Annotated in this window: 41 protein-coding genes and 1 pseudogene; 21 read left to right on the top strand and 21 right to left on the bottom strand. The window is 66.4% G+C overall.

Going from position 1 to position 44,483, the window contains the following annotated elements; genetic code table 11:
• From QZ847_RS14500 to fdhD, 3 genes are all read right to left on the bottom strand, one after another.
• Nucleotides 1-2,612 (bottom strand): Plug domain-containing protein (locus tag QZ847_RS14500; protein ID WP_294357681.1); only part of this gene is annotated, 2,612 nt, incomplete at its 3' end.
• A gap of 157 nt (nucleotides 2,613-2,769) precedes the next feature.
• Nucleotides 2,770-5,046, bottom strand: a complete 2,277-nt coding sequence (locus QZ847_RS14495; protein ID WP_294357679.1) for an FdhF/YdeP family oxidoreductase — start codon at nucleotides 5,044-5,046, stop codon at nucleotides 2,770-2,772.
• 12 nt (nucleotides 5,047-5,058) lie between these two features.
• Nucleotides 5,059-5,856, bottom strand: coding sequence for a formate dehydrogenase accessory sulfurtransferase FdhD (fdhD, locus tag QZ847_RS14490; protein ID WP_294357675.1), 798 nt, complete (start codon nucleotides 5,854-5,856; stop codon nucleotides 5,059-5,061).
• 214 nt (nucleotides 5,857-6,070) lie between these two features.
• Between fdhD and QZ847_RS14485 the strand changes: the two genes are divergently transcribed.
• Nucleotides 6,071-6,193 carry a hypothetical protein gene (locus QZ847_RS14485; RefSeq protein WP_294357672.1) on the top strand — a complete coding sequence of 41 codons (123 nt, stop codon included), beginning with the start codon at nucleotides 6,071-6,073 and terminating at the stop codon, nucleotides 6,191-6,193.
• Here QZ847_RS14485 and QZ847_RS14480 read toward each other — a convergent pair.
• Both QZ847_RS14480 and gntA read right to left on the bottom strand, forming a co-directional pair.
• On the bottom strand, nucleotides 6,165-6,755 hold the full coding sequence (locus QZ847_RS14480; protein WP_294357670.1) for an urea carboxylase-associated family protein: 591 nt from the start codon (nucleotides 6,753-6,755) through the stop codon (nucleotides 6,165-6,167). The genes QZ847_RS14485 and QZ847_RS14480 overlap by 29 nt on opposite strands.
• On the bottom strand, nucleotides 6,752-7,462 hold the full coding sequence (gntA, locus tag QZ847_RS14475; protein ID WP_294357667.1) for a guanitoxin biosynthesis heme-dependent pre-guanitoxin N-hydroxylase GntA: 711 nt from the start codon (nucleotides 7,460-7,462) through the stop codon (nucleotides 6,752-6,754). Before gntA ends, QZ847_RS14480 begins: the two co-directional genes overlap by 4 nt.
• Nucleotides 7,463-7,678: 216 nt before the next feature.
• Here gntA and lptB point away from each other — a divergent pair, with 216 nt between their 5' ends.
• Both lptB and rpoN read left to right on the top strand, forming a co-directional pair.
• Nucleotides 7,679-8,461 (top strand): LPS export ABC transporter ATP-binding protein, encoded by a 783-nt coding sequence (gene lptB, locus QZ847_RS14470; RefSeq protein ID WP_294190113.1) that lies wholly within the window; start codon nucleotides 7,679-7,681, stop codon nucleotides 8,459-8,461.
• A 40-nt stretch (nucleotides 8,462-8,501) separates the two neighbouring features.
• A complete protein-coding gene (rpoN, locus tag QZ847_RS14465; protein WP_294357665.1) occupies nucleotides 8,502-9,974 on the top strand; it encodes an RNA polymerase factor sigma-54 in 1,473 nt (490 codons plus the stop codon).
• 69 nt (nucleotides 9,975-10,043) lie between these two features.
• Here rpoN and QZ847_RS14460 read toward each other — a convergent pair whose 3' ends face one another.
• Both QZ847_RS14460 and QZ847_RS14455 read right to left on the bottom strand, forming a co-directional pair.
• Nucleotides 10,044-11,876 (bottom strand): DUF885 family protein, encoded by a 1,833-nt coding sequence (locus tag QZ847_RS14460; protein ID WP_294357662.1) that lies wholly within the window; start codon nucleotides 11,874-11,876, stop codon nucleotides 10,044-10,046.
• A 22-nt stretch (nucleotides 11,877-11,898) separates the two neighbouring features.
• Nucleotides 11,899-13,503 carry a peptidase S10 gene (locus QZ847_RS14455; RefSeq protein WP_294357696.1) on the bottom strand — a complete coding sequence of 535 codons (1,605 nt, stop codon included), beginning with the start codon at nucleotides 13,501-13,503 and terminating at the stop codon, nucleotides 11,899-11,901.
• Between the two features lie 176 nt (nucleotides 13,504-13,679).
• On the opposite strand from QZ847_RS14455, the gene QZ847_RS14450 reads away from it, so the two are divergent.
• The 3 genes from QZ847_RS14450 (at nucleotide 13,680) to QZ847_RS14440 (ending at nucleotide 15,930) form a co-directional block, all read left to right on the top strand.
• On the top strand, nucleotides 13,680-14,960 hold the full coding sequence (locus QZ847_RS14450) for an amidohydrolase family protein (protein WP_294357660.1): 1,281 nt from the start codon (nucleotides 13,680-13,682) through the stop codon (nucleotides 14,958-14,960).
• A gap of 81 nt (nucleotides 14,961-15,041) precedes the next feature.
• Nucleotides 15,042-15,506 carry a DUF983 domain-containing protein gene (locus QZ847_RS14445; RefSeq protein ID WP_294357659.1) on the top strand — a complete coding sequence of 155 codons (465 nt, stop codon included), beginning with the start codon at nucleotides 15,042-15,044 and terminating at the stop codon, nucleotides 15,504-15,506.
• A 40-nt stretch (nucleotides 15,507-15,546) separates the two neighbouring features.
• A complete protein-coding gene (locus QZ847_RS14440; RefSeq protein ID WP_294190108.1) occupies nucleotides 15,547-15,930 on the top strand; it encodes a c-type cytochrome in 384 nt (127 codons plus the stop codon).
• Between the two features lie 3 nt (nucleotides 15,931-15,933).
• Here QZ847_RS14440 and QZ847_RS14435 read toward each other — a convergent pair whose 3' ends face one another.
• Entirely contained in the window at nucleotides 15,934-16,938 is a 1,005-nt protein-coding gene (locus QZ847_RS14435; protein WP_294357657.1) for a ligase-associated DNA damage response exonuclease, read from the bottom strand.
• 90 nt (nucleotides 16,939-17,028) lie between these two features.
• Between QZ847_RS14435 and QZ847_RS14430 the strand changes: the two genes are divergently transcribed.
• From QZ847_RS14430 to pdeM, 5 genes are all read left to right on the top strand, one after another.
• Complete coding sequence (locus tag QZ847_RS14430) at nucleotides 17,029-17,208, top strand: hypothetical protein (protein WP_093006553.1); 180 nt, start codon at nucleotides 17,029-17,031, stop codon at nucleotides 17,206-17,208.
• A 53-nt stretch (nucleotides 17,209-17,261) separates the two neighbouring features.
• Nucleotides 17,262-19,670, top strand: a complete 2,409-nt coding sequence (locus tag QZ847_RS14425) for a ligase-associated DNA damage response DEXH box helicase (RefSeq protein ID WP_294357693.1) — start codon at nucleotides 17,262-17,264, stop codon at nucleotides 19,668-19,670.
• 187 nt (nucleotides 19,671-19,857) lie between these two features.
• Nucleotides 19,858-20,055 carry a hypothetical protein gene (locus QZ847_RS14420; protein WP_294357654.1) on the top strand — a complete coding sequence of 66 codons (198 nt, stop codon included), beginning with the start codon at nucleotides 19,858-19,860 and terminating at the stop codon, nucleotides 20,053-20,055.
• Between the two features lie 62 nt (nucleotides 20,056-20,117).
• Entirely contained in the window at nucleotides 20,118-21,521 is a 1,404-nt protein-coding gene (locus QZ847_RS14415; protein ID WP_294357651.1) for a M20/M25/M40 family metallo-hydrolase, read from the top strand.
• 55 nt (nucleotides 21,522-21,576) lie between these two features.
• A complete protein-coding gene (gene pdeM, locus QZ847_RS14410; protein WP_294357648.1) occupies nucleotides 21,577-22,239 on the top strand; it encodes a ligase-associated DNA damage response endonuclease PdeM in 663 nt (220 codons plus the stop codon).
• Here the strand turns inward: pdeM and QZ847_RS14405 are convergent.
• Nucleotides 22,236-23,465 carry a UbiH/UbiF/VisC/COQ6 family ubiquinone biosynthesis hydroxylase gene (locus QZ847_RS14405; protein WP_294357645.1) on the bottom strand — a complete coding sequence of 410 codons (1,230 nt, stop codon included), beginning with the start codon at nucleotides 23,463-23,465 and terminating at the stop codon, nucleotides 22,236-22,238. The genes pdeM and QZ847_RS14405 overlap by 4 nt on opposite strands.
• A gap of 108 nt (nucleotides 23,466-23,573) precedes the next feature.
• Between QZ847_RS14405 and QZ847_RS14400 the strand changes: the two genes are divergently transcribed.
• A complete protein-coding gene (locus QZ847_RS14400) occupies nucleotides 23,574-25,889 on the top strand; it encodes a DNA translocase FtsK 4TM domain-containing protein (RefSeq protein ID WP_294357642.1) in 2,316 nt (771 codons plus the stop codon).
• A 36-nt stretch (nucleotides 25,890-25,925) separates the two neighbouring features.
• On the opposite strand, the gene QZ847_RS14395 is transcribed toward QZ847_RS14400, so the two are convergent.
• Nucleotides 25,926-26,621, bottom strand: coding sequence for a dienelactone hydrolase family protein (locus tag QZ847_RS14395; protein ID WP_294357637.1), 696 nt, complete (start codon nucleotides 26,619-26,621; stop codon nucleotides 25,926-25,928).
• Between the two features lie 152 nt (nucleotides 26,622-26,773).
• Here QZ847_RS14395 and QZ847_RS14390 point away from each other — a divergent pair, with 152 nt between their 5' ends.
• Genes QZ847_RS14390 through QZ847_RS14365 form a run of 6 tightly spaced genes read left to right on the top strand, consistent with a single transcriptional unit; the run spans nucleotide 26,774 to nucleotide 32,322 of the window.
• On the top strand, nucleotides 26,774-27,010 hold the full coding sequence (locus QZ847_RS14390) for a DUF6489 family protein (RefSeq protein ID WP_294357634.1): 237 nt from the start codon (nucleotides 26,774-26,776) through the stop codon (nucleotides 27,008-27,010).
• The gene (gene mnmE / locus QZ847_RS14385) at nucleotides 27,007-28,287 is read left to right on the top strand and encodes a tRNA uridine-5-carboxymethylaminomethyl(34) synthesis GTPase MnmE (protein WP_294357631.1); all 1,281 of its coding nucleotides are present in this window, start codon (nucleotides 27,007-27,009) and stop codon (nucleotides 28,285-28,287) included. Before QZ847_RS14390 ends, mnmE begins: the two co-directional genes overlap by 4 nt.
• A complete protein-coding gene (gene mnmG, locus QZ847_RS14380) occupies nucleotides 28,288-30,021 on the top strand; it encodes a tRNA uridine-5-carboxymethylaminomethyl(34) synthesis enzyme MnmG (RefSeq protein ID WP_294357627.1) in 1,734 nt (577 codons plus the stop codon).
• A complete protein-coding gene (rsmG, locus tag QZ847_RS14375) occupies nucleotides 30,018-30,644 on the top strand; it encodes a 16S rRNA (guanine(527)-N(7))-methyltransferase RsmG (protein WP_294357624.1) in 627 nt (208 codons plus the stop codon). Before mnmG ends, rsmG begins: the two co-directional genes overlap by 4 nt.
• Nucleotides 30,626-31,411 carry a ParA family protein gene (locus QZ847_RS14370; RefSeq protein WP_294190776.1) on the top strand — a complete coding sequence of 262 codons (786 nt, stop codon included), beginning with the start codon at nucleotides 30,626-30,628 and terminating at the stop codon, nucleotides 31,409-31,411. Before rsmG ends, QZ847_RS14370 begins: the two co-directional genes overlap by 19 nt.
• Nucleotides 31,408-32,322, top strand: coding sequence for a ParB/RepB/Spo0J family partition protein (locus QZ847_RS14365; RefSeq protein ID WP_294357621.1), 915 nt, complete (start codon nucleotides 31,408-31,410; stop codon nucleotides 32,320-32,322). The genes QZ847_RS14370 and QZ847_RS14365 overlap by 4 nt, the downstream gene beginning before the upstream one ends.
• A gap of 21 nt (nucleotides 32,323-32,343) precedes the next feature.
• Here QZ847_RS14365 and holA read toward each other — a convergent pair whose 3' ends face one another.
• From holA to QZ847_RS14345, 4 genes are read right to left on the bottom strand one after another with little or no spacing between them, the layout of a single operon-like run.
• Nucleotides 32,344-33,351 (bottom strand): DNA polymerase III subunit delta, encoded by a 1,008-nt coding sequence (holA, locus tag QZ847_RS14360; protein WP_294357620.1) that lies wholly within the window; start codon nucleotides 33,349-33,351, stop codon nucleotides 32,344-32,346.
• Entirely contained in the window at nucleotides 33,348-33,851 is a 504-nt protein-coding gene (lptE, locus tag QZ847_RS14355; protein WP_294357617.1) for an LPS assembly lipoprotein LptE, read from the bottom strand. The genes holA and lptE overlap by 4 nt, the downstream gene beginning before the upstream one ends.
• A complete protein-coding gene (leuS, locus tag QZ847_RS14350) occupies nucleotides 33,848-36,391 on the bottom strand; it encodes a leucine--tRNA ligase (RefSeq protein WP_294357613.1) in 2,544 nt (847 codons plus the stop codon). The genes lptE and leuS overlap by 4 nt, the downstream gene beginning before the upstream one ends.
• A 13-nt stretch (nucleotides 36,392-36,404) precedes the next feature.
• Nucleotides 36,405-36,839 (bottom strand): DUF3576 domain-containing protein, encoded by a 435-nt coding sequence (locus QZ847_RS14345; RefSeq protein WP_294190781.1) that lies wholly within the window; start codon nucleotides 36,837-36,839, stop codon nucleotides 36,405-36,407.
• Between the two features lie 214 nt (nucleotides 36,840-37,053).
• On the opposite strand from QZ847_RS14345, the gene QZ847_RS14340 reads away from it, so the two are divergent.
• Nucleotides 37,054-37,770 (top strand): hypothetical protein, encoded by a 717-nt coding sequence (locus tag QZ847_RS14340; protein ID WP_366930200.1) that lies wholly within the window; start codon nucleotides 37,054-37,056, stop codon nucleotides 37,768-37,770.
• A gap of 29 nt (nucleotides 37,771-37,799) precedes the next feature.
• Here the strand turns inward: QZ847_RS14340 and QZ847_RS14335 are convergent, their stop codons facing one another.
• On the bottom strand, nucleotides 37,800-38,276 hold the full coding sequence (locus QZ847_RS14335) for a thiamine phosphate synthase (RefSeq protein ID WP_294357610.1): 477 nt from the start codon (nucleotides 38,274-38,276) through the stop codon (nucleotides 37,800-37,802).
• A 94-nt stretch (nucleotides 38,277-38,370) separates the two neighbouring features.
• Here QZ847_RS14335 and QZ847_RS14330 point away from each other — a divergent pair, with 94 nt between their 5' ends.
• Together QZ847_RS14330 and QZ847_RS14325 are read left to right on the top strand one after the other, a co-directional pair.
• Entirely contained in the window at nucleotides 38,371-39,087 is a 717-nt protein-coding gene (locus QZ847_RS14330) for a YggS family pyridoxal phosphate-dependent enzyme (RefSeq protein ID WP_294357605.1), read from the top strand.
• On the top strand, nucleotides 39,084-39,746 hold the full coding sequence (locus QZ847_RS14325) for an HAD family phosphatase (protein WP_294357602.1): 663 nt from the start codon (nucleotides 39,084-39,086) through the stop codon (nucleotides 39,744-39,746). Before QZ847_RS14330 ends, QZ847_RS14325 begins: the two co-directional genes overlap by 4 nt.
• Here QZ847_RS14325 and QZ847_RS14320 read toward each other — a convergent pair.
• The 6 genes and pseudogenes from QZ847_RS14320 to QZ847_RS14295 form a co-directional block, all read right to left on the bottom strand.
• Complete coding sequence (locus QZ847_RS14320) at nucleotides 39,736-40,212, bottom strand: YdcF family protein (RefSeq protein WP_294357688.1); 477 nt, start codon at nucleotides 40,210-40,212, stop codon at nucleotides 39,736-39,738. The two genes, QZ847_RS14325 and QZ847_RS14320, sit on opposite strands and share 11 nt — an antisense overlap.
• Before the next feature lie 7 nt (nucleotides 40,213-40,219).
• Nucleotides 40,220-41,278 carry a GTP cyclohydrolase II gene (gene ribA, locus QZ847_RS14315; protein ID WP_294357684.1) on the bottom strand — a complete coding sequence of 353 codons (1,059 nt, stop codon included), beginning with the start codon at nucleotides 41,276-41,278 and terminating at the stop codon, nucleotides 40,220-40,222.
• Nucleotides 41,272-42,054, bottom strand: a complete 783-nt coding sequence (locus QZ847_RS14310) for an exodeoxyribonuclease III (protein WP_294357599.1) — start codon at nucleotides 42,052-42,054, stop codon at nucleotides 41,272-41,274. The genes ribA and QZ847_RS14310 overlap by 7 nt, the downstream gene beginning before the upstream one ends.
• A 332-nt stretch (nucleotides 42,055-42,386) precedes the next feature.
• Nucleotides 42,387-42,992, bottom strand: a complete 606-nt coding sequence (locus tag QZ847_RS14305; protein ID WP_294357597.1) for an outer membrane lipoprotein carrier protein LolA — start codon at nucleotides 42,990-42,992, stop codon at nucleotides 42,387-42,389.
• 106 nt (nucleotides 42,993-43,098) lie between these two features.
• Nucleotides 43,099-43,806 (bottom strand): YjbE family putative metal transport protein, encoded by a 708-nt coding sequence (locus QZ847_RS14300; RefSeq protein WP_294357592.1) that lies wholly within the window; start codon nucleotides 43,804-43,806, stop codon nucleotides 43,099-43,101.
• 236 nt (nucleotides 43,807-44,042) lie between these two features.
• Nucleotides 44,043-44,483, bottom strand: a pseudogene (locus QZ847_RS14295) (transcription termination factor Rho); the annotation flags it as partial.

Here is a 44,483-nt window from a genome sequence, read left to right as displayed (position 1 = left end):
TCGGGGCTGGTCGGCGTACCACCATTGACGCGCGTCGCGCTTTGAAAATTGAGCGAGGCGCGCGCGCCCAGCCCGTTGTTGGAGTAACCGGCCTGCCCTTCCAGCTCATGGCGCGATTGCCCGCCCGAGCCGCCGATCGCGTCGCCGTTTAACAGATCGAGCACCGGGCCGCCGTTCGCGATTCTGACGCGGTCGGTGAAATGCCACGTATGGTAGAGCGCGAACTGCACGCGCCCGCCAGCCGCACCCCGGCCTCCCCCGCCGCCGCCGAACCGCCCGCCACCGAAGCCGCGCCCGCCACCACCGCCGCGGAAGCCGCCGCCCGCGCCGCGGTCACCGCCGCCGGGCGTGTCGCCGGTCGTACCGCGCGGCTGCTCGCCGCCGTTCGCGGCCGCCCGCGCGCCGCTGCCGTCGGGCTGTGCGCCATCGCCGCCGGCACGCCGTCGCCCACCGAGTGGCCGCAGCCCCGCGAACGGGTTGGGTCCGGTGCCGGCGCGGAACGCCTCCAGCTCCTTCTGGATCTTCGACTTGAGCTTGAACGAAACGTTGAAGCCGTAGCGAAGCTGCGACTCCTCGCTGCTGGCGAAATTGACCGGCCTTGTGTCGAGGCGGACGAGCGTGCCATCAACGCGGGTGAAGCGGTCACCGAATGCTTTCTCGATCGCCGCGCTGGCGGCGGGGAAGCTCGCGATCGGATCGTCAACCTGCTGCCTGGTATAGTTGGCGACGAAGTTGATGTCGCGGTCGGCCCAGGGCTGGATCGTTGCGCCGAGCTTTGTCACGTGGCGCTCGTCGGCGCGCAGGAACGGGTTGCCGCCCGTCACCGTCGTGACGGTGGCGGTGGTGCCGCGGACGTAATCGAACACGCGCACGCCCGCGGTAGGCACCTGCGGGTTGCCGAGCTGCTGCGCGCTCGGTGCCTCGTCCTCGTTCGTGACTGAATAGATCAGCCGCACGCCGCGGAGCGGCGACCAGTTCGCGCCGTAGCCGAGCGTCCACAAGGTACCGAAGTCCGACAGGTGATCCGCCGCAACGTTGGCGTTCAATGAAAAGTCGCCGATCGCGCTCAGCACGCCGCGCGAACGGCTGGCGATCGGCAGGTCGAGGTTGATCTGCGCGTTGCCGATATCGCGCGAGATGTCGGCGGACTGCGTCTCGCCCAACCTTGTCGAGCGGCTGGTGAAATCGTTGCTCGACGCGCCGATGCGGATGCTGGTGTTCGCATCGCCCGCGGGCAGGCTGAACAACGGTCCGGTGACGAGCGTGTCGAGCGCGAGGTTGGTCGACCGCGACCGTCCGAGGTTGTCAGGCGTACGCACGAGGTCAAACGGACCGAACGGATTCGCGGTCGGATCACGCGTGGTGAGCAGCGATTGAAACGCATCGGTGTCTAGCCCGGTCTGGCTGCGCGTGTCGCTGGCCCTGTAATCGGCGTTGGCGTTGACGGTCCAGCGCCAGCGCCCTTCGTCGCCGTTCGCACTCGCGCCCAGATGCGCGTCGGTGCTCTCGACATGCTGCGCAAGGGGGCCGAGCTCAGGAAAGGCGCGCGACACGCGCGCATCATCGGCGAAGGGCGAGAACGAATTGCCCGCGGGCAGCAGGAAATTGCCCGCCACCAACCCGCGATCGGCGTCGCTCACATCGTGCTGCACGCGCGCGTTGAAGGTTGCGCCGACACGGTCGGACAAGCTGGTCGCGTAAACGCCGTTCGCCTGGAAGCTCTTCGTCGCGGGCAACAGCGTGCGAAAGCGCGCCTGATCGCTCGGGTTGGCAGTCGCGAGGAAATCGCCCGCGGCAACCGCGCCGGTCGCGGCGCCGACGGGTGCGCCGAGGATCGTGCCGTCCGAAAGCGTCACGTTGCCGGCGGAGGATGCGCCGCCGGGCGACTGGATGATGTTCCGCTCCGCCTCGGTGAGCGCGCTAGCCTGATCGTATTGCAGGTGGAGGCTGGTGCGGCCCGTGCGCTGAATGCGCAGCCAGTCTGCCCGCGCACCCGGTTGATTGCGCCCGCCGTCGGTCGCCAGCGTGTCGATCACTTCACCGGTATAGGCGCGGAAACGCGGGCGCAGCACGAAGTTCACGACGCGCTGATCGGCGCGGTAGCCGTATTTGAGCGCGACTTCCTCGGGCAGGATTTCGACGCGCAGGATCGCCTCGGTCGGCAGGTCACGGATCTCGGAGAAGCCGCCGATCCGACGTCCGTTGAGCAGCACTACCGGCGCCCCGCCCGATCCGCGACCCGACTGTGTCTGGGGTGCGAGTTCGGTCAGCAGGTCGGCGACCGAGCTGACACCGTAGCTGCGGATGTCGGCGGGTGACAGCGTCTGTTCGGGCGGGATGTCGCCGATGACGCTGCCGACCGGCTTGCGTCCGGTGACGACGATCTCCTCACCCTCGCCGTCCTCACCCTGTGCCTCGGGCGTGGCAGCCGCAGCCTCGCTCGGCGAGCCGGCGAGCGGGGCGGCGGCGGGGACGGCCGGTCGCTGCGCCGCGGTGGCGACGGGTGCGGCGGTACCCGTCGTAGGCGGTGGGGCGGTTACAGGTGACGCGGGCGGCGTCTGCGCCCAGGCCGGAACCGTGGCGCTACTCGCCAGCAACAGGAACAACCGCACTCTACGCTCTCCACACCCCTAGCGGGCAAGAATGCGGCTAGCGGCAGTTTGTCGCACGATTGTGCCTGCAGACAGGCGTGATCGTCGCGAGGTTGGTCGCGGCGACCCGCCAAATCCCGGACAGCAGCGCACCCGATGTGCGCCACTGCCACGATCGTCAGCCGGCGACCGCCTCGATCTCGATCCGCACCGGCACCGATTTGGCGGCGGGAACGTGGCTTTCCTCGGCGTGGTGTTCGAGTGCGATCAGCGGATTACATTCGGGATAATAGGTTGCGATGCAGCCTTTGGGCACGTCGCGCGCGACGACCATCAATCCTTCGACGCGACGCGAGACATTGTCCTCCGCGTCGCCGATCAGCGTCACTTTCTGCCCTTCGGTCAGGCCACGCTCGGCGATGTCGGCCGGGCTCATCATGACTACCTGTCGCGTGCCGTTGATGCCGCGAAAGCGGTCGGAATAGCCGTAGATCGTGGTGTTGAACTGATCGTTCGATCGCACCGTCAGCATGCGATAGCGCCCATCGGCGTCGGTGAAGCCGGTGGCGTTAAGCACGTCTGGCACGATGAACTCGGCCTTTTTCGACGGCGTGTCCCATTCGCGCCCGGTCGCCTTGTTGCCCTTCCAGAAACCGCCGGGCTCCTTCAATCGCTCGTTGAAGCGTTCGAAGAAGTTGGGGAATGCCTCGGCGATCTGGTCGCGCACCAGCGCATAATCGCCGACCCATTTGTCCCACGGCACGTTGGGATTGGGGGCGAGCGTTTCCTTCGCGATCCCGGCGACGATCGCGGGCTCGGATAGGAGGTGCGGGCTGGCGGGGTCGACCTTGCCGAACGACGGATGGATGACGCTGGTCGAATCCTCCATCGTCACGTGCTGCGGCCCCGTTTCCTGCAGGTCGCGCTCGATCCGGCCGAGGCACGGCAGCAGCCAGGTGTCGCCGTTCGCAGGAATCAGGTGGCTGCGGTTGAGCTTGGTCGCGATCTGCACCGACAGGTCGAGTTGGCGCCAGCCTTCCTCCATCAACCGCGTCTCAGGTGTTGCGCGCACGAAATTGCCGCCCAGCGACACGAAACCGCGCACGCTGCCGTCGATCACCCCGCGGCAAGCCTCGACCGTATCCAGCCCCTTCTCGCGCGGCGGCTCGAACCCATACATCTCCTTGAACTTGTCGAGCGGGGCGAGTTCGGGCTTCTCGGTGATGCCGACGGTGCGCTGCCCCTGCACGTTGGAATGGCCGCGCACCGGCGTCGGTCCCGCGCCGGGCTTGCCGATATTGCCGCGCATCAGCAGCAGGTTGACAAGCATGCGGACGTTATCGACGCCCTTGACGTGCTGCGTCAGCCCCATGCCGTAGATCGCGATCGTCGCGTTCGCACGGCCATACACCTCCGCCGCCATCGACAGCGCATCACGCGTCAGCCCCGATTCGCGCTCGATCTCGTCCCATCCGGTCGCGCGTGCTTTCTCGGCGAACGCGTCGAAGTCGTGCGTGTGCTCGGCGATGAAATCGTGATCGAGCCGGTCGTGCTCGATCAGCCATTTGGCCATGCCGATCATCGCGGCCAGATCGCCGCCGGCGCGCACCTGATGATATTGCGTCGCGATCCGCGTCTCGCCGCCCGTCGCCATCTCGATCGGGTTCTGCGGATCGGTGAAGCGTTCCAGCCCGCGCTCACGCAACGGATTGAACACGATGATTGGCACGCCGCGCTTCCGCGCCGAACGTAGCTGGTGGAGCATGCGCGGGCTGTTGGTGGCGACGTTCTGCCCGAAATGTAGGATGCAGTCAGTGGTGTCGAAATCCTCCAGCCGGGTCGTGCCGACCGGCACGCCAATCGCCGCCTTCAATCCGACCGAAGTCGATTCATGGCACATGTTTGACGAATCCGGCAGATTCTGGTTGCCGTACATCCGCGCCAGCAATTGCCACATGTACGAGGTTTCAAGGCTGGCGCGGCCCGAGGCGTAGAAGACGACCGACTTGGGGGCGAGGCTCTTCAGCTTCGCACCGATCTCCTTGAAGGCCATTTCCCACGGCACGACGATATATTTGTCACTCGCCGCATCGTACTTCATTGGGTGGGTCAGGCGACCGGCTTCCTCCAGCCGGTAGTCACTCCATTCGCGAAGTGCAGTCAGCGTGTTGGTGCGGAAGAACTCGGGGGTGACGCGCTGGCTGGTAATCTCCCACGCAGTCGCCTTGGCGCCGTTCTCGCAGAATTCGGCCGGACTCGGCGGGTGCGGTTTGGCCCAGGCGCAGCTGACGCACTGGAAGCCATCGTGCTTGTTCATCCGCAGCAATTCGGCCGAGGTCTCGACCGGGTTCTTCTCGCGCGGGACAATGTCGGCGAGCGATCGCATCGATCCCCAGCCACCCGACGGACCGGTGTAGGGCGTGAAATCGGGGCGATCTTCGTATTGCTTGGCCATAAGCTATCCAACTCATAAAGGCTCGGAAAGTACCGCGTCCGACGCCATCGGGAACAATATCGCATCTGAGCGCGCGAGGCTGACGAGCGTCAAGCCTGCCGCGCTCGCTCGCGCGAGTGCGAGGTCGGTCGCCGCCGACACGGTGACCAAGGTCGGACAGCCCGACAGCGCGGCCTTCTCGACCAGTTCGTACGAGCAGCGCGACGACAGCAGCGCGAAGCCGCCATCCCAGCCGTGCCGACCACGCGCCATCGCACCGATCAGCTTGTCGAAGGCGTTATGGCGGCCGACATCCTCGCGCGCGAGGCGGATCGTGCCGTCACTAGCACATAGCATCGCCGCGTGCGCGGCACCGGTAGCGGCGTTGAGCGGCTGGTGCGCGCGCATCTGCTCCAGCGCGGCGAATATCGCGGCCGGATCGATCGTACTGGGAGGAACAAGTGGAAGTGCGCGGTGCACTGCCTCCAGATTGTCCATCCCGCACAGCCCGCACGAGCTGTCGCTCGCGCGCGTGCGCACCCGGGCGGCGAGCGCGGCGGCGTTCGCCGGCGGCACCGTCAGACGCGCGATCCAGCCGAGCGGCGCCTCGAACAGGTCGAGGTCGGCGATCTGCGCTGCGTCGGTGACGATCCGCTCCGACAAGGCGAAGCCGGTGACGAAATCCGCCAGGTCGGCCGGCGTCGCCATCATCACGGCATAGCCGAGTCCGTTCACCTCGATCGCGACCGGATGCTCCGGCACGGTCGCGCGCGTGATAGCGCGCAGCGTCCCATCGCTGGCGATGCGCGCGAACGGCTGTTCCTCGCTCAACGTCTCGTGCCCTCTGCTGCCGTGCGATGCGCCAGGAATGCTGGCCGACGAAAGATTACAAACAATGGCTTGCATTGGTACATATCATCGCGGACCCAAATAGCCGCTTATACCTTGCTTGCCGCGTGACCAGGCGTTCTCCATCGCGGAGTCGGAACATGGGTACAACAGACGACATCAGCTTCTGGCGCAACCGCGCCGAACAGGCTGGGCGATGGCCGATCGCGCGATCACGCCCGCAATCCGTCAGATCCATCTCGCGCGTGCCGACCTCTACGCCGCGCACGCGCGCGACAGCGAGCGGCTGATCAATCGACCCTATATTCGATCGGTTTGAAGCTGCCGCCGTTCGACGCGCCCGCCGAGCAGGCAGTCAGGCCGATGACGAGGTCCATCAGCGCGCGAAAGACGATCCGGTCGCCCGCCTTACTGACCGGAGGCAATACCTGCAGCCTGCCCGTGGCACCATCAATGGGCACGTTCATGAAGCAATTGAACGCAATCGGGATCATGTCCTCGGTGACGCCGTAAGGCTCCAGCGCGGCGGCGAGGTTGCCGAAGCAGCCGCGATGCGGCGGCTCGTCGGGGTAGAAATGGTGAAAGGTATCGTAGGAGCACGGCGTCAGCAGGAAGTCGTGCACGCCGACGTCGTCCGCGACGATCTCCAGCATCGGCGTCGAGCGGTTCGAATAGAGCAGATGCCCGGTGGTGAGCCGAATCGTCTCGGCATAGTCGAGTGTGCGCCCGGACGAAATCACCTCGCGGATGTCGTCGCGATTGTAGGCGAGCAGATCGGCGACCTGTACCCCGCGCGGATCGATCACGGTCAGCGTCTGACCGGCATCGAGCGTAAACGCCGTGCCCGAGCGGGGTGAAATCTCGGTCGCGGGCGCGCTCACTGCTCCGCGCTGCCCGAGTAATGAAACGGGCAGCGCCACGCGTCATCGACCACGCGCCCGCTATACTGGCGCGCCTCGCTAGAGGCGCCGTGGCGCGCGAGCATCGGGTTGCGCGATCCCGCCACCGCCTCGTCGCGAACCATGATCTTCTCGCGCATCGTCTCATAGCGGCCTTGCGCGCGCAACGTCTCGAATTGGTCGTGCAGGTTGAACACCATCGTCGGGCGCGCGAAGCGCCGCGCCGGACGCGAGGCATGCGGGTGCAGCCCGACGACGAAGAACGCCTCGCCGCCGAAGCTCAGCGAGAAATGCGGGTCGTCGGGGTCGGCACTGACGCGCGCATCATAATCCTGCCCGCGCCAAACGTCCTTGTCGGACAGCGACTGTATACGCTTCCACAATGCCTGCTCGAACGCGGGCTCGCACAGATCGTCGGGGCCTTCGAACACCACCGCGAAGCTGCGAAACAGGCCCGGATCGTCGCGGTACGCCTCGGCGAAGCGCATTAGCCCGTCGTGGATGCGCAAATCGTCCCATGAGCTGTTGATCCGATTGCAGGCGAGGACGTGCAACGTGCCCTTGGCGAGAGCCGCTTTCGCACCCACGCACGGAAATGCCCGGTCGTCGACATGGGCGTGCATCATCGCTTCGAGTTCGGCCTGCGCCGAATGGCGCCACGGGAACATCGGTGTCTCAGGCATAGGCATGGACGGGCCATACGGGCGACTCGCGCGCGCGGTTCCGACAGAACGTGCTAACATCGATCAACGTAGTCGATTGAAGACGCTTGCCAAAATTTACATTCGGGCGGGTCGCCGGCCACCATTCACGCCCGCTTTGCGCACGCGGCGCTTTGGCGTAAAGCGTGCATGACGGAGCATCCCGAGCGCTCTGAACGGACCATAACGAGAGTGCCCGCGCGCATGGCCACCACGATCGATCACACGCTGGACGACGTCGAGGCGATCCACGAGGCGCCCGTCGCGCACGGGCTGCAGGTGGTCTCGATCGCCAAGTCGTACGACAAGCGTACCGTGCTGACCGACGTGTCGGTGTCGGTCGGACGCGGCGAGGTGATCGGGCTGCTTGGTCCCAACGGCGCGGGGAAGACGACGTGCTTTTACTCGGTGATGGGGCTGGTGAAGCCCGATGCGGGCCGCATCATGCTCGACGGTGACGACATCACCGGGCTGCCGATGTACCGCCGTGCGATCCTGGGGCTTGGCTATTTGCCGCAGGAGACCTCGATCTTTCGCGGGCTGTCGGTCGAGAAGAACATCATGACCGTGCTCGAACTATCCGAGCCCGACGTGAACGCGCGCAGCACCAAGCTGGAGAAACTGCTCGATGAGTTCGGCCTGACGCGGTTGCGCGACGCACCCGCGATGGCGCTGTCGGGTGGCGAGCGTCGCCGCGCGGAGATCGCGCGGGCCCTCGCGGCCGATCCGTCGATCATGCTGCTCGACGAACCGTTCGCGGGCATCGACCCGATCTCGATCGCCGACATCCGCGACTTGGTGAAGGATCTGAAGAGTCGCGACATCGGCGTGCTGATCACCGACCACAATGTGCGCGAGACGCTCGACATCGTCGACCGGGCCTACATCATCTACGATGGTCGCGTGCTGTTCACCGGAAGCCCGGAAGAGCTGGTCGCCGACGCCAACGTTCGCCGGCTCTACCTGGGCGAGGGTTTCACGCTGTAGCGATGACGGCGCGCCTGCACGACACCGGCGACACCCAGGCATGAGCCTCGCGCCACGCCTCGACCTGCGCCAGTCGCAATCGCTGGTGATGACGCCGCAGTTGCAGCAGGCGATCAAGCTGCTGGCGCTGTCCAACCTAGAAATCGAGGGTGTGATCGCAGAGGAGGTCGAGAAGAACCCGCTGCTCGATACCGCGCCCGCCGCCGACGACGCGCCGGTGATCGCCCCCGACGCGCCCGAGCCTGCGCGCGACGAGCCTGCGGGCGCCGACGAACTGGTGATGACGGGCGAAGCCGCGGGCGAGTCGCTCGACGTCGACATTGCGGCGGAGCGGTTCGACGATGCGCCATCTGATGGTGGCGCGTCTCTAGGCCCGGCGGGCGGCAGCGTGTCGGGAGGCGAGATGCCCGACCTCGACGCCTTCGCCGATACGCGCGCGGAAAGCCTCGCCGACCATCTGCTCGCGCAGGCGGGCACCGCATTTGCCGCCGGCGACCTGTTCGTCGCGCAGCACCTGATCGATCACATCGACGAGGCGGGATATCTTCAGGTCCGCCTGCTCGAGGTCGCGCAGCGGCTGGGCGTGCCGCTCGCGCAGGTCGAGGCGGTGCTTGGCGTCATCCAGACGTTCGATCCGACGGGCGTCGGCGCGCGCGATCTGGCGGAATGCCTCGCGATCCAGGCACGCGAGGTCGACCGCTACGATCCGTGCATGGCGCGGCTGCTCGACAATCTCGACCTGCTCGCGCGCGGCGACCTGTCGCGCTTAAAGCGGCTGTGCCACGTCGACGACGAGGACATGGCCGACATGATCCGGGAACTGCGCGGCTATGATCCCAAACCCGGTTGCCGCTTCGGCGGCGAGGTCGCGCCCGCGGTCGTCCCCGATGTCTACGTGACGCGCGGGACGAAGGGCTGGAACGTCGAGATCAACGGCGCGACGCTACCGCGTGTGCTGGTCAACCGCCGCTACCACGCCGAACTCGCCTCGGGCGCGCAGGACAAGGCGTCGAAGGCGTGGCTCGGCGATCAGCTCGCCAGCGCGAACTGGCTGGTCAAGGCGCTCGATCAGCGCCAGCGCACGATCATCCGCGTCGCGACCGAGATCGTGCGCCAGCAGGAAGCGTTCTTCGTCCACGGCGTGTCGCAACTGCGCCCGCTGACGCTCGCGCGGATCGCGGAGGCGATCGACATGCACGAGTCGACCGTCAGCCGCGTGACGTCAAACAAATATCTGTCGTGCGCGCGCGGGCTGTTCGAGCTCAAATATTTCTTCACCTCGGCGATCCAGTCGGCCGATGGCGGCGACGCCGTGTCGGCGGAGGCAGTGAAGAGCGCGATCCGCGCGCTGATCGCGGGCGAGGGCGCGAAAATTCTTTCCGACGACACCTTGGTCGAACTGCTCAACGCCAAGGGCTTCGACATCGCGCGGCGGACCGTGGCAAAATACCGCGAGGCGATGGGGATCGGCAGCTCGGTCCAGCGCCGCCGCGCGCGCGCGCTGGCCGGCTAGCCACAACGATCCACGACTTATCCACAGCCTTGTCGACAGGCCGGGCGCGGATCCGGCCTGCCCCACCGCCTATCCCTTCTTCGCCGCGATGTAGCGGTCGACCTGTTCCTCGAGCACGTCGAGCGGTAGCGCGCCCTGCGCCAGCACCGCCTCGTGGAAGTCGCGGATGTCGAATTTCGGTCCCAGTGCGCGCTCGGCCTTGGTGCGCAGCTCGGTAATCCTGAGCTGGCCGATCTTGTACGCGGTCGCCTGCCCCGGCCAGTTGATGTAGCGATCGACCTCGCGCGCGATATCGGTGTCGCTGACCGAGCTGTTCGCCTTGAAATAGGCGATCGCCTGCGCGCGGGTCCAGCGCTTGGAGTGGATGCCGGTGTCGAGCACCAGCCGGATCGCACGCCACATCTGGAGCGAGAGCATCCCGAACTCCGAATACGGGTCCTTGTATGCGCCCATCTCCTTCGCCAGCCGCTCGGTGTAGAGGCCCCACCCCTCGGCATAGGCGCCGTAGCCGCCGAAGCGACGGAACTTGGGCAGCCCCTCCAGCTCCATCGCGCGCGCGATCTGGAAATGGTGGCCAGGTGCGCCCTCGTGAACCGAGATGCCCGCCATCTGCACCTTCTGCGTCTGGTTCATGTCGACCAGATTGACGTAGACGATGCCCGGGCGTGAGCCGTCGGGCGCGGGCTGGTTGTAGAAGGCGGTGGGCGCGGTCGCCTCGCGCCATTTCTCGACCGCACGCACCTCCAGCTTGGCCTTGGGCAGGCGGCTGAACCACCGCGGCGCCGCCGCCATCATGTCCGCGATCACCGCGCGCGCGTCGGATAGGTACTGCTCGCGACCCGCCTCGGTGTTGGGATATTTGAACTTCGGATCGGTGCGAATGTAGTCGAAGAACTGCGGCAACGTGCCGGTGAAGCCGACCCGGCGCTTGATCGCCTCCATCTCGCGCCCGATCGAGGCAACCTGGTCGAGCCCGATCTGGTGGATCTGGTCCGCGGTCAGGTCGGTCGTCGTCGTCGCGCGCAGCCGCTGCTGATAATAAGCCGCCCCGTCGGGCAGGCTCCACGCACCATTGTCGCCCGTCGCCATCGGCTCGACCGCGTCGAGGGCGGCGAACATCACGTCGTAGCCGCGCTTGAACGGACCGGTCATCGCCGCAATCGCCTCGGCGACGAGCTTGTCCTTCTCGCCCTGCGGAATGGTGAGCGCAGCAACCTTCTTCTTGAAGTCGGCTAGGACGGCGGTGTCCGGCCCGGCGGTGAACGGCGCACCCGTCACCACCTTCGTCGCATCGGCGCGGACGGAAGCGAAGTTGAGCTTAGGCGGCACGATGCCCTTCGCCGCGCGCTCGCGCAGCTCGGCCGCGCTCTCGCGCATCACGCGTTCGGTATCGCGCAGCCGCGCGATGTACGCGCGCGCGTCGTCGGCATTGTCGATGCGGTGATTGTTGATCAGGAACACCGGCACCTCGCCCATCGGACTGCCGTTGGTCGAGATGATGTAGCCGTGATCCCGGAAGCGGAACGCCTCGCGCGCCTGCTCGGCCTGCTGCTCAAACAGGCGATAGCTGAGCCGTGCGCTTGTCCCCAGCCGGGCTGGGCTGAACTGCGCGTGCATCTGTGCCAGCTGGCGCTCACCCAGCTCGCGGCTCTTCACCGCCGCGGCGTCGGTGTAATCGTCGAGCCGGTCGTAGTTGGTCTTCAGTCCAAGGCTCGTCTGCGCCTCCGGGCTGAGCGCGACCTGCTCGTCGAAGGCACGGTCGAGAAATGCGACGAGCCGCGCGTCCTCGGCGGCGGTGCTGCTGGCGGCAGGTGCCGCTGCCGACGGAGCTTGCGTCGCGCCGATGATCGCCGGCGCGGCGACGCCGGCGAGCAGCGCCAGCGACAGGTGACGGATCAACATACCTTCTCCCCTTGTTTCTTTATCAGTTCGGCGGCGTCGTCTGCGCCGCCGATAGGCTGGCGGGCTGCGCGGGCGTGCCGTCGCGCGCGTCGCTGACCGCCTGGTCGTACCATGCCGACAGATCGCGCTTCATTGCGCGCAGGGCCTCGGGATTCAGGTAGGTCATGTGCCCGGCCGGATAATAGGTGAAGCGAAGGTTCGCCTGCTGCGCAGGTTCGAGCATCATGTGGCCGAGGTCGTTCTCGGTCCCGAAGAACGGCGTCGCCATGTCGTACCAGCCATTCATCGACAGCACGTGGAGGTACGGATTGGCACGCATCGCCGCCGCCAGATCGACTGCGGTGTTGGGATTGTTCTGCATCGCGCCGTAGCCGCCGCCGGGCGCGCGGTGCTTCCAGTTCCAGTCCCAGCCGGCCGCGTCGCGCGCCGACAGGCGATACGGCATGTCGGTCTTGTAGCCCAAGGTGTGCGTCACATAATCGTTGAACGTCGCGATGAATGCGCCCGAGATCGCGTCGGACGAGGCGTCGGTCTCCGGCCGCTCGCCCGCGGCGTCGGCGTCGAGCCCGGTGTAGCGCGAGTCGAACCGTCCGATCGTTTGGCGCGTGCCGCGTAGCAGCTCCTTCTGGAAGCGCGGCAGGTCGACGCGCAGGTTGGAGCGGATGATGAACTCCGGGCTGAGTCCTGTCAGCTCGCTCATTCGCCGCGCCACCGCGTCGCGCTCCTGCATCGATATGTTCTGCCCCTTGGCGAGCGCGGACATATAGGGTCCGGTCGCGAAGTCGCGCGCCTGCTGGACTATCGTTGCCACGTCGGCTGGGCGGTTCGGCACGCGATTGTGATACCAGGCGGTCGCGGCGTAGCTCGGCAGATAATTAAGGTACACCTGATCGAGCCCGGGCTGGCGATAGCCGTAGTTCATGATCGACGACAGCAGCACCACGCCATTCAGCGCCATGCCGCGGTCCTGCAACTGGTACGCGAGCGCGCCCGATCGCAGTGTGCCATAGCTTTCGCCGAAGATGAACTTCGGGCTATTCCAGCGGCCGTACTTGGTCGAGTAGCGGATGATCGCCTTGGCGAAGGCGTCGGCGTCCTCGTCGGTGCCGTAGAACGCAGCGGGCTTCATGTCCCCGAGCGGCCGCGAATAGCCAGCCCCGATCGCATCGAGGAACACCATGTCGGTCTTATCGAGCAACGTGTCGGGGTTGGGGCCGAAGTCGTACGGCGCGGGGCGGATCGTCTCGGGATTGCCGGTCTTCAATCGGACGGGTGCGAACGAGCCCATGTGGAGCCAGAAGGTCGGGCTGCCGGGTCCGCCGTTGTAGAAATAGGTGATCGGCCGCTTCGTCCCCGGCTTGACGCCGTCGAGCGTATAGGCAGTGTAGAACATCGACGCGGTCGGCTTTCCCTCGGTATCACGCAGCGTCAGTGTACCCGCGGTGGCGGTATAGCCCAGCCGCTTGCCCGCGACGGAAACATTGCCGCGCGACACCTCTGCGCGCTCGGCAACCGGCGCGGCGGCGTAATCGGCCTCGACCAGGTCGCGCTGGATCTCCGCGTTGGTGCGCCCCGCCTTCTCCTTGGGCGCTGGCTTGTCGGCACCACCTCCGCGATCCTGCGCCATGCCGGCGGCGCCGACGGTCAACAGCAGCAACGAGGCCAATCGGAACACGCGCAAACCCCCTGGAAATCATTGTCTTTGCACGAACCTAGGCCAGCATCCTTCACCTGTTCAAGCGAAAGCACTTGTGCGTCTGCCCCGGCGCGGCAAGGTACGTGCAACAGGGAAAAGGAACACCGATGAACCGTTTGCCCGCGCTTCTCGGCGCCGTCACGATGGCGCTCACGCCGTTCGCTGCCGAGGCACGCACCGTCGTCGTCACCGCCGCGCACATGATCGACGTGCTGGCCGGCCGCCGCGTCGACAATGCGCAGGTGGTGATCACCGACGGGAAGATCACCGCGGTCGGAAGGCGTGGCGACGCCGTGCCTGCAGGTGCGGAACGGATCGACCTGGGAGAGCGCACGCTGCTGCCCGGCCTGATCGACATGCACGTCCACCTGACCAGCGACCCGCGGCTGTCGGGCTATCGTGGGCTTGAGTTCACCGACAATTTCGCGACGGTGGTCGGCGTAGCAAATGCCAAGAAGACGCTCGATGCGGGCTTTACGACCGTGCGCAACGTCGGGTCGGGCAATTACGATGATGTCGCGCTGAAACAGGGGATCGAGGGCGGCTACGTGCCCGGCCCTCGCATCGTTCCCGCGGGCTACGCGCTCGGTGCGACCGGCGGCCACTGCGACGCGACCGAGGCGCTGCCCCCGTCGTTCGCGGCCGTGCCCAACCCAAGCGTCGCCGACACGCCCGATGGTTATCGCAAGCTGGTGCGGACGATGCGCAAATACGGCGCCGAGGTGATCAAGATCTGCGCCACCGGCGGCGTGCTGTCGAAGCGCGATTCACCCGGCGCGCAGCAGATGAGCCTGCCCGAAATGCAGGCGGTGACCGCGGAAGCGCACATGCTCGGCATGCGCGTCGCCGCGCACGCGCACGGCACCGCCGGCATCAACGACGCGCTGCGTGCCGACGTCGACACGATCGAGCACGCCAGCCTCGCCGACGCCGAGTCGTTCAAGCTCGCGCGCGAGCGCGGCGCCTGGTTCAGCATGGACATATACAACGACGACTACATCCTGGCCGAGGGCGCGAAGAACGGCGCGTTTCCCGAGAGCCTGGAAAAGGAACGGCTGATCGGTCGCAAGCAGCGCGAAACGTTCCGCGCGGCGCACGCCGCCGGCGTGAAGATGGTGTTCGGCACCGACGGCGGCGTTTACCCGAACGGCGACAATGCGCGGCAGTTCGCCAAGATGGTCGAATGGGGCATGACCCCGATCGAGGCGATCCAGGCCGCAACGAAGAACGCCGCCGAGGCGCTCAACCGCAGCGACGTCGGCGCGATCGCGCTCGGACGCTACGGCGACCTGATCGCGGTCGACGGCGATCCGCTCGCCGATGTGCGCACGCTGGAGCGCGTCAGCTTCGTGATGAAGGGCGGCGAAGTCGATCGCGATCCTCGCTGATGGACAACAGGGCGTGTGAAGCAACATGGATCAGCCGCAACGCCCTCGCCTTCCACTCCCGCAACACCCATCTTACCCGACATGGACGACCCGAACGCCATTCCCGCCGACCAGCCCGATGCCGAGCGCCCGTCCCAGCTCCAGTGGATTTTGCGCTGCGGGTTGAAGGGACGCTGTCCCCGCTGCGGCGAAGGGCGCCTGTTCTCGTCTTGGTTGAAGATCGCGCCGGCGTGCGATCGCTGCGGACTCGACTATCGCTTCGCCGCTGCCGACGACGGGCCGGCGTTCTTCTCGCTGTGCATCATCGCGCTGCCGCTGACCTTCATCGTGGTGTGGATACAGGTGGCGTATGACCCGCCCGCGTGGGTGCATCTGGTCACCTCGGTGCCGATCATGGTGCTCGGCTGCCTGTTGCCGCTGCGCCCTATCAAGGGGTGTCTGGTTGCGTCGCAATACGTCAACCGTGCGCAGGAGGCGGGTACCGGCGGCTTGTGGGCGAAGCTGGAGGGACGCGAGAGTGATGCGGGCGGCAGTTCGTTCGACTAGCCTCGCGCTCGTAGCCTTACTCGCTGCCTGCAGCCCCGCCGTGCGCGACCGTGGCGTGTCGCCTGATGCTCCCCTCGCCGCCCGCATGAAGGTGGCGGACGCGCGATTGGGCCGCGCGGTGTTCCGCCAGTGTGCCGCCTGCCACACGATCGACGCTGGCACGGGCGACCGCGACGGTCCCAATCTTCACGGCGTCACGCGCGCGCAGGTGGGGCACAACAGCGCGCGGTTCGGCTACACCGCCGCGCTGCAATCCGTTGGCGGCACGTGGAGGTGTGCGCGGCTCGACCGCTGGCTGGCCAACCCCGCCGCCTTCGCGCCGGGCACGTCGATGCGCTTTCCAGGCCTGCGTAACGGGCTCGATCGCGCCGATGTGATCGCCTACCTCTACGCGAACGGCGGCGGCAATCCCGATTGCCGTTGAGCGCTAGTCGTCCTCGTCCTCGAACCCGGCGAGCGCCAGCGCGCGCGCGCGAATCTGGCGCGTCATGCACCAATGAACCAATGCATCCTCGCGCCCATGCGTTACCCACACTTCCTTGGGGCTGATCTCAAGCAGCGTTGTCGTCAGCTCGTCCCAGTCGGCGTGATCGGAGAGGATCAGCGGCAGCTCGACGTTCTTCTGCCGCGCACGCTGGCGCACGCGCATCCACCCGCTCGCCATTGCGGTGATCGGGTCGGGCAGCCGCCGCGACCAGCGATCGTTGAGCGCGCCGGGCGGGCACATGACGACGTGCCCCGCCATCTCGGCCTTCGGCGTGTCGGCGACGGGGCGCAACTCACCCAGCCGCACGCCCTGTTCGACGTAGAGGTCGCACAACCGCTGCAGCGCGCCGTGAAGGTAGATCGGCGCCTCATGCCCGCGTTCGCGCAATTCCGCGATCACGCGCTGCGCCTTGCCGAGGGCATAGGCACCCACCAGCACGCAGCGCGTCGGATTGGCGTGGAGCGCGGCGATCAGCTTGTCGATCTCGTCGCCGGTGTCGGGGTGGCGGAACACCGGCAGTCCGAACGTCGCCTCGGTCACGAACACATCGCATTTGACCGGTTCGAACGGTGTGCATGTCGGATCGCTGCGTCGCTTGTAGTCGCCCGACACCACCACGCGCTCGCCGCGGTAATCGAGCACGATCTGCGCTGACCCCAGCACGTGGCCCGCGGGGACGTAGCCGACTTCGACCTCGCCCATGCGGATCGTCTCGCCGTATTGCACCGGGTTGGCCGATTGCTGTCCGTAGCGCACGTCCATGATCGCCAGCGTCTCGGGCGTTGCCCATACCGCACCGTGCCCACCGCGCGCGTGGTCGGCATGGCCGTGCGTCACCAGCGCGCGCGGTTGCGGCGTCGAAGGGTCGATCCACGCGTCGGCCGGGCGCACGTAGATGCCGTGCGGATGCGGTTCGATCCAGTCGCCGAGGGGTGCGCGCGCCATGTGACGACAACCGGCGGGCAGTCGGGTGCGTTCCGGGATCGAATCAATCGGCGCGCACGTTGATCGGATAACGAGATGGGAGACAGGCGGATGTTCGGTGACAGTCTGATGGCGATCGTCGTCATCCTCGGCTTCGTGGTGTTGGGCGGCGCAATCCTTTTCGCGAAGACGCGCAACAAGCAAACGCCGGAGGAAATCCGTCGCACCGAGGAAGCCACGCGGCGCAATTATCACGAGCAATCGGCCGAGGACCGCGCACGCACGCCGTGACCGCGCTTGTTTGACACGGCCCGCTGCGGTTGAGTGACCGCGTGAACGAACTCATCGATTCATTACCCGCCCCGCTCGCGCGCTGGTTTGACGCACGCGGATGGCAGCCGCGTCGGCATCAGCTCGACATGCTGGTCGAGGCGCAGCGCGGGCGCTCGGCGCTACTGGTCGCGACGACAGGTGCGGGCAAGACGCTCGCCGGTTTTCTCCCGACACTTGCCGAGCTGATCGAACAACCGAGCGACGGGCTGCATACCCTTTACGTCTCACCGCTGAAGGCACTGGCGGTCGACATTCAGCGCAATCTCGTCACGCCGATCGACGAGATGGAGCTCGACATCCGCGTCGAGACGCGCACCGGTGATACGCCGTCCGACCGAAAGGCACGGCAGCGTATCAAGGCGCCGCAGATCCTGCTGACGACGCCCGAGTCGCTCTCGCTGCTGCTGAGTTATCCCGACAGCTTCACGATGTTCGCGAACCTGCGCACTATTGTCGTCGACGAGGTCCACGCCTTCGCCACGGGCAAGCGCGGCGATCTGCTGTCGCTGTGCATGGCGCGGCTGCAGCGGATCGCGCCCGACATGCGCCGCGTCGCCTTGTCCGCCACGGTTGCCGACCCCGACGGCTATCGCGCCTGGCTCGCACCCGACGGCGACATCGACACGGTCAGCCTCGTGCAGGGCGAAGGCGGCGCCGACCCGAACATCGCGATCCTGCTACCCGAGGATCGCGTGCCCTGGGCGGGTCACTCAGGCCGCTACGCCGCCGCGCAGGTAATGGCGGAGATCTCGCGCAACCGCACCAGCATCATCTTCTGCAACACGCGCAGCCTCGCCGAGCTGATCTTCCAGGATCTGTGGAAGTCGAACACGGACCAGCTGCCGATCGGCATCCATCACGGTAGTCTGGAAAAGGAAGCCCGCCGCAAGGTCGAGGCGGCGATGGCATCGGGGCGGCTGCGCGCGCTCGTCGCGACTTCGAGCCTCGATCTCGGGGTCGATTGGGGCGACGTCGATTGCGTGATCCAGATGGGTGCGCCCAAGGGATCGTCGCGCTTGCTGCAACGGATCGGGCGGTCGAACCACCGGCTCGATGAATCATCGCGCGCGCTGGTCGTGCCGGGCAATCGCTTCGAATATCTCGAAGCACGCGCCGCGCTCGATGCGGTCGAGGCGGGAGAGCTCGATCCAGACGTCTTCCGCATGGGCGCGCTCGACGTGCTTGCGCAGCATTTGGTGGCGTGCGCCTGCGCTGCACCATTCGCGCAAGATGCGATGCTTGAGGAGGTTCGATCCGCGCTGCCCTATTCGGCGCTCTCCGACGAGCTGTTCGATCGCGTCCTCGGCTTCATTCGCGACGGCGGCTACAGCTTGCGTGCATACGACCGCTTCAAGCGGCTGGCGCAGGACGCGAACGGCGAGTGGCGCGTCAGCCACCCGCGCTTCGTCGCGCAGCACCGCCTCAACGCCGGGATCATTGTCGAGGCGACGATGCTCAAGGTCCGCTTTCGCAACGGCCGCGCGCTCGGCAAGGTCGAGGAAGGATTCGCCTCGACGCTCTCCCACGGCGACACCTTCTTCTTCGCCGGATTGAGCCTCGAGGTCGAGAAGATCGACACCGAGGACCTGATCGTCCGCGCGACCAGTCGGCCTGCGCGCATCCCGACCTATGGCGGCAGCCGGATGCCACTGTCGACCAATCTCGCCGACCGCGTCCGCGGCTTTCTGGCAACCCCGTCAGAGTGGCACCGCTTCCCGCCCGACGTGCGCGAGTGGCTGGAGATACAGGAACGCCGTTCGACGTTGCCGCGCCCCGACCAGTTGCTGGTTGAGACGTTCATGCGCGAGGGACGCCACTACATGGTCGCGTACAGTTTCGAGGGCTGGAATGCGCACCAGTCGCTCGGCATGCTCGTCACCAAGCGGATGGAGACAATGGGATTGAAGCCGCTCGGCTTCGTCGCCAACGATTATGCGCTGGCATGTTTCGGGCTGGAAAAGATCACCGATCCCGCCGCGCTCTTTTCCGCCGATATTTTGGAAGACGAGTTCGTCGACTGGGTCGAGCGCTCGCACCTGCTCAAGCGCGCGTTTCGTGAGGTGGCGGTGATCGGCGGGCTGGTCGAGCGGCAGCATCCGGGCAAGCGCAAGACAGGCAAGCAGGTCACCTTCTCGACCGATCTGATCTACGATGTGCTGCGCCAGTACGAACCCGGCCACGTATTGCTGCAAGCCGCCTGGAACGACGCACGCGCGCGGATGACCGATGTTGGGCGGCTCGCCAGCCTGCTAGAGCGCGCCGCCGACACGATGGTGCACGTCGATCTGCCGCGCGTCTCCCCGCTCGCGGTGCCGGTGCTGGTGCTGATCGGGCGCGAGCGTGTCGCGACCAACAGCGCCGACGACGCATTGCTGATCGAGGCTGAGGCGCTGGCGCATGAAGCGATGGCGATCGAGTAACGCGCGCGTGGAGCTGCGCCGCGACCGGCGTAGCATCGCGACATGGAGAGGTTGGCTGCCCTGCTGCTCGGCGCGATCGCACGTCCCGTGTACGCGAAGGTGCCCGACCCCGCCCCAACGAACCTGCCAATGATCTCAACTTCGCCGAGATTGATCGCCGCATGACCGGCGTGTGCGGCTGACCGCGATGACCGGCACCAGCATTGTCGATACCGCTATCATCCCTTCGTTGTCGGTCAGCACGCTGGGTGGAGAGCAGATCGAGACACCCTTGCTCGACGGTGTCGATCTCAGCGCGCCGGGGCTGCTCGGCATCGACACGTTGCACTGCCACCGGATTGTGATCGACTTCGATGAAGCGCGAATGAGCGTCGCGGCGCATTGAAGGACGTTGCGCGCGCGCTTTCGCTGCAACGCTGGGGTCAGGCGAGCTGGAGGGGAATGATGATGCGTGGGCTGCTCAATACGTTGCTGGCGTCGGCGGGCCTCGTGCTCGGTGCGATTCCCGTCACCGCGCAGACCCGCGCCGACGAGAGGCCGTTCTTCGACCTCTACAAGGAGCTGGTCGAGACCAACACCGTCGTGGGTACCGGCAGCTGCACCAAGGCATCGGCACAGATCGCGACGCGGTTGAAGGCGGCGGGCTACACCGACCGAGACACCACATTGTTCTCGGTACCCGATCACCCCAATGACGGCGGCATCGTTGCCGTGCTGAAAGGCAGCGACGCTGCGGCCAAGCCGATCCTGCTGATGGGGCACCTTGACGTGGTGGAGGCGAAACGCGCCGACTGGCAGCGCGATCCATTTACGCTCGTCGAGGAGAACGGCTTCTACTACGGACGCGGCACCGTCGACGACAAGGCGCAGGCGGCAATCTGGGCCGACGCGATGATCCGCTTTCGGCAGCAGGGCTACAAGCCCAAACGCACGATCAAGCTCGCGCTGACCTGCGGCGAGGAGACGACCTACGCGTTCAACGGTGCGCAGTGGCTGGCGAAGAACCGCCCCGAGCTGATCGCGGCCGAGTTCGCGCTGAATGAAGGCGGCGGCGGTCGGCTCGACGCGGAAGGCAAACGCCAGCTGCTCGCGGTGCAGGTCGGCGAGAAGGCGGCGCAGAATTATACCTTTCTCGTTACTAATCCGGGCGGCCACAGCTCCGCGCCCCCACCGGACAATGCCATCTACCAGCTCGCCGACGCGTTGAAGGCAGTGCAGGGCTATGAGTTTCCCGTGAAGTTCACCGACACGACGCGCGCCTTCTTCGCCGCGACCGCCAAGCGGATGGGTGGCGAGACCGGCACGGCGATCACGCGGTTGCTTGCCGATCCGAACGACAAGACCGCCGACGCGATCGTCAGCCGTGACAAGACGCTTCACTCCACGCTGCGCACCACCTGCGTCGCCACGCTGCTGAGTGCCGGCCACGCCGAGAACGCGCTGCCGCAGCGCGCGACCGCCAACATCAACTGCCGCATCTTTCCAGGCGAGAGCGTCGACGGCACGCTGGCCACCTTGAAGACGCTCGCCGGTCCGAAGGTGACGGTCACCGTCAACCAGCCGATCCGCCCGACCGCAATCCCGCCGACGCTTGATCCGAAAGTGATCGAGCCGATGCGTCGCGTCGCCGCCAAGCACTTCCCCGGCGTGCCGCTGCTGCCGCTGATGTCGACCGGTGCGACCGACGGCATCTTCTACGAGGCGATCGGCATTCCGGTGTACGGTGCACCGGGTACCTTCCTGGAGCCCGACAACAACGGCACGCACGGGCTGAACGAGCGCATCCGCGTGTCGTCGCTCTACGCCTCGCGGGATTATCTGTTTGACCTCGTAAAGGCTTATGCGGGCTGAACTTTCCCGCGTAGCCGCTTGATCGGATCAGGCTTCGGCGCGTAAGGAGCGGCGCATGGTTCCCCTTTCGTTCGGCGGACACGACTGGCGCGCGCTGGCGCAGGGGGCATTGTACTGGCCTGCGCGTCGTGCGCTGCTCGTCGCCGATCTGCATCTGGAGAAAGCGAGCTGGTTCGCGCGCGCGGGGCAGATGCTGCCGCCGTACGATTCGATCCGCACGCTCGCCGACCTGACCGCGCTCGTTACCGCGACGGCAGCGGAGGAAGTCTGGTGTCTTGGCGACAGCTTCCATGACATCGAGGGCTGCGACCGACTGCCCCCACAGGCGCGCGAGATGCTGACGGCGTTAACCGGCAGTACGCGCTGGACCTGGATCACCGGCAATCACGACCGCGTGCTGGTCGACCGCTGCGGCGGCGCGGTGTGCAACGAGGCCGAAATCGACGGCATCATCCTGCGTCACGAGGCGCGCGCCGACGAGGCACGACCCGAATTGTCCGGCCACTTCCACCCCAAGCTGCGCGTTCGCGTGCGTGGTAAGCTCGTCGCACGGCGCTGCTTTGTCGCGACCGAGCGCAAGTTGATCTTCCCCGCCTTCGGTTCGCTGACCGGCGGGCTCGACGCCACCCACCCGGAAATCGTCCGCGCGACCGGCAGGCGGGCCGAGGCGCTGGTCGCGCTCGACGATCGTCTGCTGCGTTTTCCGCTCGCGGCCTAGGCGGGCATTCCCATCAGCAGCCGCGGCAGTTGCCCGCTCTCGCCGCGCGCTTCAGCCATGAAGCGATCCTTCAATGGCGTGATCGCGTCGACCGCGTTGATCCCGAAACGCCGCACCGCGCTCGCCGTCTTGCCGGGAATGCCGAACAGCCGGGTCAACGTGTCGGTCGCGAACGACACCGCGAAGGTGTCAACGCTGCGCCACTGCTCATAGCGCGCGAGCAGCTGCGCGTCGCCCGCCTCCAGCCCGAGCCGCCGTCCCTCGACCAAGACCTCGACCAGCGCGGCGACGTCGCGGAAGCCTAGGTTCAGCCCCTGCCCCGCGATTGGATGGATGCCGTGACCCGCGTCGCCGACCAGCGCCAGCCGCGTGTCGGTGACCCTGGCAGTGTGATGAAATCCGAGCGGGTAGGACGCGCGCGGGCCCGGCGCCGACAGCGCGCCCAGGAATCCGCCCATCCTCTTCTCCGCCTCGGCGAGGAAGCCGCGATCACCGAGCTTGAGCATGCCCGGCGCGTGATCCTTGGCCACCGTCCACACAATCGCCGAGCGGTGCCCGACCTCATCGTCCGGCAGCGGCAGCAGTGCAAAGGGACCCGAGGGATAGAAGATCTCGAACGCGATGTTTTCGTGCGAACGCTCGTGATGGAACGCGCCGATGATCGCGGCATGATCGTACTGCCACCGCGCGACCTTGATCCCGCTCGCTTCGCGTGTGGGCGAGTTGCGCCCCTCCGCCGCCACGAGCAGGTCCGCGGTGACGGTGCTGCCATCGGACAAGGTCGCGGTGACGCCGTCCAGATCGCGCTCGATTGCGGTCGCGCGTGTCCGCATCCTCAGGTCGACACCGTCCGCTGCCGACGCCACCTCGAACAGGGTCGTGCGCAGCAGTCGGTTCTCGTACATCGTGCCGAGCGGCTCGTCCTGTTCGCCAGGAATGAAGTCTAGCTTGCCCGGCGCCAGCCCGTCGCTGACGCGAATGTGACGGATCGCGCAGCCCTGACCGCGCAATTTCTCGCCGACACCGATCACATCGAGGAGTCGGTGGCTGGCACTCGCCACCGCAGACGCGCGCCCGTCGAACCCGGCGGACAGGATCACGTTCGGATCGGCGGGATCGACGACGATCGTGCTCAGGCCCGCCTGAGCCAGTGCAATCGCGAGCGTGCTGCCGACCAGACCACCACCCAGGATCAATACGTCTGCGTGCGCGGAAGCGTTGTTCATGCGCCACGCTTTACGCCTCATCGCTGCGCCTGCCAACGCCGCCGACTTGACGAAAACTCAAGGGAAGCGGATGGTTTACGTGTTTCAATACATCGCTGGGGATTGATGATGGCGACCCGTGCAACCGCACCTTTGTGGCGCGAGACGGTGAAGGCGGGTGCGCTGCGCAGCTGGTCGCTCGCGGTCGCGATCGCGCTGTTCGTGGCGACCGCCGCGATGGCGCTGGCGCTGGCTAGCTACCATCCGGGCGACAGCTCGCTCAACACCGCGGGTGGCGGGGTCGACAATCTGCTGGGTCCGCTCGGCGCATGGTTCGCCGACATCGCATTGATGCTGTTCGGCCCGGCGGGCGCGCTGCTGCTGCCGGTCGGGCCGATCGTCGCAACCCGATTGTGGCGCGACGAGCCCGCGGGTGCGTGGGGACGAATGCTGCGTACCGCACTGATCGGCGTCGTGCTGATGGCGGTCGCGCTCGGTTGCGTTGCGCCGGGTGCCGTGCCTGCGCTGCCGTTCGGCTGGGGCGGCGCGATCGGGCTCGCGGTCGTTGCCGCCGCGCGCTGGGCACTGGCATTCGCCAATAACGCGGCGATCAGCTGGTGGGCGCTGGTTGCGCTCGGGTTGGTGACCGGGCTTGCCGGCGTGGTCGTATGGGGCCGCAGCCTCGAAATCGACTTCGGTCGGCTGACACGCCGCCGCGTGCGGGCGCGCCGCGACGACGATTACTTCTACGACGACGAGGACGAGGAACAGCTCAAGGAAAGCCAGGCGCTTTCCTCCCCTCCCGCGCGGCGCGAGGCACGCGTCGAAACACCGGTTGATAGCGGTGATCGCCCCGCCCCCGTTATCGGCGAGCGCAAGGTTGCGCCGACTGCTGCCAAGCCGAAGGCGGCATCGGCCCCGACTGGCGAAGCACGCGGCGACTACGTCCTGCCGACGCTCGACATGCTCAACCCCGCGCCGGTCTCGACTTCCGGTCCGGTCGACAAGGCAGCGCTGGAGCGTAACGCGCGATTGCTCGAAACCGTGCTCGACGACTTCAACGTCAAGGGCGACATTGTCGAGGTTCGACCAGGCCCAGTCGTCACGATGTACGAACTCGAACCCGCACCCGGTATAAAGGCGAGCCGTGTGATTCAGCTCGCCGACGATATTGCGCGCAACATGTCGGCAATCTCGGCGCGCGTTGCGGTAATTCCGGGACGCAACGTGATCGGCATCGAACTGCCCAATCAAAAGCGCGAATCGGTGTCGCTGCACGAACTGGTCGGATCGCAGACGTTCGACGACCTGACCGCGCAATTGCCCGTGATCCTGGGCAAGAACATCGCGGGCGATCCCGTCATCGCCGATCTGGCGCCGATGCCGCACCTGCTCGTCGCCGGTACCACCGGGTCGGGCAAGTCGGTGGGGCTGAACTGCATGATCCTGTCGCTGCTCTACCGGCTGACGCCCGAGCAGTGCCGCATGATCATGATCGATCCCAAGATGCTCGAACTCAGCATGTACGACGACATCCCGCACCTGCTCTCGCCCGTGGTCACCGACCCTTCCAAGGCGGTGCGCGCGCTCAAATGGGCGGTGGAGACGATGGAGGATCGATACCGCCAGATGTCGTCGGTCGGCGTGCGCAGCCTCGCGAGCTTCAACGAGAAGGTACGCGCGGCCAAGGCCAAGGGCTCGCCACTCGGTCGCCGTGTCCAGACCGGCTGGGACGAGCACGGACGTCCGGTGCACGAGGAAGAGCAGCTCGACTATGACGTGCTGCCGCAGATCGTCGTCGTGGTCGATGAGCTCGCCGACCTGATGATGACCGCGGGCAAGGAGGTCGAGTTCCTGATCCAGCGGCTGGCGCAGAAGGCGCGCGCGGCGGGAATTCACCTCATCATGGCGACGCAGCGCCCCTCGGTCGACGTCATCACCGGCGTGATCAAGGCCAATCTGCCGACGCGCATTTCCTTCCACGTCACCTCCAAGATCGACTCGCGCACCATCCTTGGCGAACAAGGCGCCGAACAGCTGCTCGGCAAGGGCGACATGCTCTATATGCCCGGCGGGAAGGGCATCGTCCGTGTGCACGGGCCGTTCGTCAGCGACGACGAGGTGCAGGCGGTCACCGACCATTGGCGCGCGCAGGGTGCGCCCGATTACATCAACTCCGTTACCGAGGAGCCCGAGCAGAGCTTCGCGCTCGACGGCGCGCCGACCGGCGAGGATTCGGCGGAGGACCAGCAATACCGTGCCGCCGTGGCGCTGGTGTGTTCAAGCCAGAAGGCGTCGACCTCGTGGATCCAGCGTCAGCTCCGCATCGGCTATAATTCCGCCGCACGCCTGATCGAGCGGATGGAGAAGGACGGCGTCGTCAGCCGTCCCGATCACGTCGGCCGGCGCGAGGTATTGCGCGATACCGACGGTCAGCCGGTGTAATCGTTGGGCGGGGTACGGCACCCCGCCCTCCACGCCTCAGCCGAGATGCTCGGCGAAGAACGCCATCGTCCGCTCGTCCGCCTGCTTCGCCGACGCATCCGAGCGCCGTTCGCCGAACTCGGTTGCGAAGCCGTGGTCCTCGCCCGCGTAATCATGCAGCGTGACCTTGGGGTGGTCGTCCAGCCCCGCGTGCATCTTGGCCTGCGTTTCCTTGTCGACGAAGCCATCCTCACCCGCGATGTGGAGCATCAGCGGATTGGCGATTGCGTGCTTCTCACCCAACAGGCCATCGACGCCGACCGCGTAATAGCCGACGCTCGCGTCGACGTCGGTCCGCGCCGCGGTCATGTACGCAAGCCGCCCGCCCAGACAGTAGCCGACCGCGCCGACCTTGCGCCCGCCGCTCGCATCCCGCGCATAGCGAATCGCGGCCTCGATATCGCGCACACCCGCATCCTGGTTGAACTGGCCCATCAGTGACAGCGCGCGATCCATCTGCGGCTTGATGTCGGGATCAAGCTCGATTCCGGGTTCGATGCGCCAGAACAGGTCCGGCGCGATCGCGAGATAACCCGCCTCCGCCAGCGTGTCGCATTTGCGACGAATCCCTGCGTTGACCCCGAAGATCTCCTGGATGACGATGATCGCCGCCTTGGGCGTTCCTTCCGGCTCGGCACGGTAGGCAGGCATCGTCTGCCCATCGAGCGTGTCCAACGTCACATTGCAGGTCATGATCATCTCCATCGATTGCCGTGGCGGTTCGCACCCACCACCTAGCGCCTAGTCACCTGCCCGAGCGATCGCAACGTACGAACGTTGCCGCCCGGTCACGCGATCGGGCATGACGATGCGGTGCCACTCGGCACCTGATGGAAGGGTCTCGCATGAAGGTCACGATCGAGGTCGAATGCACGCCGGAGGAAGCGCGCCGCGCAATGGGGCTGCCCGATCTGTCGCCGCTGCACGATCGCTATCTGGCAAAGATGCAGGAAGCGATGGAGAGCGGCGGTGTCTCGCCCGAGGCGATCGGCACGATGATGAAGAGCTGGGCGCCGATGGGCGATGCCAGCGTTGATTTCTGGCGCACGATGTTCAGCACAGCGACGAAGCCGGCGGCGTGAACGACACGATCTTTGCTGTTTCCAGTGGGCGCCCTCCTGCGGCGATCGCGGTGCTGCGCGTCAGCGGGCCGGCGGCGTTTACGGCGATGCACCAACTGGCCGGTGCCTGCGTCACGCCGCGCCGCGCGACACTGCGCACGTTGCACGATGCCGCCGGTGCGCCGCTCGACCGCGCGCTGGTACTCGCCTTTCCTGGACCGACCACAGCGACGGGTGAAGATCTGGTCGAGTTTCACCTCCACGGTGGGCGGGCGGTCGTCGCGGCAGTTGAGGCCGCGCTTGCCGCACTCCCAGCACTTCGTCCCGCTGTCGCAGGCGAGTTCACCCGCCGCGCGCTCGAAAATGGTCGGCTTGACCTCGCGCAGGCGCAAGGACTTGCCGACCTGCTCGCCGCAGAAACCGAGGCAGAGCGCAAATCAGCGTTCGCCGCCGCCGAGGGCGAGATCAGCCGCGCGGTCTCCGGCTGGCTCACCCGAATAAGCCAGCTTTCGGCGCAGATTGAGGCATCGCTCGATTACAGCGACGAGGACGACGTCGCCTCGAGTGACCTCAGCCACATCACTAGCGAGATCGCACACCTTGCGTCCGAGATCGCGAGCGTGCTCGATCGTCCCACGGTTGAGCGACTGCGCGAGGGCGTGACAGTCGTTCTCGCCGGACCACCCAACGCCGGCAAGTCTTCCCTGTTCAACGCACTTCTGGCACGCGACGCGGCGATCGTCACGCCGCAGGCGGGAACGACGCGCGACACGTTGGAAGCTGTGGTGCAGCGCGGCGGCCAAGCGTTCGTGCTGATCGACACCGCTGGCCTGCGTCAGCATACCGACGACGCGATCGAGCGGATCGGCATTGAGCGGGCGGATCAGGCGATCGGACGCTCCGATCTGGTGCTGTGGCTCGGCGATCCGGGCGAAGCACCCGATGCATCAACGCTCGTCCACGCACGTGCCGATGCGCCCGACCGCATGCCTGCCCCTGATGGCGTGCTCGCTACCGCGATCGATGATCCCGCCTCGATTACTGCGTTGTGGACCCACCTCCAGCAGCGCGCTGCCGAGATCATGCCCGCACCATCGGGTGCGCTTCTCCACCGCGAGCAGCGTGAGCGCGTGACCCGTGCGCACGGCTCACTGACGCAGGCGACGGTTGAAACCGACCTGCTGTTGATGGCAGAGCAGCTTCGCACCGCGCGCGTCGATCTCGCTTCGCTGCTGGGCGTCGACGCCACCGAGGCGATGCTCGACGCATTGTTCGCGCGCTTCTGCGTTGGGAAATGAATGTTCCACGTGAAACAAGACTATGATGTGATCGTCATCGGCGGCGGGCACGCCGGGACCGAAGCAGCCGCCGCTGCTGCCCGCCGTGGTGCCAGCGTCGCCCTGCTAACGCAGCGACCGGATCGCGTGGGCGCCATGTCCTGCAACCCGTCAATCGGCGGTCTCGGCAAGGGGCACCTCGTTCGTGAAGTCGACGCGCTCGACGGTATAATGGCGCGCGCGAGCGATGCCGCGGCGATCCACCATCGCATGCTCAATCGCAGCAAGGGCCTCGCCGTTCAGGGTCCACGCGTCCAAGCCGACCGCGGCCGATATCTCACCGCGACACAGCATCTGCTCGCCCGCCAGGACGGACTGACGATCCTGCGCGGGGAAGCATCGGAGCTTCTGATCGATGGTGGTCGCGCGGTTGGCGTCGTCACCGCGGACGGGCAACGAATTCACGCAGCATCGGTGGTACTGGCAACAGGTACCTTCTTGGGCGGACGACTGTTTCGCGGCGATGATCGCGACGAAGGCGGCCGTGTCGATGAGGCACCCGCCAACCGCCTCGGCCAGCAGCTTCGCGTGCTTGGTCTGCCGATTGGGCGGTTAAAGACCGGCACACCACCCCGGCTGGACGGGCGCACAATCGACTGGGCGCGGCTGGAGCCGCAACCCTCTGACGTGGACGGCTGGACCATGTCGCCGATGACCGCGACGCGCGCGCTGCCGCAGGTTGCCTGCGCGATCACGCGAACGACGAATGAGACGCACGACATCATTCGTGCTGGAATGTCGGAGTCGCCGCTGTTTGGCGGCGCGATCGAGGGTCAGGGCCCGCGCTACTGCCCCTCGATCGAGGACAAGGTGCACCGCTTCGGCGACCGCGACGGGCACCAGATCTTCCTCGAACCCGAGGCGCTGGATGACGCGACCGTCTACCCCAACGGCATCTCGACGTCGCTCTCTACCGCAACGCAGCATACGCTGATCGCGTCCATCCCGGGGCTTGAACAGGCGCGGATCACCACGCCGGGATATGCCGTCGAGTATGACTACGTTGACCCCCGCGCGCTCGATCATCGCCTTCACCTATCCGCGATACCGGGCGTGTTCTGCGCGGGGCAGATCAACGGCACGACGGGTTATGAAGAGGCGGCAGCGCAGGGCTTGGTCGCGGGATTGAACGCCGCGGCGCACGCACGCGATCTCGCACCGGCGAGGCTCGACCGCGCTACTAGCTATATCGGCGTGATGATCGACGATCTGGTGCTTCAGGGCGTCAGTGAACCCTATCGCATGCTAACCGCGCGGGCCGAGTTCCGCCTGTCGCTGCGAGCGGACAATGCCGAAACGCGCCTGTCACCGCTCGCGCTCGATCTCGACTGCGTGACATGCGAGCGCCGTGAGCACATCTTCAAACGACAGGAGCTTCGCGAACGCGTCCGTCATGGCCGCGAAGATGGCGCTCCGGCTGATCTAATCCGCGAGATTGAGGAAGATCGTCGCTACGCTCCGTATTTGCTTAGACAAACACAGGAGATCGAGCGGATGCGCAAGGATGAAGGCGTCGCGCTGCCACCATCCGCAACCTGGCAAGACATACCCGGATTGTCGAACGAGATGATCGAGCGATTGACGCGCGCCGCACCGACGACGCTGGCAGAGGCATCGCGCGTTCGCGGCGTTACCCCGGCGGCGCTATCGACGCTGTGGCTCCACGCCCGCAAGTTGCAGCGACACGCGTCATGATTGAGGATGAGGCGCGCGCCTGGCTCGCCGAGCGCTTCCCGGCCGCCGCAATCGCACGGCTCGCCCGCTTTGCCGAGATTGTCACGCAGGAAACCGAGCGACAGAATCTGATTTCGCCGTCGACGATCCCGCTCATCTGGTCGCGGCACATCGTCGACTCCGCGCAACTAGTCTCGTTTGCGCCCGCTGCCGCGCGGCACTGGGTCGATATCGGTACCGGCGCCGGCTTCCCCGGTGTCGTGGCGGCGATCCTGTTTGATGGACCGGTGACCATGATTGAGCCTCGTGCGAAGCGCGCCACCTTCCTGCGCGACACTGCGGATGCGCTTGGCGTTGCGGCAACCGTTCACCAGACTCGTGCCGAGGCTGCGCCGATCGAGCAGGCGGACATCATTTCGGCGCGCGCCGTCGCTGCCGTCGACGCCTTGTTTGGGATGACCATGCGATATCGTTCACCCGAAACGACTTACCTCTTTCCGCGCGGTCGAACGGGGCAGGACGAGATTGTCAAAGCACGTGCGGAATGGCACGGAACGTTTCACGTGGAACAGAGCGTCACCGACCCGACCTCCACCATCTTGATCGCGACAGGAGTACGCGCCCGATGTTCTGCATCGCGATAGCCAATCAGAAAGGCGGGGTCGGCAAAACCACCAGCGCGATCAACCTTGGGACGGCGCTCGCCGCCTCCGGTCATCGTGTGCTGCTGATCGACGTCGACCCGCAAGGCAATGCGTCAACGGGCCTCGGGATCGGTCACGCCATGCGGACGCGATCGAGCTACGACGTGCTGATCGACGCTGGTGGCCTCGACCAGGCCGTGGTCCACACCGCGGTGCCCAAGCTCGATATCGTTCCTGCCACGGTTGATCTCTCCGGCGCGGAGATCGAGCTGGTCGAGCTCGACCAGCGTACCCACCGCCTACACATGGCACTCGAACAGAGCCGCGGTGAGTGGGACATCGTGTTGATCGATTGCCCCCCATCGCTCGGCTTGTTGACGATCAACGCAATGGTTGCGGCCGACGCGCTGCTCGTGCCGCTGCAATGCGAGTTCTTCGCGCTCGAAGGACTCAGCCAGTTGCTGAGCACGGTCGAGCGTATTCGCGCGCGCTTCAACCCCGCGCTCTCGATCCTGGGCGTCGCGCTGACCATGTACGACCGTCGCAATCGCCTGACCGAGCAGGTGTCGAGCGACGTGCGCGCGGTGCTTGGCAAGGTCGTGTTCGAGACGGTGATCCCACGCAACGTGCGTCTGTCCGAGGCGCCGAGCCACGGTTTACCCGCGCTCATCTACGATCACCGGTGCAGCGGATCGGAGGCCTATATGGCGCTCGCACGCGAACTGATCGTGCGGCTGCCCAAGGTTGAAGCGGAGGTGGCGGCGTGAGCGAGGCGGCAGCGACGCGGCGCAACCGTGGCGGCCTGGGGCGCGGTCTCGGTGCGCTGCTCGGCGACGTGGCGCGTGACGAACGCGAGGCGACCGTCGGCGGCGAGGCGCGTTCCTCGGTTCGCATGATCTCTGTCGGAGCGATCTCGCCGCACCCCGAGCAGCCGCGCCGCCACTTCGACGAGACTAAGCTGGAGGAGCTCGCCGCCTCGATCGCCGAGCGCGGTATCATTCAGCCGATCGTCGTGCGCCCGCATGGTCACGGATATCAGATCGTCGCCGGCGAACGTCGCTGGCGCGCGGCACAGCGTGCACGATTGCACGAGGTTCCGGTCGTTGTCCGCGACTATTCCGACAGTGACACGCTTCAGATTGCGCTAGTCGAGAACATCCAACGTCAGGAGCTGAACGCGATTGAGGAGGCCGAGGCGTACAAGCGGCTGCTCGGCGAGTTCGGCCACACGCAGGAGGCGCTCGCGAAGGTCGTCCACAAATCGCGCAGTCACGTGGCCAATCTGCTGCGCCTGCTCGATTTGCCAGCGACGATCCAATCGCAGGTCGTCGACGGATCACTGTCAATGGGACACGCGCGCGCGATCATCACCGCACCCGATCCCACCGCGCTCGCCAGCCAAGTCGTCACCAAAGGGCTGTCGGTCCGTCAAACCGAGAAACTTGCCAGCACCGGCAAGAAGCGGACCAAGGCAGCGGCGCCCTCACCCACCAAGCCGGCGATCGGCGACACCAGCAGCGCGGATCTTGCCGCATTGGAAAACCAGCTAGCCGATCTGCTGGGATTGAAGGTCAGGATCAGCTTTACGCCGGCTGGGAATGGGACGATCGCCCTCGATTACAGCACGCTCGAGCAGCTCGACATGGTGTGCCAACGATTGAGCGGCGAAGGGATCTGACGCCGACTTAGCGCCAGTATCTCAGCGCCGGCGGGCGAGCGTCAGCAGGTGCTGATCGGCGATTGTTCGTCCTGCCGCGCCCTTGGCCATGACCTCGCGCTCAGTTGCGCGAACGATGTCGAGCGCGCGGGTGAGCCGCTGCACGTTCCAGCGTTGCAGGGCCGCGATCGTCGTACCTTCCTCACGCCAGAAAACGCGGAACCGCTTCACCACCTGTCCGGCGCCCTCGCCTGCATCGACCGCGGCGCGCATTTCGGCAAGCGCCGCCAGCCGCCGCGCGAGCGCACGCAACCACGGGATCGGTGATGCGTCACTGCCCTGCATTGGACGCAGTGCTGCAATCAGTGCGGAGGCGTCGCCGGCGATCACCGCCTCGACGATCGGCGCGATCTCACCCTCGTCCAAGTCGGCACCGATCTCCGCCAGATCGTCGGCGCTGGCATCGCGCGGTTGATCAGGAACTGCGTCGAGATAGAGCGCGAGCTTCTCGACCTCTGACGCCATGATCGCGCGGTCACCGTCGCTGGCACGCACGATGCGCGCGGCGACACCCGCGCCCAACCGCAGGCCTTGCTCACGCGCCATCGTGGTCACCAGCCCCTCGGCATTGTTGCCTTCGGGAGGGTAGCAGGCGAAGCTCATCGCGCGATCGGCCCCGAGTGCCAGTTTGACCAGGCGCCCCGTTGCCTTAACGGCCGGCGCGATCATTACGACCGGGTTTCCGGCACTGGCCGCTTCCAGCAGGGCCTCTACCGCATCGGCGCTCTCCTCGCCCGCGCCGGCAACGCGGATGAAGCGACGCTCACCGAACAACGACATCGATGCCGCCTCGTCGGCCAGCTTGGCGGGGTCGCCGCGAAGGCTGCTGGGTTCGAGGTCAACTCGTTCGGCTCCGTCGCCCATCGCGCGCGCGAGCCGGGCAGCGAACGCCAAAGCGCCGGATTCATCGGGACCGTGGAACAGGAACAGCCGAATGTCACCGGCCGCGCGATCGAGAGCGGCGGTCAGTTGCGCCTGGCTCGCCTTCACGGCTGCGGCTGCGCGCGGCGTCTCGCATACAGCGCCAAGCGCGCGACGATCTGGTCCGCGATGATGACCGACAGTCGCTCCAAAGCGGTATTCTCCGCCGCGACGACGGCATAGTCGCTCTGCACCACGTCGACACCGACGTCTGAGCCTGCGGTCTGATCGAGCACCACCGTGCCCTGGCTCGCGTCGACAAGCTGGTAGCGCGCGCGCAGCGTCCGCCGCTCGCGCGTCACGCTGTTGTCGCGGCGCACGCCCAGACCCCTGATCTGGTCATCGAGCTTGACGACAAGCCGGTACGGCGCATCGCCGCTCGACACCGCACCCAGCCGATCTTTGAGCGCGTTGGTGACCAGCCAACCGGCCTTGCCCTCGATCGGGTCGATCTCCACCTGCCCGATCCCGCGCGCGACCGGTCCGCTGCTGCCGCCCGAATACAGCGGCTGCAGCCCGCAACCGCCGAGCAGCAGCGCAAGCGCGGCGAGTGGAAGCAGCCGCTTCATGCGACGATGTTCACGAGGCGGTCGGGCACCACGATCACCTTACGCGCGGTCTTGCCTTCGAGCGCGCGCAAAACCTTCTCGCTCGCGAGCGCGGCTGCCTCGATCACATCCTTCGTAGCACCCTTCGCCATCACCAGCGTGTCGCGCAGCTTGCCGTTGACCTGCACCGCGATCGTCACCTCGTCATCGATGAGCAGCGCCGGATCGACGTCGGGCCAGGCAGCCTCGGAGATCAACCCGGCCTTGCCGCGCGCCGCCCATGCCTCCTCAGCCAGATGCGGTACCATCGGCGCGACCAGCCGCAGCAGCGTGTCGACCGCCTGCGCGCGCGACATGGAGGGCGGTGCCTTCTCAATCGCGCTGGTCAGCTCGTACAGCTTCGCCACGGCCTTGTTGAACGATAGCGACTCGATATCGGCCGCAATCCCCGCGACCGCCTGATGTAGCTTGCGATCGAGTGCCACGTCGGACCCGTCACCGGGCTGTACTTCAGCATCGACCAGCCGCCACAGCCGCTGGACGAAGCGCCATGAGCCCTCGATCCCGTTCTCGCTCCACTCCAGATCACGCTCCGGGGGCGAGTCGGACAGCATGAACCACCTGACCGCGTCCGCGCCGTACTGGTCGACGATTGGTTCAGGATCGACGGTGTTCTTCTTTGACTTGGACATCTTCTCGACCCGACCACGAATGATCGGGATCGATGCCCCTTCTGGTGTCTCGAACGAGAGCGCCCCGCCCTCTCCTACCGTCAGGTCGGTCGGGGATACCCACAAGGCGCCCGGTGGACCGTCATGATCGGGAATGTCTAGCCGATAGGTCTCGTGCGTCACCATTCCTTGCGTGAACAGGCCGGTGAACGGCTCCGCCACGTCCAGCATGCCGACGTGCCGCAGTGCACGGGTCCAAAAGCGCGCGTAGAGCAGGTGCAGGATCGCGTGCTCGACCCCGCCGATGTACTGCCCGACTGGTAGCCACGATGCCGCGACGCCCGGGTCAAACGGCTTGTCGTCGGGCGCGCTGGCGAAGCGGATGAAGTACCACGACGAGTCGGCGAAGGTGTCGAGCGTGTCGGTATCGCGCAGCGCGTCGGCATCGCACGATGGGCACGCAACATGCTTCCACGTCGGGTGGCGATCGAGCGGATTACCCGGCACGTCGAAGCTGACGTCTTCGGGCAGTACCACGGGTAGTTGCTCCCGCGGCACCGGCACCTCGCCGCACGCGGCGCAGTGGATGATCGGGATCGGCGTGCCCCAGTAACGCTGACGGCTGACGCCCCAGTCGCGCAGGCGATAGACCGTCGTCCCCTCGCCCCAGCCCGCTTCCTCGGCACGCGCGATCACCGCACGCTTGGCGTCCTCGACGCTCATGCCGTCCAGCTCGCGCGAGTTCACCAATAGGCCGGGGCCAATATAGGCCGCGTCATCGTCGAACGTTGAGTCGGTCCGCTCGCCATCCGCGACGACGCGTCGGATTGGCAGGCGGTACTTGGTCGCGAACTCGAAATCGCGCTGGTCGTGCGCGGGTACGCCGAACACCGCGCCGGTGCCATATTCCATCAGCACGAAATTGGCGATGTAGACCGGCAACTCGCCCGCGCCGAGCGGATGCGCGGCGGTCAGCCCTATGTCGAAGCCGAGCTTCTCCTGCGTTTCCAACTCGGCCGCGGTCGTACCGCCTTGCTTGCAGCGTTCAATAAAGGCGGCAGCGTCCGGGTTCTCCGCCGCGAGCGCCTGCGCAATCGGGTGATCGGCCGCGACCGCCACGAAGCTTGCGCCATAGATCGTGTCCGGGCGCGTCGTGAACACCTCGACACTGCCGCCGTTCGACAGAGCGAAACGAAACTGGAGGCCGCGGCTGCGCCCGATCCAGTTCTCCTGCATCAGCCGGACCTTGTCGGGCCAATGCTCCAGGCTGCCAAGCCCGTCGAGCAGCTCATCGGCGAATTGCGTGATCTTCAGGAACCACTGCGACAGCTTGCGCTTCTCGACCAGCGCGCCAGAGCGCCAGCCACGCCCGTCGATCACCTGTTCGTTGGCGAGCACGGTCATGTCGACCGGGTCCCAATTGACCGCCGATTCCTTGCGGTAGACGAGCCCCGCCTTGTAGAACTCGAGGAAGAGCGCCTGCTCGTGCCCGTAATAATCGGGCTCACAGGTCGCCAACTCGCGCGACCAGTCGAGCGCGAAGCCGAGACGCTTCAGCTGCGCCTTCATCGTCGCAATGTTGGCACGGGTCCAGTTGCCCGGATGGACACCCTTCTCCATCGCCGCATTCTCGGCGGGCATGCCGAACGCGTCCCACCCCATCGGATGGAGCACCTCGTGTCCGGTCATGCGGCGAAAGCGAGCGAGCACGTCGCCCATCGTGTAGTTGCGCACGTGGCCCATGTGGATCTTCCCCGACGGATAAGGGAACATCTCGAGCACGTAGCTCTTGGGCTTGGCGCTGTGATCGTCGGCGGCGAAGGTGCGGCGTTCGTCCCACACCCCCTGCCAGTGCGCGTCCGCCTTCAGGGCATTGAACCGGTTAGCCATGCGTGTCGGTCGCTCAGCCGGTTACCGAGCCGCGGCGCAGATCGCGCGCCTTGGTCAGGATGATATCTTCCAGCTTCTGCGTCGTTGCCGCCGCGACCGGCGCAGTCACCCACTGCCCGCCGCGGTTCACCTCGCGCAGCGCCGCGACGCGGACCGCGTCGGCGCGCAGATCCTGGTCGAGGATCGATACCGTGACCTTCATCCGCTCGGTCGGCAGCTGCGGATTGACGTACCAGTCGGTTACCACGACACCGCCGTTCGAATCGGTTTGCAGCAGCGGCATGAAGCTCAATGCATCCAGCGTCGCGCGCCACAGATAGCTGTTGACGCCGATCGTCGTTACCCGCGACGCGGCAAGATCGGCGGTCGGGCGCTTGCCCCCGTGGCTGCAACCGGCGACGGCAATGGCGGCACAGAGGCCCAATGCGACACGCGAACGGCGAAACATGGCAGGATCCTTGGCAAAAACACGCGCCACGAGGCAGGCGCATCGCTTTTCCATCTCTATCCTCCCCATCTGGGCGCGGCAAGCACGCGTCGATTGTGCTGTTGGCGCAACACTTCGAGGGTATTCGATATCCTCCATGATGGACTTGGAACCTAAAACTGCTAGGCCACTTCTCGGGAGCGGCACTAGATCGCCGCAGAGGGGTGTTTGAGTCGTGAGCGCACGTCGGGTCATCGCTGGCAGCATGGGGATCGCGCTCGTCGCGGGCGCCTTTGCCGTCGCGCCCGCGTTCGGTGCGGCGGAAACTGCTCCGCGCAGCGTCAAGCGCTTCGTGGCGCCGCGCGTCGCAGGTACGTTCACCCCAGCCGCCGCCGACCCGAAGCTCGCCGCATTGTTCGCGCGCAGTGGACTCGACGCGAGCGGGTTCAGCTTCACGCCGTCCGAATCACGTAATGGCAACCGCTCGGTGACCGTCGCGGTGCGCGCACGCTCGACGTTGGCACCGACGCGCGACAATAGCCGCCTCGCCGCGGTTGCGCCCAGCCCGACGGTCGGTCTTGCGCCGATCGCGTATAATCTGGGCGTCTCGGTCGGCTGGAAGCGTTTCGCAGTTGCAGGTGACATGGCGAAGGTCGATCTGGCCGCGACGCCGGGTGGACGCCAGTCATCCGACGTGTCGCTCAGCTACGTGGGTAATGCGATCTCGGGACAGCTTCGCGCTACCGCCGACCGCGCGCTCGCGGGCACGCCCAGCCTGATCGCTGAGCGGCCCAGCTATTCGCTCGACCTTGGTGGTTCCTACTCGCTGACGCGCAACATCGATCTGACTGCGGGCATGCGCTACAAGAGCGAGCGCGAGCGGTTGACGCGGCGCGAGGACGATCGCCACGACAGCCAGGCGGTCTATGTCGGGACTGCCTTCCGCTTCTGATCGATCGGGCCGGTAAGGTCGCTTACTGGTTACCTCAGCCAGGCATCGATCGCCGCATAGCCGTGAAAGCCGCTTAGTTTTCGAAAGCGCCGCTCGTCCATGCCGCCGAGTGCAATCAGCGGTACGCCTGCAACACGTCCGATCGCGCGCGCGCGCCGCTCACCCAGATGCTCGGTTCCCGGGTGCGAGCGCGTAGCGAATACGGGCGAAACGAACACCGCCGCAGCACCCGCCTGCCGCGCGCGTCGCGCCTGCGCGACTGAGTGCACCGGCCAGGTCACGATGCTGCCACCATTCTGACCGTGCGTGCCCTGCTCTCCCGCCATCCGCTTCGTGCCCGCCCGGATCAGCACCAGCCCGCGTGATCGCGCCACCCGTCGCACCCGCGCGAACAAGCGTCGTCGTTCTGGTGGTGACAAGGAATAATGGCGGAATATTACGCCGCGCCCGCGCGGCAGTCTGGCCAACGCGCGCCATAGTTCGTCACCCATGCGCTCGTCCGTCATCAGCCAACGTGTCGGTAGCACGAGCAGGCGCTTCCCCGCTCGTGGCGGTTGGCAAGGGTGGCGAGTGCGCATCACCACGCTTATAGCCCGCGCGATGCCCTTCGACGAACCCTCGCTTGCCCCGCGCCCCAAGCCGCGCGTCCGGGATGATCGTTCTCCGGCCGAACGGCTCGTCGACCTGCGGAGACGGATCGACAAGGCCGCTACCATCGCGCGCCGCGATCCCGTTCACGTCACGCTGATTGCGGTATCGAAGACGCACCCGGCCGAGGCGATCGAGCCGCTGCTCGCCGCCGGTCAGCGAGATTTCGGGGAGAACCGCGTCCAGGAAGCCGAGGCGAAATGGCCTACCTTGCGCGAGCAATATCCCGATTCGCGGCTTCACCTGATCGGACAGCTCCAGTCGAACAAGGCGCGCGAGGCGGTGCGCTTGGCCGACGCGATCCACGTCGTCGATCGCCCGTCACTCGTCACCGCACTCACGCGCGCGATGGAGCAGGAGGATCGACGGCCCGACTGTTTCATTCAGATCAACATCGGCGACGAACCGCAGAAGGGCGGCTGCGCGATTGCCGACCTGCCCGCATTGCTCACGCAAGCACGCGACGCCGAACTGCCGATTGCTGGGCTCATGTGCCTGCCGCCTGCCGGGCTGGAGGCGGCACCCTATTTCGCGCTCTTGGCAAAGCTCGCACGCGACCACGGCCTGAGCGGCCTGAGCATGGGCATGTCGGACGATTACGAGACCGCGGTAACGCTCGGCGCCACCCATGTCCGGGTCGGCTCTGCTCTGTTCGGTCACCGTGCATGAGGTTTGCAGCGCTCCTGTTCGATTTCGACGGCGTCCTGATTGAGAGCGAGGCGGCGGGTAATCGTCAGATCGCCGCATTCCTGACCGATATCGGCCATCCGACCACGCCCGAGCAGTCGATGGCGAACTTCATGGGACTGTCGGGCGCCGACTTCCGCGGCGCGGTCGAGCGCTGGATTGGTGGGCCGCTGCCCGACAGCTTCCACACCGCACGCGCGGCCGAGGATGCGCGCTGCATCGCTGAGGGGATCGAGGAGGTCGCGGGAGCGGTTGCGTTCGTGCGCAGCCTGCCCGCCGATCTAGCCAAGGCGGTCGTGTCGTCGAGCAACACGCGCTGGCTCCACGCGCATCTCGCGCATCTGGGCCTGAGTGACGCATTCGGCGAGCACGTCTACTCGGGCGCGGAGCATGTCGCGCGCGGCAAACCCGCACCCGATCTATACCTCTTTGGGGCCGAGCGGCTCGGTGTCCCGATCGAGCGCTGCGCGATACTGGAGGACTCGCCCGTTGGTGCGACCGGGGCGATGGCGAGCGGAGGTTACGTCATCGGACTGGTCGCGGGTACGCACTGCGCGCCCGGTCACGCCGAACGGCTGCGCGCGATCGGTGTCGACGCGATCGCGCGCGACTTCGATGAGGTCCGCGCGCTTATCGCCTGATTAACGCCCACGCGCCCGCAACGGCGTCGTAGGGCAGCGCGAGCGCCTCGCGTACATAGGCGCGTGCTCGCCGCTTGGCAGGCCGATGACCATGCTCGAGCCGGGCGCCCGCTGTTCTCACGCCGAACAGCCGCAACAGCATGCGCGCGCGTGGTTGATGCCAATTGTCGGTGCAGGCGACGCAGCGTGCAATGCCGTTTGCCCGTGCATAATCGGCCGCAGCACGCGCGGTCTGCAACGTGTCGCGACTTTCCTCGTCGAGCACCAGGCGATCAGCGGCAACCGTGTCGCGCAAACCCCGTGCGATCACCGACGCTTCCGATGGGCCCTCGTCACCGATCGCACCCGAGCAGAACACGATCGCCTCAGGCCACCGCGCCGCCAGGTGCCGCGCCAGTTCAATCCGGCCAGCGAGCGCACCGCTCGGTCGCCCGTCGGCGCGTACCGCCGCGCCGAATACGACGATCAGCGGATCAGAGCTGATGGCCGGTCCGGTCGCGCTTAGTGGCGAGGTAGCGTTCGTTGTGCGGGTTAGTCGGCAAAAAGTGCGGCACGCGCTCGATCACGCGCACGCCCGCTGCTTCAAGTCCCGCCACCTTCGCGGGATTGTTGGTCAGCAGCCGCACCTCGCCTTGCCCGAGCAGCGTCAGCATCCGCGCCGCCACGCCGAAATCGCGTGCATCGATCGCGAAGCCCAACCGCGTGTTCGCATCGACCGTGTCGAACCCCTGATCCTGCAAGGCATAAGCGCGCAGCTTGTTGATCAGTCCGATACCGCGCCCTTCCTGCCGCAGGTAAAGCAGGATGCCCCAGCCACTCTCCTCGATCGCGTGGATCGCGGCGTGAAGCTGTGGGCCGCAGTCACATTTCAGGCTGCCGAGCACGTCGCCGGTCAAACATTCGCTGTGGAGCCGCACCACCGGCGCGCGGCCGTTCGGCGCACCGACGATCAAGGCGACATGTTCGTCGGCACTCTCGGGTGAGCGGAACGCGACGATTTCAGCGTCCTCCGCACCGTCGACGGGCAGTTTGGCGCGCACCGCGATCGCCAGGCGTGCGGCATCCTCGTGCGCGGCGATGTCGTCGGGCGTGATCGTCACCTCCGCATCAACGCCGTCGGTGAAGAAGGCCGGCAGCAACCCCGCGATACGCGCCAGCTGCAGCGCCGCCGCGGTCGCGATCGGGCGGCGGTTCTCCAGCGTGCGGAACGGCCCCTTCATCGGCGTCGACAGATCGTGCTGCGGATCGGCGATCGCGGTCGCGAGCGCCATGTCGAACCACGGCGCATGCTCGATCACCACCGGCTGGTCGGGGTCACCCGAGGCGCGCTGATTGAGGAGCTTGAGCGTCTCGGCACGACCGCTCGAGATCAGTACGCCGTAATCGTCAGAAGCGAACGCGCGCAGGCGCCCTTCGTCAGCCGTCTCGATCGCCAGCAGCGTCAGCGGTTCCTCGCCCGGCGCGCGCAATTCGATCGGCCAGCCGCGGCGCAGTGCGTCGATCGCCTTTGCTGCGGCGCGCGCGCTCACCAGTCGAACTCGGTCATGATCGGCACGTGATCGCTGGGCTTGAGCCAGCTGCGGCAATCCTCGAACACCGTGTGCGCACGCGCCTGGGCGGCAACATCGGCGGTCGCCCACATGTGATCGAGGCGGCGCCCGCGATCGTTCTTCGTCCAGTCGGGCGAGCGATAGCTCCACCACGTATGCAGCCGCGCCGGCGCCGGGTAAAAGTGCCGGCCGAGATCGACCCAGGTGTTCGACGCCTTCAACGCATCGAGCGCCTCCACCTCGATGGGCGTGTGGCTGACGACCTTCAAGAGCGCCTTGTGGCTCCACACGTCGGCGGGCAGGGGCGCGATGTTGAAGTCGCCGGTCAGGATCGTTGGGCCATCGAGGTTTTGCGACCAGCGCGTCATCCGTTCGACGAAGTCGAGCTTCTGCCCGAATTTCGGGTTCACCTCACGATCGGGCACGTCGCCGCCCGCGGGCACGTAGACGTTCTCCAATCGGACGCCATTGGGCAGTCGGACGCCCAGGTGCCGCGCTTCCTTGTTCGCCTGCCAGTCGAGCCGATCATCCTCGACCACCGGCACGCGCGATACGATCGCGACGCCATGGTGCATCCGCTGTCCGTGAAGCAGCACGTGCTCGTAGCCGAGCGCACGGAACGTCTCGATCGGGAAGTCCGCGTCGACCACCTTGGTTTCCTGCAGGCACAGCACGTCGGGCTGCGCCTCGCGCAGGAATTGCTCGACGATGTCGATGCGGAAGCGCACCGAGTTGATGTTCCACGAGACGATCTTCACGGCTGCGCGTGTAGCGGGGCGGGCAGGGGGCTGCCAAGGGGAGGCGGACGTACCGCTTTTTCTCGCGGCGCAGCGCCGCGGGCAAAGCCCGCGTCGTCGGACGAGCCTTCCGGCTTGCCGGCCGTGCTCGTGGGCCAAGTCGCTGGCCCATTCGCAGAATGGCCCCCGCTCCGGGGGCAAGGAGCGAGGGCCGACCTGGCGTTCGTCACGCAGGCGGGATCGTGGAGGTTCGGGGCAACAGGGGGAAAAATCCCCGATCCGCCCCACGTCCGCAAGTCAGCTTTTAGGGCTGCCAGCCTGTCGCACAGATGAACGAACCGCTCTGGCTCCGTTCAGCCGGCGCGTCCCTGCCTCCGCGGATCGTTCCAGCGGAACGTTCCGTCGCTGACAGGCTGGTTGAACTTCTGATTCGAGAGACGAATCGTCGTGCGGTTACCCTGCGCATCGAGCTGGACCCAGCCCTGCAGCATCAGTCCCGCCGGCGCACTCGCGTCGCGCGCGAACACCAGGTTGATGCGGCCATATTCGGGGTGCTTTGCGTCATATCCCTCGACCGAGACGACGCGCGGATCACCGCTCGGCACCACCTTGGCGAAGCGCGAGATGTCCTTGTTCGGGTCGAGCAGCACACCCAGCGGCGAGTTGCCGATCGGCCAGCGCTGCACCTGCCGCACCGAATAATCGATGAAGGTCAGCGCCTTGCCATCGCCGACGATCAGGATCGGCACGCCCTTCTGATACTGAAAGCGGATCTTGCCCGGCTTCTTCAACGTCAGCGTGCCGGTCAGCACCTGTCCGTTGCGATCGGTCTGACTGAACGCGGCAGTCATGGTGTTGACCGACTGCAGGTGCCGCTGGACCGCCGCCAGATCACCGCTCTGCGCCGCGGCGGGAACCGACGTCGCGACGAGTACGGCGAGTGGCAGAAAGGCTTTCACGTTCAAACGCTCCGATGATTGCGGGGGACCGGCAAGTCGCACGGCGGCATTGAACGCGCCGTGAACCCGGAGCGATCCCCGCCGCCGTTCGAAAGCCTGCGCTCGGTCAGAACAGCGACACGATCCCAGCGGTCTCGGCCGTTCCGGTCCAGCCCTCGTAGATCATCTTGCCCGCGACGAACACGATCACGGCAAGACCGATGTACGCGATCCAGCGATACTTGTTGATGATGCGCGCGATCAGATTGGCCGCCAGACCCATCAGCGCGACCGACAGCAGCAGGCCGATCACCAGAATGCCCGGATGCTCGCGCGCGGCGCCCGCGACCGCCAGCACGTTGTCGAGGCTCATCGACACGTCGGCGACCGCGACCGCCCAGGCCGCGGCGGCGAAGCTCCGTGCCGGCCTGATCCCGGCCTGCTCGTCGGCCTCGTGCGCGCCGCCCTCGCGGATTTCGCGCCAGAACTTCCAGCTGACCCACAGCAGCAGCAATCCGCCAGCGAAAATCAGCCCGACGATCCCCATCAACCAGGTGACGATCAGCGCGAAGAAGATGCGCAGCACCAGCGCCGCGCCAATACCGATCAGGATGACCTTACGCCGATCAGCCGCGGGCAGTCCCGCCGCCAGCGCGCCGACGACGATTGCATTGTCGCCCGCCAGCACCAGATCGATCAGCAGCACCTGCCCGAACGCCGCGAGCGCGGTCGCGTCGGACAGGTTGGAGAAATCGGCGACGACGTGTTGCCAGATGTCCGACAGCGATCCCGGCCCGGCAGCGGCCGCGGCGGAGAGAATATGGGCGAGGATCACGCTGGCTGCTCCCGGTTCATCGCTGCGTCATAGCGGAACCACACGCTGCGCCAAGCGGGGCATACGCACTAGTCGCAGGCGTGATCCGCTGGACATGGTTTGATACAATGGGAGGATGGGAAGGGAGGTAGGGGGCGTCGCGGGCGAGGCCCGCGTCGTCGGTCGGGGCGGTCTGCGCCGCCCCGCCGGCCGAGCCGGGGCGAGTCCCGCGCCAGCATGGCGCGGGCCGCACTCGGCTATTGATTCATGCTGTCGAAGAAGTCGGCGTTGGTCTTCGAATCCTTCATCTTGCCGAGCAGGAACTCCATCGCGTCGACGGTGCCCATCTGCATCAGGATACGGCGCAGCACCCACATCTTCGACAGCTGCCCCTTGTCGACCAGCAGCTCTTCCTTGCGCGTGCCCGACTTGCCGACGTCCAGCGCCGGGAAGACGCGCTTGTCGGCAACCTTGCGGTCGAGGACGATTTCGGAGTTACCCGTACCCTTGAACTCTTCGAAGATGACTTCGTCCATGCGGCTGCCGGTGTCGATCAGCGCGGTCGCGATGATCGAGAGCGAGCCACCCTCCTCGATGTTGCGCGCCGCGCCGAAGAAGCGCTTGGGGCGCTGCAACGCATTGGCGTCGACACCGCCGGTCAGTACCTTGCCCGACGACGGCACAACGGTGTTGTACGC

Origin of the sequence: uncultured Sphingomonas sp. (assembly GCF_913778135.1) — a bacterium.
GTDB lineage: Bacteria > Pseudomonadota > Alphaproteobacteria > Sphingomonadales > Sphingomonadaceae > Sphingomonas.
The sequence above is the reverse complement of the archived record's forward strand: the minus strand, read 5'-3'. Positions and strand labels throughout refer to the sequence as shown.

Excerpts from the sequence above, each read along its gene's own strand:
- QZ847_RS14495 (WP_294357679.1), bottom strand. The coding sequence starts at position 5,046 with ATGGCCAAGCAATACGAAGATCGCCCCGATTTCACGCCCTACACCGGT.
- QZ847_RS14485 (WP_294357672.1), top strand. The coding sequence starts at position 6,071 with ATGGCCGATCGCGCGATCACGCCCGCAATCCGTCAGATCCATCTCGCG.
- gntA (WP_294357667.1), bottom strand. The coding sequence starts at position 7,462 with ATGCCTATGCCTGAGACACCGATGTTCCCGTGGCGCCATTCGGCGCAG.
- lptB (WP_294190113.1), top strand. The coding sequence starts at position 7,679 with ATGGCCACCACGATCGATCACACGCTGGACGACGTCGAGGCGATCCAC.
- rpoN (WP_294357665.1), top strand. The coding sequence starts at position 8,502 with ATGAGCCTCGCGCCACGCCTCGACCTGCGCCAGTCGCAATCGCTGGTG.
- QZ847_RS14460 (WP_294357662.1), bottom strand. The coding sequence starts at position 11,876 with ATGTTGATCCGTCACCTGTCGCTGGCGCTGCTCGCCGGCGTCGCCGCG.
- QZ847_RS14455 (WP_294357696.1), bottom strand. The coding sequence starts at position 13,503 with ATGGCGCAGGATCGCGGAGGTGGTGCCGACAAGCCAGCGCCCAAGGAG.
- QZ847_RS14450 (WP_294357660.1), top strand. The coding sequence starts at position 13,680 with ATGAACCGTTTGCCCGCGCTTCTCGGCGCCGTCACGATGGCGCTCACG.
- QZ847_RS14445 (WP_294357659.1), top strand. The coding sequence starts at position 15,042 with ATGGACGACCCGAACGCCATTCCCGCCGACCAGCCCGATGCCGAGCGC.
- QZ847_RS14435 (WP_294357657.1), bottom strand. The coding sequence starts at position 16,938 with ATGGCGCGCGCACCCCTCGGCGACTGGATCGAACCGCATCCGCACGGC.
- QZ847_RS14430 (WP_093006553.1), top strand. The coding sequence starts at position 17,029 with ATGTTCGGTGACAGTCTGATGGCGATCGTCGTCATCCTCGGCTTCGTG.
- QZ847_RS14420 (WP_294357654.1), top strand. The coding sequence starts at position 19,858 with ATGACCGGCACCAGCATTGTCGATACCGCTATCATCCCTTCGTTGTCG.
- QZ847_RS14415 (WP_294357651.1), top strand. The coding sequence starts at position 20,118 with ATGCGTGGGCTGCTCAATACGTTGCTGGCGTCGGCGGGCCTCGTGCTC.
- pdeM (WP_294357648.1), top strand. The coding sequence starts at position 21,577 with ATGGTTCCCCTTTCGTTCGGCGGACACGACTGGCGCGCGCTGGCGCAG.
- QZ847_RS14405 (WP_294357645.1), bottom strand. The coding sequence starts at position 23,465 with ATGAACAACGCTTCCGCGCACGCAGACGTATTGATCCTGGGTGGTGGT.
- QZ847_RS14400 (WP_294357642.1), top strand. The coding sequence starts at position 23,574 with ATGGCGACCCGTGCAACCGCACCTTTGTGGCGCGAGACGGTGAAGGCG.
- QZ847_RS14395 (WP_294357637.1), bottom strand. The coding sequence starts at position 26,621 with ATGACCTGCAATGTGACGTTGGACACGCTCGATGGGCAGACGATGCCT.
- QZ847_RS14390 (WP_294357634.1), top strand. The coding sequence starts at position 26,774 with ATGAAGGTCACGATCGAGGTCGAATGCACGCCGGAGGAAGCGCGCCGC.
- mnmG (WP_294357627.1), top strand. The coding sequence starts at position 28,288 with ATGTTCCACGTGAAACAAGACTATGATGTGATCGTCATCGGCGGCGGG.
- rsmG (WP_294357624.1), top strand. The coding sequence starts at position 30,018 with ATGATTGAGGATGAGGCGCGCGCCTGGCTCGCCGAGCGCTTCCCGGCC.
- QZ847_RS14370 (WP_294190776.1), top strand. The coding sequence starts at position 30,626 with ATGTTCTGCATCGCGATAGCCAATCAGAAAGGCGGGGTCGGCAAAACC.
- lptE (WP_294357617.1), bottom strand. The coding sequence starts at position 33,851 with ATGAAGCGGCTGCTTCCACTCGCCGCGCTTGCGCTGCTGCTCGGCGGT.
- leuS (WP_294357613.1), bottom strand. The coding sequence starts at position 36,391 with ATGGCTAACCGGTTCAATGCCCTGAAGGCGGACGCGCACTGGCAGGGG.
- QZ847_RS14345 (WP_294190781.1), bottom strand. The coding sequence starts at position 36,839 with ATGTTTCGCCGTTCGCGTGTCGCATTGGGCCTCTGTGCCGCCATTGCC.
- QZ847_RS14335 (WP_294357610.1), bottom strand. The coding sequence starts at position 38,276 with ATGACGGACGAGCGCATGGGTGACGAACTATGGCGCGCGTTGGCCAGA.
- QZ847_RS14330 (WP_294357605.1), top strand. The coding sequence starts at position 38,371 with ATGCCCTTCGACGAACCCTCGCTTGCCCCGCGCCCCAAGCCGCGCGTC.
- QZ847_RS14325 (WP_294357602.1), top strand. The coding sequence starts at position 39,084 with ATGAGGTTTGCAGCGCTCCTGTTCGATTTCGACGGCGTCCTGATTGAG.